At 63.2% G+C, this 56917-nt stretch carries 53 protein-coding genes; 28 read left to right on the top strand and 25 right to left on the bottom strand.

Going from position 1 to position 56917, the window contains the following annotated elements; genetic code table 11:
* Nucleotides 1–36: 36 nt before the first annotated feature.
* From E2A64_RS11645 to E2A64_RS11625, 5 genes are read left to right on the top strand one after another with little or no spacing between them, the layout of a single operon-like run.
* Nucleotides 37–1620, top strand: coding sequence for a di-heme oxidoreductase family protein (locus tag E2A64_RS11645; RefSeq protein WP_174235786.1), 1584 nt, complete (start codon nucleotides 37–39; stop codon nucleotides 1618–1620).
* On the top strand, nucleotides 1617–2720 hold the full coding sequence (locus E2A64_RS11640) for an imelysin family protein (protein ID WP_133284655.1): 1104 nt from the start codon (nucleotides 1617–1619) through the stop codon (nucleotides 2718–2720). The genes E2A64_RS11645 and E2A64_RS11640 overlap by 4 nt, the downstream gene beginning before the upstream one ends.
* A 44-nt stretch (nucleotides 2721–2764) precedes the next feature.
* Nucleotides 2765–3874, top strand: coding sequence for an imelysin family protein (locus E2A64_RS11635; protein ID WP_133284654.1), 1110 nt, complete (start codon nucleotides 2765–2767; stop codon nucleotides 3872–3874).
* A 17-nt stretch (nucleotides 3875–3891) separates the two neighbouring features.
* Nucleotides 3892–4968, top strand: a complete 1077-nt coding sequence (locus tag E2A64_RS11630; RefSeq protein ID WP_158285752.1) for a DUF1513 domain-containing protein — start codon at nucleotides 3892–3894, stop codon at nucleotides 4966–4968.
* A 2-nt stretch (nucleotides 4969–4970) separates the two neighbouring features.
* On the top strand, nucleotides 4971–5441 hold the full coding sequence (locus E2A64_RS11625; RefSeq protein ID WP_133284652.1) for an OsmC family protein: 471 nt from the start codon (nucleotides 4971–4973) through the stop codon (nucleotides 5439–5441).
* Nucleotides 5442–5447: 6 nt separating this feature from the next.
* Here E2A64_RS11625 and fumC read toward each other — a convergent pair whose 3' ends face one another.
* On the bottom strand, nucleotides 5448–6896 hold the full coding sequence (gene fumC / locus E2A64_RS11620; protein WP_133284651.1) for a class II fumarate hydratase: 1449 nt from the start codon (nucleotides 6894–6896) through the stop codon (nucleotides 5448–5450).
* A 142-nt stretch (nucleotides 6897–7038) separates the two neighbouring features.
* On the opposite strand from fumC, the gene E2A64_RS11615 reads away from it, so the two are divergent.
* Both E2A64_RS11615 and E2A64_RS11610 read left to right on the top strand, forming a co-directional pair.
* On the top strand, nucleotides 7039–7968 hold the full coding sequence (locus E2A64_RS11615; RefSeq protein ID WP_133284650.1) for a DnaJ C-terminal domain-containing protein: 930 nt from the start codon (nucleotides 7039–7041) through the stop codon (nucleotides 7966–7968).
* Between the two features lie 11 nt (nucleotides 7969–7979).
* Entirely contained in the window at nucleotides 7980–8315 is a 336-nt protein-coding gene (locus E2A64_RS11610) for a hypothetical protein (RefSeq protein WP_133284649.1), read from the top strand.
* Between the two features lie 6 nt (nucleotides 8316–8321).
* On the opposite strand, the gene E2A64_RS11605 is transcribed toward E2A64_RS11610, so the two are convergent.
* Nucleotides 8322–8810 (bottom strand): hypothetical protein, encoded by a 489-nt coding sequence (locus E2A64_RS11605; RefSeq protein WP_133284648.1) that lies wholly within the window; start codon nucleotides 8808–8810, stop codon nucleotides 8322–8324.
* Nucleotides 8811–8822: 12 nt separating this feature from the next.
* A complete protein-coding gene (locus tag E2A64_RS11600; protein ID WP_133285045.1) occupies nucleotides 8823–9287 on the bottom strand; it encodes an Lrp/AsnC family transcriptional regulator in 465 nt (154 codons plus the stop codon).
* 317 nt (nucleotides 9288–9604) lie between these two features.
* On the opposite strand from E2A64_RS11600, the gene E2A64_RS11595 reads away from it, so the two are divergent.
* The 7 genes from E2A64_RS11595 to E2A64_RS11570 all read left to right on the top strand — a co-directional run bounded on the left by E2A64_RS11595 (nucleotide 9605) and on the right by E2A64_RS11570 (nucleotide 16315).
* Nucleotides 9605–10837, top strand: a complete 1233-nt coding sequence (locus E2A64_RS11595) for a 3-methyl-2-oxobutanoate dehydrogenase (2-methylpropanoyl-transferring) subunit alpha (protein ID WP_133284647.1) — start codon at nucleotides 9605–9607, stop codon at nucleotides 10835–10837.
* A 1-nt stretch (nucleotide 10838) separates the two neighbouring features.
* Nucleotides 10839–11864 carry an alpha-ketoacid dehydrogenase subunit beta gene (locus E2A64_RS11590; RefSeq protein WP_133284646.1) on the top strand — a complete coding sequence of 342 codons (1026 nt, stop codon included), beginning with the start codon at nucleotides 10839–10841 and terminating at the stop codon, nucleotides 11862–11864.
* Nucleotides 11865–11867: 3 nt separating this feature from the next.
* Complete coding sequence (locus E2A64_RS11585; RefSeq protein ID WP_133284645.1) at nucleotides 11868–13193, top strand: dihydrolipoamide acetyltransferase family protein; 1326 nt, start codon at nucleotides 11868–11870, stop codon at nucleotides 13191–13193.
* Between the two features lie 18 nt (nucleotides 13194–13211).
* Nucleotides 13212–14603, top strand: coding sequence for a dihydrolipoyl dehydrogenase (gene lpdA / locus E2A64_RS11580; protein WP_133284644.1), 1392 nt, complete (start codon nucleotides 13212–13214; stop codon nucleotides 14601–14603).
* A gap of 286 nt (nucleotides 14604–14889) precedes the next feature.
* Nucleotides 14890–15195, top strand: coding sequence for a hypothetical protein (locus E2A64_RS11575; protein WP_133284643.1), 306 nt, complete (start codon nucleotides 14890–14892; stop codon nucleotides 15193–15195).
* Complete coding sequence (locus tag E2A64_RS17920) at nucleotides 15188–15334, top strand: hypothetical protein (RefSeq protein WP_174235785.1); 147 nt, start codon at nucleotides 15188–15190, stop codon at nucleotides 15332–15334. Before E2A64_RS11575 ends, E2A64_RS17920 begins: the two co-directional genes overlap by 8 nt.
* Before the next feature lie 162 nt (nucleotides 15335–15496).
* Entirely contained in the window at nucleotides 15497–16315 is an 819-nt protein-coding gene (locus E2A64_RS11570; RefSeq protein ID WP_133284642.1) for a transglutaminase-like domain-containing protein, read from the top strand.
* 55 nt (nucleotides 16316–16370) lie between these two features.
* Here E2A64_RS11570 and E2A64_RS11565 read toward each other — a convergent pair whose 3' ends face one another.
* From E2A64_RS11565 to E2A64_RS11550, 4 genes are all read right to left on the bottom strand, one after another.
* Nucleotides 16371–17651, bottom strand: a complete 1281-nt coding sequence (locus E2A64_RS11565) for a DUF3422 family protein (RefSeq protein ID WP_244598261.1) — start codon at nucleotides 17649–17651, stop codon at nucleotides 16371–16373.
* Nucleotides 17652–17780: 129 nt separating this feature from the next.
* Nucleotides 17781–18158, bottom strand: coding sequence for a DUF1850 domain-containing protein (locus tag E2A64_RS11560; RefSeq protein WP_133284641.1), 378 nt, complete (start codon nucleotides 18156–18158; stop codon nucleotides 17781–17783).
* Nucleotides 18158–20260, bottom strand: coding sequence for a TRAP transporter permease (locus tag E2A64_RS11555; RefSeq protein ID WP_133284640.1), 2103 nt, complete (start codon nucleotides 20258–20260; stop codon nucleotides 18158–18160). Before E2A64_RS11555 ends, E2A64_RS11560 begins: the two co-directional genes overlap by 1 nt.
* A 73-nt stretch (nucleotides 20261–20333) precedes the next feature.
* Nucleotides 20334–21290, bottom strand: a complete 957-nt coding sequence (locus E2A64_RS11550; protein ID WP_133284639.1) for a TAXI family TRAP transporter solute-binding subunit — start codon at nucleotides 21288–21290, stop codon at nucleotides 20334–20336.
* 249 nt (nucleotides 21291–21539) lie between these two features.
* Here E2A64_RS11550 and E2A64_RS11545 point away from each other — a divergent pair, with 249 nt between their 5' ends.
* The gene (locus E2A64_RS11545) at nucleotides 21540–23060 is read left to right on the top strand and encodes a bifunctional metallophosphatase/5'-nucleotidase (RefSeq protein ID WP_158285751.1); all 1521 of its coding nucleotides are present in this window, start codon (nucleotides 21540–21542) and stop codon (nucleotides 23058–23060) included.
* A 52-nt stretch (nucleotides 23061–23112) separates the two neighbouring features.
* Here the strand turns inward: E2A64_RS11545 and E2A64_RS11540 are convergent, their stop codons facing one another.
* The 3 genes from E2A64_RS11540 to E2A64_RS11530 all read right to left on the bottom strand — a co-directional run bounded on the left by E2A64_RS11540 (nucleotide 23113) and on the right by E2A64_RS11530 (nucleotide 26155).
* Nucleotides 23113–24048 carry an ornithine cyclodeaminase family protein gene (locus tag E2A64_RS11540; protein WP_133284637.1) on the bottom strand — a complete coding sequence of 312 codons (936 nt, stop codon included), beginning with the start codon at nucleotides 24046–24048 and terminating at the stop codon, nucleotides 23113–23115.
* A 184-nt stretch (nucleotides 24049–24232) separates the two neighbouring features.
* Nucleotides 24233–24829, bottom strand: a complete 597-nt coding sequence (locus E2A64_RS11535; protein ID WP_158285750.1) for a GNAT family N-acetyltransferase — start codon at nucleotides 24827–24829, stop codon at nucleotides 24233–24235.
* Between the two features lie 123 nt (nucleotides 24830–24952).
* Nucleotides 24953–26155: an acyl-CoA dehydrogenase gene (locus tag E2A64_RS11530; protein WP_133284635.1), complete on the bottom strand. Its 1203-nt coding sequence runs from the start codon at nucleotides 26153–26155 to the stop codon at nucleotides 24953–24955.
* 278 nt (nucleotides 26156–26433) lie between these two features.
* On the opposite strand from E2A64_RS11530, the gene E2A64_RS11525 reads away from it, so the two are divergent.
* On the top strand, nucleotides 26434–27426 hold the full coding sequence (locus E2A64_RS11525) for an AraC family transcriptional regulator (protein WP_158285749.1): 993 nt from the start codon (nucleotides 26434–26436) through the stop codon (nucleotides 27424–27426).
* A 270-nt stretch (nucleotides 27427–27696) separates the two neighbouring features.
* The gene (locus E2A64_RS11520; RefSeq protein ID WP_133284633.1) at nucleotides 27697–27972 is read left to right on the top strand and encodes a response regulator transcription factor; all 276 of its coding nucleotides are present in this window, start codon (nucleotides 27697–27699) and stop codon (nucleotides 27970–27972) included.
* Here E2A64_RS11520 and E2A64_RS11515 read toward each other — a convergent pair.
* From E2A64_RS11515 to ccoG, 6 genes are all read right to left on the bottom strand, one after another.
* A complete protein-coding gene (locus E2A64_RS11515; protein ID WP_133284632.1) occupies nucleotides 27954–28640 on the bottom strand; it encodes a D-lyxose/D-mannose family sugar isomerase in 687 nt (228 codons plus the stop codon). The two genes, E2A64_RS11520 and E2A64_RS11515, sit on opposite strands and share 19 nt — an antisense overlap.
* A gap of 66 nt (nucleotides 28641–28706) precedes the next feature.
* A complete protein-coding gene (gene gndA, locus E2A64_RS11510) occupies nucleotides 28707–30125 on the bottom strand; it encodes an NADP-dependent phosphogluconate dehydrogenase (protein ID WP_133284631.1) in 1419 nt (472 codons plus the stop codon).
* A 114-nt stretch (nucleotides 30126–30239) separates the two neighbouring features.
* The gene (gene ccoS / locus E2A64_RS11505; RefSeq protein WP_133284630.1) at nucleotides 30240–30422 is read right to left on the bottom strand and encodes a cbb3-type cytochrome oxidase assembly protein CcoS; all 183 of its coding nucleotides are present in this window, start codon (nucleotides 30420–30422) and stop codon (nucleotides 30240–30242) included.
* A complete protein-coding gene (locus tag E2A64_RS11500; protein ID WP_133284629.1) occupies nucleotides 30419–32746 on the bottom strand; it encodes a heavy metal translocating P-type ATPase in 2328 nt (775 codons plus the stop codon). Before E2A64_RS11500 ends, ccoS begins: the two co-directional genes overlap by 4 nt.
* On the bottom strand, nucleotides 32746–33255 hold the full coding sequence (locus E2A64_RS11495; protein WP_133284628.1) for a FixH family protein: 510 nt from the start codon (nucleotides 33253–33255) through the stop codon (nucleotides 32746–32748). The genes E2A64_RS11500 and E2A64_RS11495 overlap by 1 nt, the downstream gene beginning before the upstream one ends.
* Nucleotides 33252–34832, bottom strand: a complete 1581-nt coding sequence (ccoG, locus tag E2A64_RS11490) for a cytochrome c oxidase accessory protein CcoG (RefSeq protein ID WP_133284627.1) — start codon at nucleotides 34830–34832, stop codon at nucleotides 33252–33254. Before ccoG ends, E2A64_RS11495 begins: the two co-directional genes overlap by 4 nt.
* A 304-nt stretch (nucleotides 34833–35136) precedes the next feature.
* On the opposite strand from ccoG, the gene E2A64_RS11485 reads away from it, so the two are divergent.
* A complete protein-coding gene (locus tag E2A64_RS11485) occupies nucleotides 35137–36561 on the top strand; it encodes an alanine/glycine:cation symporter family protein (protein ID WP_133284626.1) in 1425 nt (474 codons plus the stop codon).
* 234 nt (nucleotides 36562–36795) lie between these two features.
* On the opposite strand, the gene ccoP is transcribed toward E2A64_RS11485, so the two are convergent.
* The 4 genes from ccoP to ccoN are packed head-to-tail and all read right to left on the bottom strand — an operon-like array spanning nucleotide 36796 to nucleotide 40181.
* Nucleotides 36796–37659, bottom strand: a complete 864-nt coding sequence (gene ccoP, locus E2A64_RS11480; protein WP_133284625.1) for a cytochrome-c oxidase, cbb3-type subunit III — start codon at nucleotides 37657–37659, stop codon at nucleotides 36796–36798.
* Nucleotides 37660–37662: 3 nt separating this feature from the next.
* Complete coding sequence (locus tag E2A64_RS11475) at nucleotides 37663–37818, bottom strand: cbb3-type cytochrome c oxidase subunit 3 (RefSeq protein ID WP_133284624.1); 156 nt, start codon at nucleotides 37816–37818, stop codon at nucleotides 37663–37665.
* A 10-nt stretch (nucleotides 37819–37828) separates the two neighbouring features.
* Nucleotides 37829–38560: a cytochrome-c oxidase, cbb3-type subunit II gene (ccoO, locus tag E2A64_RS11470; RefSeq protein WP_133284623.1), complete on the bottom strand. Its 732-nt coding sequence runs from the start codon at nucleotides 38558–38560 to the stop codon at nucleotides 37829–37831.
* Nucleotides 38561–38573: 13 nt separating this feature from the next.
* Nucleotides 38574–40181 (bottom strand): cytochrome-c oxidase, cbb3-type subunit I, encoded by a 1608-nt coding sequence (gene ccoN / locus E2A64_RS11465; protein WP_133284622.1) that lies wholly within the window; start codon nucleotides 40179–40181, stop codon nucleotides 38574–38576.
* Between the two features lie 246 nt (nucleotides 40182–40427).
* Between ccoN and E2A64_RS11460 the strand changes: the two genes are divergently transcribed.
* The 10 genes from E2A64_RS11460 to E2A64_RS11415 all read left to right on the top strand — a co-directional run bounded on the left by E2A64_RS11460 (nucleotide 40428) and on the right by E2A64_RS11415 (nucleotide 50688).
* The gene (locus E2A64_RS11460) at nucleotides 40428–40853 is read left to right on the top strand and encodes a hemerythrin domain-containing protein (RefSeq protein ID WP_244598260.1); all 426 of its coding nucleotides are present in this window, start codon (nucleotides 40428–40430) and stop codon (nucleotides 40851–40853) included.
* Between the two features lie 270 nt (nucleotides 40854–41123).
* Nucleotides 41124–42653: a replicative DNA helicase gene (locus tag E2A64_RS11455; protein WP_133284621.1), complete on the top strand. Its 1530-nt coding sequence runs from the start codon at nucleotides 41124–41126 to the stop codon at nucleotides 42651–42653.
* 179 nt (nucleotides 42654–42832) lie between these two features.
* On the top strand, nucleotides 42833–43630 hold the full coding sequence (locus tag E2A64_RS11450; protein WP_133284620.1) for a transporter substrate-binding domain-containing protein: 798 nt from the start codon (nucleotides 42833–42835) through the stop codon (nucleotides 43628–43630).
* A 64-nt stretch (nucleotides 43631–43694) separates the two neighbouring features.
* Entirely contained in the window at nucleotides 43695–44372 is a 678-nt protein-coding gene (locus E2A64_RS11445; protein ID WP_133284619.1) for an amino acid ABC transporter permease, read from the top strand.
* Complete coding sequence (locus E2A64_RS11440; RefSeq protein WP_133284618.1) at nucleotides 44372–45034, top strand: amino acid ABC transporter permease; 663 nt, start codon at nucleotides 44372–44374, stop codon at nucleotides 45032–45034. The genes E2A64_RS11445 and E2A64_RS11440 overlap by 1 nt, the downstream gene beginning before the upstream one ends.
* A 52-nt stretch (nucleotides 45035–45086) precedes the next feature.
* Nucleotides 45087–46220, top strand: a complete 1134-nt coding sequence (gene alr, locus E2A64_RS11435; protein ID WP_133284617.1) for an alanine racemase — start codon at nucleotides 45087–45089, stop codon at nucleotides 46218–46220.
* A 107-nt stretch (nucleotides 46221–46327) separates the two neighbouring features.
* Nucleotides 46328–47740, top strand: a complete 1413-nt coding sequence (gene radA, locus E2A64_RS11430; protein ID WP_133284616.1) for a DNA repair protein RadA — start codon at nucleotides 46328–46330, stop codon at nucleotides 47738–47740.
* Nucleotides 47741–47804: 64 nt separating this feature from the next.
* The gene (locus tag E2A64_RS11425; protein WP_133284615.1) at nucleotides 47805–48395 is read left to right on the top strand and encodes a CvpA family protein; all 591 of its coding nucleotides are present in this window, start codon (nucleotides 47805–47807) and stop codon (nucleotides 48393–48395) included.
* Nucleotides 48396–48475: 80 nt separating this feature from the next.
* A complete protein-coding gene (purF, locus tag E2A64_RS11420) occupies nucleotides 48476–49942 on the top strand; it encodes an amidophosphoribosyltransferase (protein ID WP_133284614.1) in 1467 nt (488 codons plus the stop codon).
* Between the two features lie 5 nt (nucleotides 49943–49947).
* On the top strand, nucleotides 49948–50688 hold the full coding sequence (locus tag E2A64_RS11415; RefSeq protein WP_133284613.1) for an SDR family NAD(P)-dependent oxidoreductase: 741 nt from the start codon (nucleotides 49948–49950) through the stop codon (nucleotides 50686–50688).
* Between the two features lie 102 nt (nucleotides 50689–50790).
* Here E2A64_RS11415 and pssA read toward each other — a convergent pair whose 3' ends face one another.
* The 5 genes from pssA to E2A64_RS11390 form a co-directional block, all read right to left on the bottom strand.
* Nucleotides 50791–51654 carry a CDP-diacylglycerol--serine O-phosphatidyltransferase gene (gene pssA, locus E2A64_RS11410; RefSeq protein ID WP_133284612.1) on the bottom strand — a complete coding sequence of 288 codons (864 nt, stop codon included), beginning with the start codon at nucleotides 51652–51654 and terminating at the stop codon, nucleotides 50791–50793.
* Nucleotides 51655–51666: 12 nt separating this feature from the next.
* A complete protein-coding gene (locus tag E2A64_RS11405) occupies nucleotides 51667–52365 on the bottom strand; it encodes a phosphatidylserine decarboxylase (RefSeq protein WP_133284611.1) in 699 nt (232 codons plus the stop codon).
* Nucleotides 52366–52803: 438 nt separating this feature from the next.
* Nucleotides 52804–54708 (bottom strand): ABCB family ABC transporter ATP-binding protein/permease, encoded by a 1905-nt coding sequence (locus E2A64_RS11400; RefSeq protein WP_133285042.1) that lies wholly within the window; start codon nucleotides 54706–54708, stop codon nucleotides 52804–52806.
* A gap of 60 nt (nucleotides 54709–54768) precedes the next feature.
* Nucleotides 54769–55125, bottom strand: coding sequence for an ArsR/SmtB family transcription factor (locus tag E2A64_RS11395; RefSeq protein WP_133284610.1), 357 nt, complete (start codon nucleotides 55123–55125; stop codon nucleotides 54769–54771).
* Between the two features lie 53 nt (nucleotides 55126–55178).
* On the bottom strand, nucleotides 55179–56798 hold the full coding sequence (locus E2A64_RS11390) for a LysM peptidoglycan-binding domain-containing protein (protein WP_133284609.1): 1620 nt from the start codon (nucleotides 56796–56798) through the stop codon (nucleotides 55179–55181).
* Between the last annotated feature and the right edge of the window lie 119 nt (nucleotides 56799–56917).

The raw sequence follows: 56917 nt of genomic DNA, 5'->3' as shown, positions 1-56917 counted from the left end.
CGCTGAATGACAAACGGTCCGGATCGAGGAATGAGAATGCCGACCAAGGCGGATGAAATCTTGAAGACCGAAAAGACCCCTGCTCCGATCTCCCTCCTGACCGCTGCCATCGTCCTCTCATCGACGCTGATGGCAGCCGCGCAATACGGTGCGCCGGAACTCGCCTGGCCCAAAACCATGCAGGAACGCGGTGACCTGATCCCCAAGGACCGGAAACGCGTCGAGCGCATCGCCAGGCCGACCACCGATTTCTCCAAGCCGGAACGCTTCGAAACCATGTCGGGCGGCGCGGCAACCTCCAGAAAGCTTCCCAACCAGGATGCCTTTTCCCAGTCCTCGGCCAATTTGAGCTTCGAGGAGGAAGAGACCTTCAAGCTGGGCAATGCCCTGTTCCGCAAGATGTGGGTGAGCTCGCCCTCCTCCACCGACGCGTCCGACGGTCTCGGCCCGCTCTTCAATGCGCGCTCCTGCCAGAGCTGCCACCTCAAGGACGGGCGCGGCCATCCGCCGGAACATTCCACTGATGCGACCTCGATGTTCCTGCGCCTGGCGCGCGGTCCCGCAACCGACGAGGAACGCGCGGCGATCGAGAACTTCCTCGCCCCCAACATGCCCGACCCGGTCTATGGCGGTCAGTTGCAGGACAAGGCGATCCCCGGCCTGCGCGCCGAAGGCAAGATGGTCATCTCCTACCAGGACCAGCCCTTCACCTTCCCCGACGGCACGGAAGTCACGCTGCGCAAGCCGTCCTATTCCGCGGCGGATCTTAACTATGGCCCGCTTGCGGCGGACACGACCGTGTCGCCCCGCGTCGCCAACCCGATGATCGGCATGGGTCTGCTGCAGGCGATCCACCCGGCGGATCTCATCGCCAATGCCGACCCGAATGACGAGGATGGCGACGGCATTTCCGGCCGTGTCGGCCTTGCACGCGGCACCAGGCTCGACAATCCGGTGATCGGCCGTTTCGGCTGGAAGGCGCAGAATGCCTCGATCCGCGAACAGGGCAGCGAGGCCTTTGCCGGCGATATCGGCATTTCCAATCCGCTCGTCCCCCGCCATGCCGGCGATTGCACCGAGGCCGAGGTCGAGTGTCTCGAGGCACCCAACGGCGTGCAGGAACGGCTCGGCGATACCGAGGCCCCGGACCCGGTCATGGAGCTCGTGACCTTCTACTCCGAGAACCTCGCCGTTCCGGCACGGCGTGACGTCGGCGATCCCGAAGTCCTGCGCGGCAAGGAGATGTTCTACACTTCCGGCTGCGTGGCCTGCCACACGCCGAAATTCGTGACCAGCCGCAAGACCGGCAACGATGCCCACGCCTTCCAGCTGATCTGGCCCTATTCCGACATGCTGCTCCACGACATGGGCGAAGACCTCGCCGACGGCCAGGTGGTCGGTGTCGCGTCAGGCAGCGAATGGCGCACGGCACCACTCTGGGGCATAGGCTTGACGGAAACCGTCAGCGGCCACACCTTCTTTCTCCATGATGGCCGCGCGCGGAACCTCGAGGAAGCCATTCTCTGGCATGGCGGCGAGGCAACGGCCTCGCGCGACGCCTATGCCGCACTCGACAAGAAGGACAGGGACGCGCTGATCCGCTTCCTCAATTCCCTATGATCAAGACATCGAATTCGATCCGCCTGGCTTTCGCCATTGCCGCCTTCGGCCTTCTTTCCGCAGGCCCTGGATCCGCGCAGGACGCTTCGAAACCCGTAACGGACCGCGGCGTACTCTCTGCCGCGGTGACGGATTTCATCCAGCCCGGCTACCGCAATTTCCGCGACAAGGCCCAGGCCATGGGTGCGGCCATCTCCCCGCTTTGCGAAGCCCCGTCGGCGCCGGGCCTCGAAGTTGCCCGCAAGGCCTTCGGCGAACTGGTGACCGCCTGGTCGGAGATCGAGATCATCCGCTTCGGCCCCGTCGTCGACGACAACCGGCTCGAGCGCATCCTCTTCTTCCCGGATCGCCGCGGCATCGGCCTCAAGCAGATCCAGCAGGTGCTGGCCGAGAAGGACGAAACGGCGACGACGCCCGAGCGTCTTGCCGCCAAGAGCGTGGCGCTTCAGGGGCTGACGACGCTCGAATACCTGCTCTACGGCACCGGCGCCGAAGACCTGGCCGGAGGCGATGAATTCCGTTGCGATTTCGCCGGTGCCGTCGCCGCGCGCATCTACGGAACGGCCGGCGAGCTCGTCGATGCCTGGGACGACCCGGAGGGGATCGCCGCCCGGCTTTCCGATCCGAAGCCGGAAAACCCGGATTTCCGCGACGAGCGCGAGGGCCTGCAGGCACTGCTCGGCGTGTTCGTCAATTCCTCCGAACTCGTGGCCGACACCCGCCTCAAGCCCTTCCTCGGCGCGGGCGTCGACGAGGCCAAGCCCAAAAGCGCCATCTTCTGGCGATCAGGCCTGACAGGAACAGCGATTGCCGGCGACATGAAGGGCCTGCAGGAACTCTACAAGGCGTCCGGCATGATCGAGCTGACGCCGGAGGACATCCAGCGCTACGGCACGTCGGCGATGTTCGAACTGTCCAACGCGCAGCGGACCATCGACAGGATGAAGCAGCCGCTGCCGCAGGCTGCGGCAGACCCCGAAACCCGCGACGCGGCCAATTACCTGCGGCTGGTGTTGCTGAGCATCCGCGACACCTTTTCCGGCCGCATCGCCGGCGGATTGGGGTTGTCGGCCGGCTTTTCGTCACTTGACGGCGACTGACCGGACATGGCGGGGTGTGCAAGTCCTTCCAGCGAGTTGACTGCATGAAGCGCCCCAGCCCTGTCCTCGCGGCCCTCCTGTTCGCCGCCTCGCTCGTCCCCGCCCTGAGCACCCTGCCCGCCCAAGCGGCCAAGCGCTCGACCAATGCGGTCGTCTCCGAGATCATGACCCGGGCAATCGAGGATTTCATCCAGCCGGGCTATCAGCGCTTTCATGTCGCTTCCGAAAAACTCGAGACCGATATCGAGACGCTCTGCGACAGCCCGTCGGACGAGACGCTGGCCGCAGCCCGCGACGCTTTCACACAAGCCGCCGTTTCCTGGTCTTATGTCGAGATCATCCGCTTCGGACCGGTGGCGGGCGAGAACCGCTACGAGCGCGTGCTCTACTACCCCGATCGTCGCGGCGTCGGTTTGAAGCAGATCCAGAGCCTGATCGGCGGTTTCGAGCCCTATCCGCAAGCACTCGGCCAGCTTCAGGGCAAGAGCGTCGCCTTGCAGGGACTTCCGGCTCTGGAATACGCACTCTTCGGCACCGGCGCGGAGGCACTCGCTTCCGGCAAGGACGACGGGCGCTGCGACTACGCCGGGCTTGTCGCCGCAAACATCGACGCGATTGCCCGCGAACTCGACGGCGCCTGGGCCGATCCGGAAGGCATTTCCCGGCTCTGGATGAACCCCGGCAGCGACAATCCTGTGATCCGCGACAATCGCGAGGCGCTCGTCGAACTGCTCGGCGTCGTCGTCCACGGCATCGAGATGGTGCGCGACATCCGCCTGCGCGCTTTCCTGGGTGAAACGGAAGGGACGGACCGCCCGAATGCCGCCATCTACCGCCGCGCGGGAAATACTTTCGCCTCGATCGCGGCCAATCTGCAGGGCATCCAGGCGGTCTTCGAGAATTCCGGCATGACGCTGGTACTGTCCGAGCAGGACCGGGAGATCGGCTACCGGATCAGCGACGAGCTGAGCGGCGCCATCGCACTGACCCGGCGCTTGCAGGGCACAGCCGCGGAACTTCTGGCAAGCCCCGAAAGCCGCGCGCGTCTCGAAGAGCTGCGCGACAGGCTGGGTCGCATCAAGACGCTGGCCAACGAGGATTACGGCAATGCCGTGGGACTGACCGCAGGCTTCTCGTTCGCCGACGGAGACTGACTGAAAGGATGATCGACATGATCATGACACGCCGCCTTTTCATCGGAACCGCGACCGCCGGTCTGGCCGGGCTTTCGGGGCTCCTGCCTAAGCCTGCCATAGCCGCCGGCAAGGACCTGTTCGCTGCCGCCTGGATACAGAATGGCGGCGCCGGTTTTTCCATTCTCGATGGCGACGGCAACGAGCTGACCTCGGTCTCGCTGCCCGATCGCGGCCATGACGTGGCAACCGACCGCGCCGGCCGCTGGGCCGTCGCCTTCGCCCGCCGACCCGGTACCTTCGCCGTGGCCGTGGACCGGCAGAACGGCAGCGAGCCGATACCCTTCTCCACCCCCGAGGATCGTCACTTCTTCGGCCACGGCGTCTTCTCGCCCGATGGCCGCGTGCTCTATGCGACGGAAAACGATTACGACAACGCCGCCGGCATGATCGGCATCTACGATGTCACCGCCGGTTTCAACCGGATCGGCGAGTTTCCCTCCTACGGCATCGATCCGCATGAACTCATCCTCATGCCCGGCGGCAAGACCCTCTGCATCGCCAATGGCGGCATCGAGACCCACCCGGATTTCGGCCGTGCCAAGCTCAATCTCGCCAGCATGGAACCCTCGGTCGTCTTTGTGGATATCGAGAGCGGCGAACTTCTGGAAAAGCACACGCCACCCGCCGACCTCTTCCGGCTGTCGACGCGCCATATGGATATCGATGCAGCCGGCAATGTCTGGGTCGGCTGCCAGTACGAAGGCCCTGAAACCGACGAACCGCCGCTCCTGCTTCGCGTGACCATGGGCGAAGGCTACAAGCCGATCATGCTGCCCGACCAAGCCCGCCACGGGCTTGCGAATTATGTCGGCTCGGTCGCGGCCAATCGCAGCGAGAACCGCCTGGTCATCACCTCGCCACACGGCAATTGCGCGCTGGTGCTCGACACCCGGAGCGGCAATCTGGTCGAGAGGATCGCGGAGAAGAACGTCTGCGGCGCGGTCGCCCAAGGCTCCGGTTTCCTGCTCTCCTCCGCCGAGGGCGATTTCGGCGAAGCGAAGCTCGGCCGCTCCTGGGACAACCATATCGCCCGCCTGTTCCAGGAGAGATGACCATGGCCAAGCCGCATGATTTCACCGCCAGGATCCGCTGGACCGGCAATACCGGCGAAGGCACCAGCACCTATCGCAGCTATGACCGGACATGGAACATCGAGACAGAAGGCAAGGAGATCGTCGCCTGCTCCAACGATCCGATGCTCGGCGGCGATCCCTCAAAGCACAATCCCGAGGACCTGCTGATCGCCTCGCTCGCCTCCTGCCACATGCTCTGGTACCTGCACCTGGCCTCGGTGGCGAAGATCGTGGTCCGGAACTATGTGGACGACCCCGTTGGCCACGGCGAAAGCGAGCCGGACGGAACGGGGCGATTTCTCTCCGCCACATTGCGCCCGCGTATCGAAGTCCCGAAAGGAACCGACCTCGAAAAGGCCGAGGCGCTGCATCACGAGGTCCACAAATACTGCTTCATCGCCCGCTCGGTGAATTTTCCCGTCACGTACGAACCGGCATTCATCGAGGTGTGAGCGCAGTCAGGCGCCCGCCACACCCTTGCCGATCATCTTGCGCGCATCGATCACCCGGTTGAAGGTTTGCTCGTCGATCTTGCCCGAATCCAGCGCAGCCTCCTTGAGCGTGATCCCGCGCTTGTGGGCATCCTCGGCGATGTGGGCGGCCGCCTGATAGCCGATCTCGGGCGAGAGCGCCGTTACCAGCATCAGCGAATTTTCGAGATGCGCGCCTATCCGGTCGCGGTCGATCTCGGTGCCTTCGACCGAGAAGGTGCGGAAGGTCCGGCAACCGTCGGCGAGAATGCGCATCGAATGCAGCACGTTGTTGATGACGATCGGGCGCATGACGTTGAGCTCGAAATTTCCCTGCGCACCGGCAAAGGCGACCGCCGTGTCCTCCCCCATCACCTGAGTGGCGATCATCACCATCGCCTCGCACTGGGTCGGGTTCACCTTGCCCGGCATGATGGATGAACCAGGCTCGTTCTCGGGCAGTTTCAATTCGCCAAGGCCGCAGCGGGGACCGGATCCGAGCCAGCGCATGTCGTTGGCGATCTTCATCGTCACCACCGCCACGCCGCGCAGTGCCGCCGAGCACCGCACCATCGCATCGAGCCCGCCGAGCGAGGCGAACTTGTTGGGCGAGGTCACGAACGGCTTGCCGGTGATGCCGGCGATTTTCCGTGCCACGGCTTCCGAAAATCCTTCCGGTGCGTTGAGCCCGGTGCCGACTGCCGTGCCACCGAGGGCGAGTTCATAGAGCCCCGCGCGGCTTGCCTCGACCGTCTCGATCGCAGCACGCAGCTGCGCGGCCCAGCCCGACCATTCCTGCCCCACCGAGAGCGGCACCGCGTCTTCGAGATGGGTACGGCCGATCTTGACCACGTCCATCCATTCCTTCGCCTTTGCCTCGATGACGCCGGCCAGCTGCCGGAGTTCGGGCAGCAGCCGGCGTTCCATCAGCTCGATCGTGGCGATGTGCATCGCCGTCGGAAAGGTGTCGTTGGAGGATTGCGACATGTTGACATGATCGTTCGGCCCGACCGGCTTCTGGCTGCCGAGCTCGCCGCCGAGCAGCTGGATCGCCCGGTTCGAGATCACTTCATTGACGTTCATGTTGGTCTGGGTACCCGAGCCGGTCTGCCAGACAAACAGCGGAAAGTGATCGTCCAGCTGGCCCGAGATCACCTCGTCGGCGGCCTTCGAGATGGCCTCGAGCCGCCAGTCTTCGAGATTGCCCAGTTCGGCATTGACCTGGGCGGCGGCCTTCTTGACCACCCCGAGCGCGTGACACACCTCGACCGGCATGCGGTCGCCGCCGATGGCGAAATGATGCAGGGAGCGCTCGGTCTGCGCGCCCCAGTAGCGGTCGGCGGGCACGTCGATCCTGCCCATGGAATCGAACTCGCCGCGCCTGCCGCCCGCCTCGATACCGACCGGGATGTCCTTGATCTCGCGCGTGTCGCCCATGTCGCTCTCCTTCGATGGTTCCTCGCCCTCCATATAGGGCAGAGCCGGCTCGTCCGCAGCCGGGTCGACGCCTCAACATCTTGATTTCGAAGATAGCCGATCACACATATGTGAACAGTTCAATCCATTTGAAATCGGTGACATGCAGGACGATCCCTACGCCATCCTCGGGGTGCAAAAGACCGCCAGCGCCGAGGAGATAAAAAAGGCTTATCGCAAGCTGGCCCGCACGAGCCATCCGGACATCAACCCCGATGATCCGGCCGCCGAAGCACGCTTCGTCAAGATTTCGGCCGCCTACGACCTGCTCAAGGATCCGGAGACGCGGCGTCGCTTCGACGCGGGCGAAATCGACGCCAGCGGCCAGGAAAAGCGCGATCGCAATTTCTACCGGGATCACGCGGGCAATCGCGAGGGCTTCAGCTACAGGACAACCCGCGATTTCGAGGATTTCGGCGATCCGGCGGACATTTTCGCCGAGATGTTCCGCCAGCGCTCGCGCGGCTCGTCCAACGGTGCCGGCTCCTCGCGTTTCGCCATGCCGGGACAGGACATGCGCTACACGATGGACGTCACCTTCCTGGAAGCGGCCAGGGGCGCCACCCGCAAGATCACCCTGCCCGAGGGCGGGACGCTGGATGTGCGCATTCCGCAGGGGCTTGCCGACGGCCAGACACTGCGCCTGAAGGGCAAGGGCGGCCCGGGCTCCGGCGGGGCCCCGTCCGGCGACGCCTATATCACGGTCACCGTGCGTCCCCATCACGTCTTCCGTCGCGAGGACAACGATATCGTCATGACGCTGCCGATCACCATCGACGAGGCCATCCTCGGCGGCAAGGTGAAGACGCCGACGCTCGACGGCGCGGTCAATCTCACCATTCCGGCGGGCGCCACGACCGGACAGACCCTGCGCCTGAAGGGCAAGGGCATCGAGCCCAAGGGCAAGCCACGTGGCGACCAGCGCGTCGAACTCAAGATCGTCGCGCCGCCACAGGTGGACGACGAACTGAAGTCATTCATGGAAAACTGGCGCGGCTCCCACGGTTATGATCCGCGCAAGGGCATGATGTGAGGGAGACATCGATGGCTGTGCTCTACACCGAAGAACAGGTAATCGCCGCCGTCGGCAGGCTCACGCGTGTCCGCCTCGTCTCCTTCGTGGAGACGGATATAGTGCGGCCCGTGCACAGTGCCGACGGCCTGCGCTACCGCCCCGTCGATATCGCGCGGCTGGAGCTGCTGTGCGATCTGGCGGATGACTTCGAACTCGAGGATGAGAGCCTGGCACTCGTCGCATCGCTGATCGATCAGCTGCACGATACCCGCGCCGACCTTCAGGCACTGAGCAAGATCCTGGCAGGCGAACCCTATGAGATCCGGGCGCGCATTGGCGAGGCGCTCGCGAAACTGAGGGGCTGACGCCCGTCAGACCGCCGGACGAGCCTGGACGATTTGCTCGCCGAAGGCCCCGACAGCCTCGCTGAGCTTGGCGCCGGCCTTGAAACCGAGCCGTTCCGCCACACTGTTGAGGGTCGAAATGATACCGTTTTCCCACATGTCGCCGGCATCGCCGATGCGGGCCGACTGGTGGCTGACGGCAAGCGCCGGTATGCCCTGCTCGCCGAGAATGTCGAGCGCGATGACACCGGCGCGGTCCTTGCCGATCCCCGCATCATTGAAGACGGCAAGCGACGGTGCATAGCGCAGCGTGATCTCGCCCACATTGGCGCCACCGTGAGACCCCGAAACGATCACCTGACCGGAATCCCCGATCTCGACCATGGTGATACTGTCGATCAGCACGATCTCGCGCCCGCCCGTTTCCGTTACAACTCGCTTCACCGTACCGTCTTCCATGCAGTCCGCGGAGGAAATATCGGGCAAATCCGAGACATTCGCAATGAAGAATGACATGTGCAGCGCGGCTCAGGCCGGCGGCACGTAGGACACCACGCGCTTGATGCATCTGAGCGCGAAGCTCGAACGCGACTGGCGAAAGCCTTTCAGGCGGAACAGTTTCTCGCGCAGGAAGCTCTCTATATCCGACGTTCCGCCCGCGGCGACCTTCAGCAGGTAGTCGAATTCTCCGGCCATCAGATACACCTCCAGCACCTCCGGAATGGCCGACAGAGCCTTGGCGAAATTATCGAGCGAGGACTCGTCGTGATGGTCGAGCACCACCTCCACCAGAACGGTCTCGCCCACGCCCAGTGCCTCGTGGTTGAGGATCGCGGCATAGCCCGAAATGATGCCCGCCTCCTCCAGCCGCCGCACCCGCTGCCAGCACGGGCTCGGCGAAAGCCCGACCTCGCGCGCAAGATCGGAGTTCGAAATTCGCCCGTTCGTGGACAGCACTTTCAGGATGCGCCGATCCGTATCGTCGATTGCCATATTCACAGAAGGTCCTTTTGCATTTTCCTATACTGAGAAATTATCATCGGCAAACTCTTCGTTTTTCAAGCATAATAAGCAGGAAATTTTCCTTTCTTCAGTCTAGCCTTAGATAGATGAGGAGGATGAAGCGTCCGCGCTGAAGATCGGCCGCTTCCAGGAGGAGGAATGCATGGGTCCGGGCCATTGTCCCGTATTGCCGTCCACCCGTTCGACCCGCCGCACCGGCGGCAGCGCTTTCCACGCGCCGGTTTTCCCCTGCCCTTCTTCACCGCTCCGACCTTCCGGTCCCCACACATCCCCCAGAGGTTTCAGCCATGCCTGACTCCAAGCCCCTCAAGCTGCGCATTCCCGAACCCGGCTGCCGGCCGGGCGACCAGCCGGATTTCTCCGACTTCGTCATTCCGCGTGCCGGCGAAGCGCGGCGCCCGGATGTGGATGCGCCCGCCGCCGATATCCGCGACATGGCCTTCTCCATCGTCCGGGTGATCAACAAGAAGGGCGAGGCCGTCGGCCCGTGGGCCGATGCGCTCGATGCCGATGCCTTGCGCGACGGCCTCCGGCACATGATGACGCTGCGCATCTTCGACGAGCGCATGCTCACCGCGCAGCGCCAGGGCAAGACGTCGTTCTACATGCAGCATCTGGGCGAGGAAGCGGTCTCCTGCGCGTTCCGAATGGCGCTTGAAGACGGCGACATGAACTTCCCCACCTATCGGCAGGCGGGCCTTCTCATTGCCGGCGATTATCCGCTCGTCGACATGATGAACCAGATCTATTCCAATTCGAAGGATCCGTTGAAGGGCCGGCAACTGCCCATCATGTACTCCTCCAAGGAGCACGGCTTCTTCACGATTTCCGGAAATCTCGGCACCCAGTACATTCAGGCCGTCGGCTGGGCCATGGCTTCGGCGATTGCGGGCGACACCCGCATTGCCTCGGCATGGATCGGCGACGGCGCCACCGCCGAGAGCGATTTCTACTCGGCCATGGTCTTCGCCTCGACCTATAACGCGCCGGTCATCCTCAACATCGTCAACAACCAGTGGGCCATCTCCACATTCCAGGGCTTCGCCCGCGGCAATGCGGTGACGTTTGCCGAACGCGGCCACGGTTTCGGCATTCCCTCGCTTCGCGTCGACGGCAACGACTATCTCGCCGTCCACGCCGTCGCCAAATGGGCCGCCGAACGTGCCCGTTCCGGACATGGTCCGACATTGATCGAGCACGTGACCTACCGGGCGGGCGGCCACTCGACATCCGACGACCCGTCGGCCTATCGCGCCAAGGATGAGGTCTCCGCCTGGCCGCTCGGCGATCCGATCGACCGGCTGAAGCGGCATCTGATCGCCATCGGCGAATGGTCCGAGGAGCGCCACACCCAGGCGCAGGCCGAAATCGCCGACACTGTGCGCAAGGCACAGAAGGAAGCGGAGAAGAACGGCACGCTCGGTTCCGGCTCGCACCCCTCGCCGTCCGCCATGTTCGACGACGTCTATGCCGAGATGCCGCCGCATCTGCGTGCCCAGCGCCAGGCAGGAGGTCATTGAGATGAGCGGTTCAACCACCCGCATGACCATGATCGAGGCGATCCGCACCGCCCACGACCTTGCCATGGAACGTGACGACAAGGTTGTCGTCTTCGGTGAGGATGTCGGCTATTTCGGCGGTGTCTTCCGCTGCACCGCAGGCCTGCAGAAAAAATATGGCAGCCACCGCTGCTTCGATGCGCCGATCAACGAGAGCGGCATCGTCGGCGCCGCCATCGGCATGTCGACCTACGGCCTCAAGCCGGTCGTCGAGATCCAGTTCGCCGACTATGTCTACCCGGCTTACGACCAGATCGTCTCCGAAGCCGCCCGCATGCGCCACCGTTCCGGCGGCCAGTTCACCTGCCCCATGGTGATCCGCATGCCCACCGGCGGCGGCATTTTCGGCGGCCAGACCCACAGCCAGAGCCCCGAAGCGCTGTTCACGCACGTCTCCGGCCTCAAGGTGGTGGTGCCCTCGAGCCCCTATGACGCCAAGGGACTGCTGCTCTCGGCCATCGATGATCCCGACCCGGTGATCTTCCTCGAACCGAAGCGGCTCTATAACGGCCCGTTCGACGGCCATCACGATCGTCCGGTCACGCCGTGGAAGAACCATCCGCTCGGCGAGGTGCCCGACGGATATGAGACGATCCCGCTCGGCAAGGCGGCGATCCGGCGCGAAGGCTCCGAGGTCACCATCCTCGCCTATGGCACGATGGTCTATGTGGCGGAGGCAGCCGCGAAGGAAACCGGCATCGACGCCGAGATCATAGACCTGCGCACCCTGCTGCCGCTCGATATCGAAGCCATCACGGAATCGGTGAAGAAAACCGGCCGTTGCGTGGTCATCCACGAGGCGACCCGCACATCGGGCTTTGGCGCCGAACTCTCGGCGACGGTGCAGGAAGCCTGCTTCTACCATCTGGAAGCCCCGGTTCTCCGCGTCACCGGCTGGGACACCCCCTACCCGCATGCCCAGGAATGGGCCTATTTCCCCGGTCCCGACCGGGTCGGCCGCGCGCTGCGCGAAGTCATGGAGGATTGAGACATGGCAAGGGTCACGATCAAGCTTCCCGATGTCGGCGAAGGGATCGCCGAGGCCGAGCTGACCGAATGGGCGGTCAAGATCGGCGACGAGATCCAGGAAGACGATGTGCTGGGTACGGTGATGACCGACAAGGCCGCGGTCGAGGTGCCTTCCTCTGTCTCCGGCAAGGTGGTCTGGCTGGCGGGCGAACCCGGCGACACGCTGGCGATCGGCTCGAAATTCGTCGAGATCGAAACCTCCGCCGAGACCGCTGCCGCCGCTGAAGAGCGCATGGCCGGGGATGAGAGCGACGGCGCGCCGGACGAGAGCGTGGAAAAACCTGCAGGCCGGGAAGACCGGGTTGAGAAGCCCGAACCGGAAAAGGCCGAAAAGCCCGAGCCGGCCCGGGCAGAAGCCAGGCCCGAGAAATCCACCACGCCGGCGACACCGCGCACCACGCCGCTCGCAACCGGTGAAAGACCGCTGGCATCGCCCGCCATACGGCAGCGTGCCCGCGACGCCGGAATAGATCTCAGGCTTGTCGCGGGTTCAGGCCCCGCGGGCCGCATTACCCATGACGACCTCGATGCCTGGATCGCCCAGCCGCAGACAGCCGGCTTCGGCAGTGGCCGCTTGGTCGTTCCGCGCGCCGATGAGGATGTGAAGGTGATCGGCATGCGCAAGCGCATCGCCGAGAAGATGAGCATTTCGGCAAGCCGCATCCCCCACATCACGATCGTCGAGGAAGTCGACGTGACCGATCTGGAAGCCCTGCGCGAAAAGCTCAACGGGCAGCATGCAAAAGAGCGCGGCAAGCTCACCGTGCTCCCCTTCCTGATCCGCGCCATCTGCAAGGCAGTCGCCGAGCAGCCGGGCCTCAACGCCACCTTCGATGACGAGGCGGGTGTGATCCATCAGTCCGGTTCCGTCCATGTCGGCATCGCCACCCAGACGCCGAACGGGTTGACGGTGCCCGTCGTCCGCCATGCCGAGGCGATGAGCCTGTGGGATGCGGCGACCGAAGTCGCGCGGCTCGCCGATGCCGCCCGCTCCGGCAAGGCCAGGCGCGAGGAACTGTCCGGATCGACCATTTCCATCACCTCGCTTGGCGCACTCGGCGCCATTGCCACCACGCCGATCATCAATCATCCGGAAGTGGCGATCGTCGGCGTGAACAAGATGGCGATGCGGCCGGTCTGGGACGGCAGCGAGTTCGTGCCGCGCAAGATCATGAACCTGTCCTCCTCGTTCGATCATCGCGTGATCGACGGCTGGGATGCGGCGGTCTTCGTGCGCAAGCTCAAGGACCTGATCGAAACGCCGGCGCTTCTGTTCATCGACGAGTAGCAGGAAAAGGATCGCACCATGAAAAACCTCACCTGCAAGCTTCTCGTCATCGGCGGCGGACCCGGCGGCTATGTCTGCGCCATCCGCGCGGCCCAGCTCGGCGTCGAGACGATCATCGTCGAGGAACGCGCCTATGGCGGCACCTGCCTCACGGTCGGCTGCATACCCTCCAAGGCCCTCATCCATGCCGCCGACGAGTTCGCGCGGCTGACGGAGTTCGCCGAAGGCAAGTCAGCGCTTGGCCTTGCCGCATCCCATCCGTCGATCGACTTCGCAAGGACAGTGGCCTGGAAGGACAGTATCGTCGACCGGCTGACAGGCGGCGTCAAAGGCCTTCTGAAAAAGGCCGGCGCGAAGGCCATCGAAGGCACGGCAACCTTCGTGGACGGCAAGACCGTGCGGGTTGAAGGCGAAGAGGAAAGCTACGAGATCGAGGCCGAGAACGTGGTCATCGCCACCGGCTCGGAACCGGTCGAACTGCCCTTCCTGCCGTTCGGCGACACGGTGATCGATTCCACCGGCGCGCTGGCGCTCGACAAGATACCCGAGCGGCTGGCGATCGTCGGCGGCGGCTATATCGGGCTCGAGATCGGCTCCGCCTATGCCAAGCTCGGCTCGAATGTCACCGTCGTCGAGGCGGAAAGGAATATCCTGCCGCAATATGATGCGGCTCTGACCAGACCGGTGCTGAAATCCCTCGCCGATCTCGGTGTCACCGTCATGACCGAGACGCGCGCCAAGGGGCTTGCCAGCGCTGGCCTCGAGGTCGAGAAATCCGACGGAAGTGCCGAAGTACTCGCGGCGGAACGGATCCTCGTGACGGTCGGCCGCCGCCCTCGCTCGAAAGGCGCGGGTATTCCCGAACTCGATCTGACCATGGACCGCAATTTCATCGCCATCGACAACCGGTGCCGCACCTCGATGCGCGGCATCTATGCGATCGGCGACGTCACCGGCGAACCCATGCTCGCCCACCGCGCCATGGCCCAGGGCGAGATGGTCGCCGAGATCGTGGCAGGCGGAAAGCGCGAATGGGACAAGGTGGCGATCCCCGCCGTCTGCTTCACGGATCCGGAGATCGTCACCTGCGGACTTTCACCCGACGAGGCAAGGACGCGCGACATCGACGTCATCACCGGCCAGTTTCCCTTTACCGCCAATGGCCGCGCCATGACGATGGAGAGCGAGGCGGGCTTCGTCCGCGTCGTCGCCCGCAGGAGCGATCATCTGGTGCTCGGCATCCAGGCGGTGGGCAAGGGCGTATCCGAACTCTCGGCGGCTTTTGCGCTGGCGCTCGAAATGGGCGCGCGGCTGGAAGACGTCGCCGGCACCATCCACGCGCACCCGACCCAGAGCGAGGGCTTCCTGGAAGCGGCGCTCGCAGCCCTCGGCCACGCACTGCATATTTGACTTATGTAAAAATCTTGAAGGCATATGAAAAACCTTCAATTTTTCTCGGCTAGATGAAATAAATTTATTTCATCTATTGCCGCATCGCGGCATTTGCCCCATATATACGACAAGAATAGCCCCGAACATGATTTGAAAATATCGCGGGCTCCAGAGATTTTTTCTGAAAGACGATCCAGTTTTACATGTCCCTCTCACGGGGTGCATGGCCTCCAGTCATGCCTGATGGCAAAGGCGGGGCGATGCGATCGACTTCAGGGCATACGTTCCCGGAAGGATGAACAATATGATCAAGTACCAGCAAGGCCGCATGAAACGCCGTGCCGTGGAAGAGGCGCCGCGTCACATATTCGGCATCGGCCAGTTAGTTCGCATGAGCGACAACTCCTCCATAATCACCAATGCGGGCGCCAGCGACGTTTACGCCATAACCGCCACCCTCCCTCCGATCGGCGGGTCACCCCAATACCGCATCCGGAACGAAGACGAGCGTTACGAACGCGTCACCACACAGGACAACCTGGTCGCAGCTTCCAATCCCGCCAAGGGTGGAAATGACGGCCTTATGGAAAGGACTTTCGGTCATGGCTAAGGGACAAAAGCGCAGTTCGCGCGAAATCCGCAAACCCAAGCAGGTCAAGGCGCCGCCTCAGGCGGAAACTCCCTTCGGCAGCCAGGTCAAGAGCGCGGCCAACGCCAATATGCCGGTTTCCGGGAAGAAGAAGACCTGACCGGCCGGACCCCACCTTCGCGGTCCGTTGAAAAGAATGTGCCGGGGGCAAACGCTGCCCCCGCGGCCTAGGGATGCACGACGGCGAACGCGACGTATTCACCGCTCCTGATACCCCGACTTCCCCCGATACATCACAACTCGTTCCCCGGATCGCTTCGCCATGCTCATTCGCTACGGCTACGAAATCACCCTCACCTGCCCGCAGCCGACTGCACTCATCTGCCTTCTGTCGGTTCACAGGGACCGGGCAGGTGATATCCGTGCGCCGGAAGTCGTCTTCACCAATCCCGACGCCCCCTCCTCGACCTATGTCGACCTGTTCGGAAATACCTGCCGGCGTCTCGTCGCCCCACAAGGCACGACGATGATCTGGGGCGACGCCATCATCGAGGATGACGGACTTATCGATCCGGCCGATTTTCTAGCGCAGGAAATCGCAGTGCCCGATCTTCCGGATGATTGCCTCGTCTATCTCATGGGCAGCCGCTACTGCGAGACGGACAAGTTAAGCCAAACGGCCTGGGATCTCTTCGGCTCGCTGCAACCCGGCTGGAGCCGCGTGCAGGCGATCTGCGACTTCGTCCACGACCATATCAAATTCGACTATCTTCAGGCCCGCTCGACCAGAACGGCATTCGAGGCTTACGAGGAGAAGGTCGGCGTCTGCCGCGACTTTGCCCACTTGGCACTGACGTTCTGCCGATGCCTGAACATCCCGGCGCGTTACATCAACGGCCATCTCGGCGACATTGGTGTACCGGTTGTCGACCCTATGGACTTCTCGGCCTGGATCGAGGTCTATCTCGATGGCGAATGGCGCACCTTCGACCCGCGAAACAACATCCCCCGCATCGGCCGCATCCTGGTCGCGCGAGGGCGCGACGCCGCCGACATTCCGCTTGTCAATTCCTTCGGACCGCACAGCCTCGATCACTTCCGGGTCTGGACCTACGAGGTCGAGGATCTGACGCGCGGTTGACGAGCTGTCGCTTGCCCCGCCTTTACATCCAGCGACGCCCGCAATCAGGCATGCCCTAGTCCACATCCTCGTCATCGACGGTATGGTGCTTTCGGATCGAGCGTACCACCAACCATGTCGAGATGATCGCCACCGGAACGAAAAGGCCTGTCAGAAGGCTGGCCGAGACTGTCGGCCATTCATGCTCCGCAGTCTTCGCGAGATAGCTGAAAAGACCGACGACGTAATAGCTGATTGCCGCGACGGAGAGGCCTTCGACAGTTTGCTGCAGGCGCAGCTGCAGCTTAACGCGCCGGTTCATCGACTTGAGCAGCGCCGAATTCTGCCGTTCCAGCTCGACGTCGATCCAGCTTCGGATGAGCGTCGTGGCGCGCGAAAGCTTGCGTGACAGGCTGGCCTGCCGCTCCTCCATCGACTGACATGTGCGCATGGCCGGGCCGAGGCGCTTGTCGAGAAAACTGCCCAGCGTCTCGTGGCCCGGGGCCGCCGTCTCGCCAAGGGCTGCGATACGTTCGCGCACGATTGCGTAATAGGCCCGGCTGGCGCCGAAACGATAGAGGCTGAGCGCCGCGCTTGCCTCGAGTTCCGCGGCAAGCGACGTGACCTGCGACAGGAGTTCGTCGGCGCTTTCCCGCACCTCCCGCTTCATGTCGCTGGTGATCGCCGTCAGCCTGTCTTCCATCCGCCGGATATCCGGTGACTGCGAGCGTGCCAGCGCCAGTCCGAGCGTCGCCAGTGTCCGATAAGTCTCGATGTCGATCAACCGCTGGCACAGTGCACCGCGCACCCGGTCCGACATGCCCCGGTCGACGATGAGAATCCGTGTCAGGCCGTCGCCGTCCTGGCGAAAATCTGTGATCACCGTCGCTTTCGTCGACGGCAGGTCGCTGACCGTCACGCTCACCTTGTCGAACTGATCGAGATAGGTCTCCATGTCCCCGCCATCGCGCCGGACTTCGATCCTGACGCCGGAGACGAACGACCCCGGCGCCTTGAACTGGTCGCCGAAGGGATGATTGCTGATCGGCGCACCGAATTCCTTCGGCGCGGGGCAGTCCCAGAGATAGGTCGAGAACTCGGTATGCCGCTCCCAGCGCAGCTTTCCCGCGCCCCAATCCATGATGACGTGCTGGGCATCGCGGGCGGGCGCGGCAATGCCCCTCTGGCGGGAGAGATCGCAAAGGACCGCGTGATCGACGGGAGATCCGCCCTCGGTCAGGAAGGCCAGCTGGATGATGGCGCGATCCGGACCGACCGGAAGATGGGGTCGGGCATGGATCTCGCCGAGGGCTTCGGCACGCCCCTGCGCCATCGGAAACGAAAAGGCACCCTGCATTCCCGGTCTCGCCCCCCGACATTCAGGCATTCAAAACGGGCATACCGGCAAAACCACGTCCCGTCGCTCAACAAAACCACAATAGCGACGAGGCGCCGCCGGTCCAGCAGTTTGCCACGTCATCCGGGATCAGGACGCATCGCCCTCGCATGGCCATAGCCTGATGCCGTCACCAGCCTTCGCGCCGAGGGCAAGACATCCCTTCGCATGACAGAGTTCCCATGCGGACACCGTGGCGCCACTTGCCGCAAGACGCATGTCCGGCTGCGGCGGCAGGGCCGGTTCCCAGATCCACCAGCCGTCATCGAGCCGCGCACCGGGACCGGGATCCATGCCGGCACCCGAACCCTTCACCCGCGCTTGCGTCAGAACGAGCGCCTGATCGCTGACGACCCAGTCCTCCCGCCACTCGGTCCTTTCGACCGAATGGACCCAGGAAAGACTGAAGGCTGTCGCCGCGACGAAGACCGTCTTGCCCGCGCTCGCGATACAGAGGCCGACAGGCATCAGGCCGTTTCCGCAGGCGCCGAGCGCATGCTGCGCCAGAGCAGGAAGCCGAAGACGGCAAGCAGCGCGAAGCCGATTTCATCCGTGACCGGCAGCGCCGCAATCAGCGTGAAGGCGGCGACCATCGCCAGTAGGCGCATGGGCCAGCCGAGCGGCTTTCCGAGATATCCGATCACCGCGGCACCCCAGAGCCCGATGGCCAGCACGGCCTTGATGACGATGTAGAGGACTGCCGGCAGATAGCCGATCGATTGCGACAGCGCCCCCCCATCCTGCAGCATGAGGGCCGGCGTATAGACCGCCATATAGGGAATGACGAAACCGGCCGCGGCAACCTTCACCGCCTCGATGGAAATCCTGAGCCCGCTCGCCCGCGCAATCGGGGCCGCCGCGAAGCAGGCCAGCGCGACCGGCGGGGTCAGATCCGCCAGAATGCCGAAATAGAAGACGAACATGTGGCTGACGAGAAGCGGCACACCGAGCTCCAGAAGAGCCGGCCCGGCGATTGCCGAGGTGATGATGTAGTTCGGGATCGTCGGAATGCCCATGCCGAGCAGGATGCAGGTGAACATGGTCAAGACCAGCGACAGGAGCAGGCTCTTGTCGCCGACCGAAACGATGAACTGTCCGAACGTGTTGGCAGCGCCCGTCAGCGTCATGGTGCCGATGATCACGCCGACGATGGCGCAGGCGACGCCGACCGGCAGCGCGGTCTTGGCACCTTCGGCGAGCGAATCCCGGCACAGCGCCAGCGTCTCGCGCCCGCCTTTCGACAACAGGCTCCAGACGATCAGGACCGCCATGCCGACGACGATGACGTGGATGCCGAACTCGAAGAAGGCCGCGCCCAGAATGCCGAGCCCGATCCAGAAGATGGTCCGGATGATGCCGGCGGGAAGCCCGAGCGCGATCGAGCTGCCGAGGATCAACAGCACCGTCAATGCGAGCCCGATCGTCCCGGCGAACAACGGCGTGTAGCCGGTGAACAGAAGATAGACGAGCGCCCCGAGCGGCAGCAGCAGGTACCATTTTTCCTTCAGCGCCTGCAGCGGCGACGGCAGCTGATCCTTCGACAGGCCAGAAAGCCCGTATTTGCCGGCTTCCAGGTGCACCATCCAGAAGGCCGAGGCGAAATAGAGAAGCGCCGGTATGATCGCCGCCTTGACCACCTCGTGATATTCGACGCCCAGCGTCTCGGCCATGATGAAGGCGACCGCGCCCATCACCGGCGGCATGATCTGCCCGCCCATCGAGGCTGTCGATTCCACCCCGCCGGCAAATTCCGGCCGGTAGCCGAAGCGCTTCATCAGCGGAATGGTGAACTGCCCGGTGGTCACGACATTGGCGACGCCGGAGCCCGAGATCGTTCCCATCAATCCCGACGAGATCACCGAGACCTTGGCCGCGCCACCCTTCTTGTGCCCGACGAAACCGAGTGAGACGTCGGTGAAGAGCTTGATCATTCCGGCACGCTCGAGAAACGAACCGAACAGGATGAACAGGAAGATGTAGGTCGAGGACACGTAGATCGGGATGCCGTAGATCCCTTCCGTCCCGAATGTCATGTGGTCGATCACCTGCGCGAAGTCATAGCCGCGGTGATTGAGCGGCGAAGGCAGATATTCGCCGAACAGACAATAGGCGAGAAAGATGCCCGAGATGATCGGCAGCGCCGGCCCCATGACGATCCAGCCCGCGACGAAAACCGTCAGCAGCGTGATCACGCCGATCACCATGTCGCGCGGCAGAGGATCTCCGGCCCGCATCAGAAGCTCGGTATACTGCTCCCACTGGTACAGCGCGACGAAGACCGCGAGGCCCGCGAATATCCAGGCGAGCAGCTTGCGCACCAGACCGCCCTTGGACATCGCCACCAGCGGAAACGCGAGCAGCAGCAGGAAACCGACATGGAAGGCGCGGATGACCTGGCTCGGAAAGTCGATCAGATGCGCCGCGGTCGCGATCTGGAAGGCGGAAAAGACGACCGCGATCCAGAACAGCAGGCGCCCCTCGAAGCCGGAGGGAAAATCATCCGCGAGCGGATCATGAAAATCGATCTCGCGGCTGTTCTCGTCAGCGCGCGAGGAAGTATCAGCCGGCATCAGGCAACTCCGGTAATCGCGGGATCAGCCGGGCGGCAGCATGCCTACCGCCCGGTCACTCAGCCGGTACGGCTTATTTCATGCCCTTTTCGGCATAATACTTCTCGGCACCGGGATGGACCGGAAGCGGCATGCCGCTGAGCGCATTCTCGAGCTTGATCTTCGCCGCGGCATTGTGGGCTGCCTCGAGCTCCGGCAGGTTCTCGAAGAGCTGCTTTGTCATCTCATAGGCAATTTCATCGGGCACATCGGAATTCGTGATCAGGAAGTTCACGACCGCAACGGTCTGGACGTCGCCTTCCTGGCCCGCATAGGTCCCGGCGGGAATTGTCTCGGCGACGTAGGGCGCGCCGAGCTGGCTCGCAATGTCCTCCGGCACCGCCACCATCTGGATATCGACGGAGGTCGCCAGATCCTTGATCGAGGCCACACCGAGACCAGCCGATTGCAGCGTCGCATCGAGCTGGCGGTTCTTGATCAGCTCGACGGATTCGGCAAACGGCAGATATTCGGTCTTCTCGAAATCGTCATAGCTCATGCCGGCGGTTTCGAAGATCTTGCGGGCGTTGAGCTCGGTCCCGGATTTCGCAGCCCCGACGGAGACGCGCTTGCCCTTGAGGTCGGCGAGCGTCTTGATGCCGCTTTCCTTGGACGCGACGATCTGGATGAAATTCGGGTAGATGGCGGCGATACCGCGCAGCTTGTCGAGCGGCGCCTTGAAGCCCGCTTCCGCGTCGCCTTCGACCGCGAGCTTGACGGAATCGCCCAGTGCGAAACCGATCTCGCCCTTGCCCTGCTGCAGGAGGTTGAGGTTCTCGACCGACGCCTTGGTGGACTGCACCTGGGTGCGCACATCCGGTATCTTCTCGGCATAGATTTTCGAAAGCCCGACACCAAGCGGATAGTAGACGCCCGACTGACCGCCCGTCAGCACGTTGATGAACTGCTCGGCCTTGGCGGGCGCCATGGACAGCGCGACGGCGCCGGCCGCGGCCAGTCCGATAAAACTCTTCCGCGTCAAAAATGCCATTCTCGATCTCCTCCGGTTCGATTATTGGCGGACGCGCTGGCGGGCGCGTCCCTGGCAGGAACGTTCCAGTCGCGGCACCGGGACTCCTTCACCGGGCCGCACATGGCGAACGTCTGCGCCGATTGTGGTGAGTTTTCGCTTGCGCGCAACCGGAATCTGCACGTCGCAGGCAAGGCTTGCGGGAGAACTGTTTCGGTGCAAGTCTTCCCCTCAGCCCCGAATGGCCAGCCTTTTGAGTGGAGAGACATGATGACGACACCCCGCACCCCTGCCCTTCGCATCCTCCTGTGCGCCAGCGCCCTCGGCGCGACGATGATCGTGCCGCTCAAGGCCGAGGAGGTGAAGCTGACGATCCTCGGCGTCGGTGACGTCTACCAGTTCAACGAGGTCAAGGGGCGTGGCGGTTTTGCACGGCTGAATGCCGTCGCCAAGGCGGAGAAGGCGAACAATCCCAACACGCTTTATGTCTTCGACGGCGACATGCTTTCCCCCTCGATCCTGTCAGGTCTCGACAAGGGCCAGAACACGGTCGACCTCACGAATGTCGTGCCCTTCGACATCGCGGTGCCCGGCAACCATGAATTCGATTTCGGCCCGGAGAATTTCTACGAGAAGATGAAGGCCTCGAAATATCCATGGGCCGCCATCAACATAACCAATGCCGACGGCTCGGCGGTCGACGGCCTCGGCGGTGTCATGATGAAGGAGATGGCGGGGCTGAAGATCGCCCTGGTCCCGGTCGCGCAGGACACGACACCGGAAGTCTCGAGCCCCGGCGACCTGAAGTTCCTGCCGACCGTCGATACCGCGATCGAGGCCGCCGGGAAGGCGCGCGAGGACGGCGCCGATCTCGTCGTCGGCGTGGTGCAGACCGATATGGCAAACGATCGCGAACTGATCGCAAGCCACGCCTTCGACGTCATCATGTCGGGCGACGATCATTCCTATGCCACCGCCTATGACGGCGTGACGGCCTATGTCGAAACCTCGATGGATGCGCGCTTTCTCTCGCCGCTCGATCTCAACGTCACGATCGGGGAAAAGGATGGCGAGCGCACCGTAAGCTGGATGCCCTCCTTCCGCTTCATCGACACGGCAATGGTGGAACCCGACCCTGAAACCCAGAAGATCGTCGACGACTTCCAGAAGAAGCTCGACGACAGTCTCGGCATCGTCATCGGCACGTCCGAAACGCCGCTCGATTCCCGACGCAACATCGTGCGCAGCCAGGAATCGGCGATGGGCGACCTGATCGCAGATGCCATGCGCGAGGCCTCCGGCGCCGATGTCGCCATCACCAATGGCGGCGGCATCCGCGCCGACCGCACCTATGACGCCGGCACCGATCTCACCCGTGGCGACATTCTCGCCGAACTGCCCTTCGGCAACGTCACGGTGGTGACCGAAATCCCCGGCAGCCAGATTCTTTCCGCGCTCGAGAACGGCTTCAGCCAGGTCGAGACCGGTGGCGGCCGCTTCCCGCAGGTCTCCGGCATGGAAGTGGTCTACGACCCGACTGCGCCTTCCGGCTCCCGCGTGGTCTCGGTGAAACTGGGCAGTGAGGATCTCGATCCCGACAAGATCTACAAGGTCGCGACCAACGACTACATGCTCTCAGGCGGCGACGGCTACGGCGCGCTCGGCGGCGGCAAGATCCTGGTCAATGCCGGTAACGGCAATCTGATGGCCAATGACGTGATGGCTTACGTCGAAGCCAAGGGCACGATTTCCCCCGAAATCGAGGGCCGCATCAAGAAGGTCGGCGAATAAGTCGAGCTTGCCGGACCGGAAATGCCCCGCCTTCGCCGGCGGGGCCTTTTTGTTACGTTCGCTCCATCGCCCGAGCCACGGCGTGTGCGACCATCATGTCGAGATGCGCACCGCCGCCGTTCTTGAACACGGTGATCGCATCCTCGACCGCGCGCCCGGCCTTCCCCTGAACGAGCGCGTGCATGTCGCCGAGAATGTCGTCGCGGGAGATTGCGCCGCTTTCGAGCGGGATCGTTACCTCGCCGATATGGCCGATGGTCGTTGCAAAACTGTCGACGAACAGATCGCCGCGCCGAAGCGTCTCGTCATCCGCCTCGCGCATGGCCGGCGTATAGGCCCCGACGAGATCGACATGGGTGCCGGGCTTGATCAGCGCGCCCTTGATCAACGGTTGCTGCGTCATCGTGGCAGTGCAGATGAGGTCGGCCTGCGGGACCGCCGCGTCGAGATCTGCCTCGAAGCGGGCATCGAGTCCGGCCTCACTGAGGCGCGCGACGAGCGCCCCGCCCCGCTCGGCGTTACGGTTCCAGACGATGACGGTATCGATGGAAGGGCGGACACTGCGGTGCGCCTCAATGAGCGGCCAGGCCATCGACCCCGCCCCGACCATCAGCATGGCGCGGATATCCTTTCGGGCCAGGCAATCCGCACCGAGCGCCGAATCGCCCGCCGTCTTCCAGCCGGTCAGATCCACCCCTTCGAGTACCGCTTCGACATGACCGGAAGCCTCGTCGAAAAGCAGCACCTGCCCCTGTATCGAGGGCTTGGGGACATCGAGCGTCGGATTGTCGGGATAGATGGTCACGGCCTTGGTCCCCGAGGCGAGACCCGCTATCCAGGCACTACGCACCAGCATTTTCCGGTTGCCGCTTTCGAGCAGGCTGTCGCGCAGGATCGCCGGCTCCAGCCGGTGCCCCTCGCGCATGGCCTCGACGATCATCGGCCATGAGCAGACGGTCTCGATATCCTTGCCGGTAATGATGCGCACACTGAAACTCCCTTGTGAAAATCAGCCGGGAGCATGGCCGTTCGGCGGGACGAGATCAAGCGCAGGCCGCGATGATCCATTGCCGCGAAACGTGGAATCGACTCTGAAATCAGATAGTTGGGCGCCCAACTTGAATCGGACGCTCAGCGGGATGAATCAAGTTCTCAGGCAGGAGCCGATCGCCTCAGGCGGTCAGTTTCAGATGCTCGACCCGCGCGGGCTGGAAGACGATCGGCTTGAACTTCGCGATAGAGCACTCGGCCGTCTCGAGGCCGTGGGCCACATCGATCTGGCCGACCGACATGCTGTCCTCATAGTGCATGCTGGCGCCGAACTTGCGGGCGAGTTCGCGCATGGCGACGTTCTGCGGTCCGGTTTCGACGATCACCGTGTGAACGTCGTTTTCATTCGCGGCCTCCAGAAGCGCGGTGATCAGCAATGTGCCGATGCCCTTGCGACGGAAGGAGGAGGCAACCGAAAAGGCCGATTCGCCAAAGCCGTCGGGCGTACCGCCCTCGCAATGCAGTTCCGAGACGGCAACCAGGTGGCCGCCGTCGAAGGCACCCAGAACGATGGCCTCAGCGAGGGATTTCTCGACGTAATCGATGAGCCAGTGATCCGAGACGACGCCATTGAAGCGGTCACGGAAATCATCGAAAGTGAGTTCGTGCAGGTGCGCGACAAACGTGTCGCGATCTCGCGGCTCCAGCCGGCGGATGGTGAGGTCGGGCTGCGACGGCGCGGCGACATGCCAAGGCAGCTGGAGTACTTTGAAGACCATATCGTCTTCCCCTGCTTTCCTCCCCGAATTCAGATGGCGGCAGTTATTGTGCATTGCAACACGAGACGCAATGCACAATTCCGCATAGCTGCCCTACTTTCTGCGAGGGTCGAAAAATTCCCCTCAGAAGAAAGCCTGGATCCCCGTCTGCGCCCGGCCGAGGATCAGCGCGTGCACGTCGTGCGTCCCCTCATAGGTGTTGACCGTCTCCAGGTTCTGGGCGTGGCGCATGACGTGATACTCGGCCTGAATGCCGTTGCCGCCGTGCATGTCACGGGCCATGCGGGCGATGTCGAGCGCCTTGCCGCAATTGTTGCGCTTGACGAGCGAGATCATCTCGGGGGCCATGTCGCCGGAATCCATCAGGCGGCCGACGCGCAGCGAGCCCTGCAGCCCGAGTGCGATTTCCGTCTGCATGTCGGCGAGCTTCTTCTGGAACAGCTGGGTGCCGGCGAGCGGCTTGTCGAACTGCTTGCGATCCAGCCCGTACTGGCGGGCCCGGAACCAGCAGTCCTCGGCGGCGCCCAGCACACCCCAGGAAATGCCGTAACGCGCGCGGTTGAGGCAGCCGAACGGCCCCTTCAGGCCCGAGACCTTGGGCAGCAACGCCTCTTCGCCGACCTCGACATTGTCCATCACCACTTCCCCGGTCACGGAAGCGCGCAGTGACAGCTTGCCGCCGATCTTCGGCGCCGACAGGCCCTTCATGCCCTTTTCGAGAATGAAGCCGCGGATCTGGTTGTCGTGGGCATCCGACTTGGCCCAGACGACGAACACATCGGCGATCGGCGCGTTGGAAATCCACATCTTCGAGCCGTTCAGGACATATCCGCCATCGGTCTTCTTCGCCCGCGTCTTCATCGAACCGGGATCAGAACCGGCATCGGGCTCGGTCAGACCGAAACAGCCGACCCACTCCCCGCTTGCAAGCTTCGGAAGGTATTTCTTGCGCTGCTCCTCGCTGCCATAGGCGTCGATGGGATACATCACCAGCGACGACTGCACGCTCATCATGGAACGATAGCCGGAATCGATGCGCTCGACCTCGCGCGCCACAAGCCCGTAGGAAACATATCCGGCGCCCGCACCGCCGTAGTCCTCGGACACGGTGACACCGAGAAGGCCCGCCTCGCCCATTTCGCCGAAAATGTCGCGATCGACAGTTTCGTTGAGATAGGCTTCGGTGACACGCGGCGCGAGCTTGTCGGCGGCAAACGCGGCTGCCGCGTCACGGATCATCCGCTCGTCCTCTTCGAGCTGCGCCTCCAGAAGGAACGGATCATCCCAGTTGAACACGTTCTTGCTGGCAGTGGTCTGGCTATCCATGTTCGTTCCTCTCCGCGAATGTCATGCCTTGTCGTCCGGCTCGCCGGACCATCGACCTCGGATACCGCTTTACGCCGCTGCGACATAGGGTTTTCCGCCGACCGTCCGAATTTTTCCTCCGCGCGGAACGCGGCGCGACGCGGCGGCGCAATTAGAACTCGACTAATCGGTACATTCGGACTTACCATTATACGTCAGAGTTTTAACAACGGGCGACATTGTCGAACCTGGTAATGCTACACGACATCGAAGTTTCGGCGGGCTTTGCGGCATCAGTCATGAAATGCGCGAAAGAGAGAGGCGTCGACGCGGCGCCGATCGCGCAGGCGTGCGGATTGGATCCGCGTGACTTCTCGCAGGTCACCAGACGCATCAGCCTTCCCAATTTCTGCCGGTTTCTCGAAACGCTGGCCGCCTTGACGGGCGACCCCAGTTTCGGTCTCAATGCCGGCGCAGCCTTGGAAAAAGGCGCCTCGGGCATCATGGGCTACGCGCTGATGCATGCGCCCACCGCCGGACACGCGGTGGAACTGGTCAAGAACAGTTTCCGCAAGTTCGACAGCGCGACCATCTACCATTTTCACGAGACCGACAGCGCCTCCCGGATCGAGTGGACCTACTCGCCGCTGATTGTCCGGCGCAGCCAGTTCGTCGATCTCGCCTTCGTGGCCGCGATTGCACATTTCCGGACGATCCTCGGGCCCGGCTTCCAGCGCGTGAAAGCGGAGATCGAGAGGGAACGCCCCGAAAATCCCTCGGTCTACAGGGAGCATATCGCGAGAAATCTCAGTTTCGGCGCGGCTGCCAACGCCCTCATCATCCCGCATGACGAGCTGGACCGCGTCAATCCGGCAGCGGATCCGCGGCTTTTCGACATCCTGCGGGCGCAGATGGAATCGCTGCCCAATCTCGAAGGCTACGGCACCGACCCCGTGCAGACCGTCCGCCAGATCGTCGAACACTCACTGGGCCAAGCGCAGCCCTCGCTGGCCGAGCTTGCAGATCGTACCGGCATGAGCGAGCGGACGCTGCAACGACGCCTCGCCGAAGCCAGCACAAGCCTGCACGAAATCATCGACGACAGCCGCCGCGATCTCGCCGAGCAGTTGCTCGTGGAAACGGACCTGAGCCTCTCCCAGATCAGCGAGCGGCTGGGGTTTTCCGCATCGAGTGCGTTCACCCGGTCGGCGTCGCGCTGGTTCGGTACGTCTCCCAGCCTTTTCCGGCGCCGGCGGACAGCGGCGGGCGCCAATCCCGGACCGATCGAATAAAATTTTACCGATTGGTCAATTATCGGCGCGCGCTGTCAATGAATTCGCCCGCCGAATCCCTCATATGCCGCTCATTCAGGACTGCACGTAATACTGCTGCGCCGTGAGCGCACTACACCCGCCGCCCAACCGAACGATGTGAGCCCGCCCCTCGAAGCCGCCAAAGGCTCTCGATGCAGGTCTCTGTCATCGTTCCTTTCAGAGCTGGCGCAGATCTTGTCGTGGGGACGCAAGTCCCCGCGGGGGATTTCCTGCGCCGAAGGATGTGCAATGAACCATGCAGACAGACCTTCGCGTATTCCCCTTACGCGAACTGAACTGAAATGCCTCGGACATGTTGCTCAGGGATGGAGTGACGAGGAAATCGGCAGAAGCCTCATCCTGTCCATGCAGGAAGTGGAATCCGTGCTGACCAATGCGGTCAACAAGCTCGGCACCCCAAATCGCTCCGCTGCGGTCGCCAAGGCGGCGCGGCTCGGACTTTTCAGCGACAGCCTTTCCGGCAACCCCTATCCGGAAGGGACCGACTACAAGAAGTTTTCGTAATCGGCGACAAGCAGGTGAACCGGATCGGTGTCCTCGACAATGGTCGAGAACCGTCCGACCGGTTCCGCGAAAATGTTGTCGGTGAGATCGTCATTGACCGTGGAGACCTCGCCGATCAGCACATCGCCGCCCTCACCCCAGAAGGCGTGCCACTGGCCGGGAAGCAGCGTCACGCTCTCGCCCGGCGACAGGCTGAGCTTGTCGCCGGCACCGAGCTTGCGCATGGTCCCGTCCGTCAGCACCTCCACCGGTGCCTCGCGGTCTATCTGGCCGTCGGGCGTCGATGAGAACAGTTCGAGCACCAGCTTGCCGCCGCCGCGGTTGATGATGTCCTCGGACTTGAGCGCATGCATATGCATGGGCGAAATCTGGTCCTTGCGGCTGATCATGATCTTTTCGGCGTAGAGCATCCCCCTGCCGGCCTTCAGATCGTCCACCGAACCATTGCGCACCGTGAACAGGAACAGGCCAAGCTCGTCGAACTTGCCCTGCCCGTAATCGGTAATGTCCCAGCCCAATCGCGACTGCCTGATCAGCGCTGAATCTTCGTTCACGCGCCGCTTCATCTCGGCGGGGGACCAATAGGCAAAGGGCGGCATGACATAGCCGAAGGAACGGATGAACCGGTCTCCCTCGAGCAGAATTTCATTGACCTTGCTGCGTTCCATGGTCCCCTCGCTTTCGGATGGCGCCGGAATGACGGTTGATGCGGATCGGATTGCCGGGCGGCGGCGTCAGTTTCCCATGTTCCAGGGGCCGTGGTTCTCACCCTTGCCGTCGATGCGCTCGAAGCCGTGAGCTCCGAAGAAATCGCGCTGCGCCTGGATGAGATTGGCGGTTCCGCGCGCCCTGCGAAGCTGGTCGAAATAGGCCACGGCTGAGGAAAGGGCAGGAACCGGCAGCCCCTTGCGGACCGCTTCGGCCACCACGGTGCGAAGCGCGGTGTCCGTTTCCTTCACGATACGCGAGAATTCGGGCGTCATGACGAGGTTTGCGACGTCCGGGGTCTTGGTGAAGGCTTCGGAAATCTCGTCCAGGAACCGCGAACGGATGATGCAGCCCGCGCGCCAGATCTTGGCGATGATCGGCATGGGCAGGTTCCAGCCGAACTCCTTCGACGCAGCCGCCATGACCGCGAAGCCTTGCGCATAAGCTGCGACCTTGCCCGCGAGAAGCGCCTGTTCGAGAAGCGCCGCGGCATTGCCGCCGACCTCGAAGCGGCCCAGATCCGGACGTCCGAGAAGTTCTTCGGCTTCGGCGCGCAGACCGGTCATGGCGGAAAGGCTGCGGGCGCCGACGGCGGCCTCGATCGCGGATGCCGGCACGGCCATCTGCTGGCTCTCGATTGCCGACCAGCGACCGGTGCCCTTCTGCCCGGCTGCATCGAGGATGACGTCGACGAGCGGCTTGCCCGTCTTGTCGTCCCCGGTCGCGAGCACCTTGGAGGTAATCTCGACCAGGAAGGAATCGAGCGGACCGGAATTCCAGGCATCGAAGACACCCGCCATTTCCGGCGCCTTCATGTCCATGCCGTCACGCATGATGCCGTAGATCTCGGCGATCATCTGCATGTCGGCATATTCGATCCCGTTATGGATCGTCTTGACGAAATGGCCGGCACCGTTCTCGCCGAGCCAGGCGGCACAGGGCTCGTCGTTGAATTTCGCGGAAATCGCGTTGATGACGTCGCTGACGCGGTTCCAGGAAGCTTCCGTGCCGCCGACCATGATCGACGGACCGAAGCGCGCGCCTTCCTCGCCGCCGGACACACCCATGCCGATAAAGGTCAGGCCGGTATCCTTGAGTTCCTCGAAGCGGCGCATCGTATCGCGGAAATTGGCGTTGCCGGCATCGATGATGATGTCGTTGTTTTCAAGAAGCGGCTTCAGGGCGGCAATCTGCTGGTCCACCGGATCACCGGCCTTGATCATGATGATGACCGGACGGGGCGGGCGAATGGCTGCCACGAATTCCTCGAGCGATCCGGTCGGGATGATCTTGCTCGACAGCTCGCCGGCGCCGGCCGCGAATTCGCGCGTACGCTCCTCGGTCCGGTTGTAGACGGCAACGTCGAAACCGTGGTCGGCGATATTGAGGGCAAGATTTGCACCCATGACACCCAGACCGATGACACCAATTTCCGCTGAGGCCATGTTTCTCTCCCTTTGGATTTTTGCAGAACTATAGGCGGGAGACACGCCGGCGCAAAGCCGGACCTGTCAGGAAAGGGACATGGAAGGCGGAGCGCATTTCGTCAAGTCCCGAGTTCACCCCTGTTGATCGCGCGGGGCCCTGTCCTCGGCCGGCTTGTCGTCGCCGTCATCGAGAACGCGCCAGGCAGCGCCCTCGAGATCCTCGTACTGGCCGTTCCTGAGCGACCAGAGGAAAGCGCCGAGACCCAGGAGCCCCAGAAAGAGCGCGGCGGGTATCAGGATGAAGAGATTGGTCACGCGGCAACTCCCGCGCTGCCTGCGATCGTGGCGGAACCGGCATCGCGCGTCCGCCTTTCAACCGCGTCGACGGCGAGCTTCGTGTCGGAATGCCGCCATTTCAGCCGCATGGAATTCAGCACCACGATCACCGAGGAAGACGACATGGCAACCGCCGCCACAAGCGGCGATGCGTGGCCCAGAATGGCCAGCGGCACGGCGATCAGGTTGTAGAGGATGGCGAGCGCGAAATTCTGCCGGATCAGCCGGTTGGCGCGGCGCGAAATCGACAGAGCCACCGGCACCGCCTCCAGGCTCTCATGCAGGAAGACGAAGTCAGCAGCCTGCCGGCCGACATCGGCGGCGCTCGCGGGCGCCATCGAGACATGGGCCGCGGAAAGTGCCGGGGCGTCGTTGAGGCCGTCACCGACCATGATGACCTTGCGGCCTTCAGCGCGCAGAGCCTCGAGGCGCGCGACCTTCTCGGCGGGGCGTGCCCGCGAAAGCCAGTTCGTCACACCGAGCTGTCCGGCCAGGACCGCAACGGGACGTTCGCGATCCCCGGATAGGATTTCGGCGCGAATGCCGCGATCCTCGAGCGATGCGAGTGCCGCCCCCGCCCCCGCGCGGATCGAGTCGGAGAACCGGAAGGTCGCGATCTCGTCGCCATCGCGCGAAAGCACGACCTCCGAGCCGGCATCATCGCCGTCCCGGTCGATCGAAAGCGCAAAGCCGGCACGGCCGAGACGGTAGACGCGCCCCTCGGGGGTGACGGCTTCCAGTCCTTCACCGGCGATCTCGCGAATGCTCAGCGACGGCAGGCTGACTGCCGCGATCCCCTGCCCGGCGGCGGCGAGCGCCTTCGACAAGGGATGAAGCGAATGCTGCGCGATCCGCGCCCCGAGCGCCAGATCGCAGTGCGCGATGTCGGCAGCATTGAGCAGGACGGGCCTGCCGCGGGTCAGCGTACCCGTCTTGTCGAAGACCGCGTAGTCGGCTTCCGCCAGACGCTCCATGGCGGAACCGTCCTTGACCATGATGCCGTTCTCGAAGAGCCGCCCGGCGGCGATCACCTGAACCACCGGGACGGCGAGACCGAGCGCGCAGGGACAGGTGATGATGAGAACGGAAACCGCAATCAGCGTCGCCTGGCGCCAGTCGCCGGTCGTCGCGATCCAGCCGAAGAAGGTGAGCAGCGCCAGCAGGTGGACCACCGGCGCGTAGATCGACGAGGCCCTGTCGGCCAGACGCCGATAGCCGGCCCGCCCGCTTTCTGCCGCCTCCATCATCGAGACCATTTCCGCCAGGAAGGAATCCCGGGCCGCGCGCGTCGCGCTGATGATCAGGCTGCCGGTCAGGTTGAGCGTACCGGCCGGTACCTCCATACCCGCTTCGACGCGAACCGGATCGCCTTCGCCATTGACCAGCGAAAAGTCCATGTCGCCCACGCCTTCGGCCACGATGCCGTCAACCGGTGTGCGCTCACCCGCGGCGAGCGCGATCTTCATGCCAGGCCGGATTTCGTCGAGCGACATGAAATCCCGCGATCCGTTCTCGCCGACGATTATCGCACCGCGCGGCGAGAGGTTCGCCAGGTTGCGCACCGCCGACCGGGCACGTTCACGCATCATGTGGTCGAGCGTACGCCCGCCGAGAAGAAAGAACAGCAGCGTCAGCGATGCATCGAAATAGGCATGCTCGCCATGGCTGAAGGTCTCGAACATCGAGATCGCATAGGCCAGCAGAACGCCGAGCGTGATGGGCACGTCCATATTGGCCCGGCCGTGACTGACGGCCTGCCATGCGGACCGGTAGAAGACCCTGCCGGCATAAAGGATTGCCGGCCCGGCGATGAGCGCCGAAATCAGATGAAACATGTCCCGGGTGGCATCCTCGGCGCCGGACCAGACCGACACCGACAGGAGCATCACATTCATCGAGGCAAAGCCGGCGACGGCGAGCGAGCGCAGAAGTTCGCGCAGCACCGGATCGCCCTTCTCGTCCTCGCCCCCCGGAAGGTGCGAGGAATAGCCGAGAGCGTGCATCTTCTGCACCGCGGCGGCGATCGTGTTGCCGGCGGCAATCCCCTCGCCCTCTGCCACCAGCGCGATACGGCGCGTCGACAGATTGACGCGGGCGCGCTCGATGCCCTCGATCTTCGGCAGTTCCTTTTCGAGAAGCGCGATGCAGGCACCGCAATGCACGCCTGGAACGATCAGGTCGCACTGCCGCAGGCCGTCACCGATCGACCGGCTGGCAAGCGCCAGTTCGTCGGCGACAGGCAGAGCCGAGCGCAGGGCGTCGAGTTCCGACGCGCTTTCGGTTCCGGCGGCGCAGCAGCTCATTATCTCAGTGTCCCGTCTGCCTTGATATGGATGCGGTGCGCGCGCTTGTAGACGGTTTCGCCGCCATCGGTGACGGTGACCTGGGCGATCCATTCCCCCTCGGGCAGGCGCTCGGCGGTCGAGAACCGTCCGCGCCCTTCCGGCGAGAGAACAAGTCGCTCGTCGCCCACCTGCCCGACGGGATGGTGGAAGTTGATCTCGACGAGATCCGACGCGCTCGGCGCGCCGTTACGGTCGGTCAGATCGAGGAAGAAGCCCTTGTCCGACGCATCAAGCCTGACCGAATAGCCGAGCGCGTTGATAGCCTTCATCTCCGAGGCCTTCTCGTTGAACTCCTGGCTGGCGACATAGGAGTTCTCGACGACGAGGCCCGTCCATGTCGTGATCGCAAAACGCGCCATGATCAGGTTGACGGTAATGATGGTGCCGAAGAAGAGAAACAGCACGCCAAACATGTGGTAGCCGGTGAAAACCTTCGGTCGAAAGACGTCCCTGATGAGTTCCATCATTTGCGCTCCGGAGCGTTGAAATTGGCGACATACGCATCGTGCTCATTGCTCGCCTTGTCGTCCGCGACGAGCCTGAACTTGGTCACCGCCCCCGAAATGTACTCTTTCGGCTGGGTGACATGAAGCTTGATCTCCCGCAGGCGATCCGGTTCGACCTCGATGGCCAGCGACCGGCTGGGCGGCTGATTGATGCCCGGCGCGGTCATGGTCGCACCCGGAAGCCCTTCGATCGACAGGAAGATCACCCGGGGCTCGGGAATCATGTTCAGAAGCTTTACCGTAAATCCGTTCTGGATGTCGCCGTTCGACTGCAGCACATATTGCGGATTGCGGTCATGCAGAACGTTGAGTTCCAGACGGTCGCGCGACAGCAGTGCGATCAGAAGCGCGAAGCCGACGACGGACCAGATGAGCAGGTACAGCATGGTCCGCGGGCGGAAGATGACGCGCCAGTCAAAGTGCTTGACCTTGTCGTGATAGTGCCCGTCGGCATCCCGCACCCTGGCGGGATCGATGGCATGGGTGCCGTTGCCGGTGGCGATGGCCATGTTCTGTTGGTAGTCGGCCAGGGTCGCATAGGCGATCAGCCCGCGATCACGGCCGAGCTTGTCCATCACACCGTCGCAGGCGTCGATGCACAGCGCACAGGTGATGCACTCCAGCTGCTGGCCGTCGCGGATGTCGATCCCCATCGGGCAGACGGCGACGCAGGCGTTGCAATCCACGCAATCGCCGAGCGCCAGACCGTCGGCCGCGGCCTTCTTGGCATGCTTGCCGCGCGGTTCGCCGCGCCAGTCGTTATAGGTCACGACCAGCGAACTTTCGTCCAGCATGGCGGCCTGGATACGCGGCCAGGGGCACATGTAGGTGCAGACCTGCTCGCGCATGAGACCGCCGAAAACATAGGTGGTCGCGGTGAGGATGCCGACGGTGATATAGGCCACGGCCGGCGCCCGGCCGGTCAGAAAGTCGCCGAGAAGCGAAGGCGCATCGGCGAAGTAGAAGATCCAGGCGCCACCGGTCGCGACTCCGATCAGCAGCCAGATCGCGTGCTTGCTGACACGCTTGGCAAACTTGCTGCCGGTCCATGGCGCGCTTTCGAGCTTCATGCGGGCGTTGCGATCGCCCTCGATCGCGCGTTCGACGACGAGAAACAGGTCGACCCACACCGTTTGCGGACAGGTATAGCCGCACCAGGCGCGCCCGACGGCGGAGGTAACGAGAAACAGGCCGAAACCGGCCATGACGAGAAGCCCCGCGACGAAGATGAACTCCTGCGGCCAGATCTCGATGAAGAAGAAGTAGAAGCGCCGGTTCGGGAAATCGACCAGCACCGCCTGGTCGGGCGCGAAGGGACCGCGATCCCAGCGCAGCCAGGGCGTGATGTAGTAGATCCCGAGCGTGATGATCATCACCAGCCATTTGAACTGGCGGTAACGGCCCGAGGCCCGCTTGGGAAATATCTTCTTGCGAGCCTCGTAGAGCGGCTTGCGCTTCCACGCTGCATTGACGGGATCTGCATCGAGCCGCTCGATCTCCTCGGGGGCTTGATCATCTTGGCGGGTGTGAGTGTTCATGGCGCTACCTTGGTGATGGCGGCACAATGCCTTCGGGCAAAGGGCAAATCATTGATCAGGGTCAACTAGCGCCATTAACCGCACTTACTGAATGCGACACGTGTGCACACCTCCCCTCCCGCAAGGGGTTTTGCACCGCCGATAAGACTGGTCGCCGCCTCCGCGTGACTACCGCGCGGCAGTTTCGCATGGCCGGCCGAGCGATTTGCGCCCTGTGGGCGGCAGGTCAAATGGATGGACAGCCGGTTGTCGCTTCCCCATACTCGCCCCCGGCGCCCATGCAGCCGAAGGGGAGACACATATCATGGATCCGATTATCGATTTTCTGAACACGATATTCTGGGGCTACGTTCTCATATACGGGCTGCTTGCGGTCGGCATCTACTTCACGATTCGCCTCGGCTTCATTCAGTTCGTGCATTTCCCGGAATTCTTCCGCGTCGTGCTCGGGTCGAGCGAATCCGACAAGTCGGGCATCACACCACTTCAGGCGCTCACGGTCAGTCTCGCCTCACGCGTGGGCACCGGCAATCTCGCAGGTGTCGCCGTCGCGCTCACGCTCGGCGGTCCGGGCGCAATCTTCTGGATGTGGATGGTCGCGCTCGTGGGCATGGCCACCGCATATGCGGAAAGCACCCTCGCCCAGCTCTACAAGACCCGCAACGAGGAAGGCAATTATCGCGGCGGCCCCGCCTTCTACATCGCCCGCGGATTGCGCGCGCCCTGGGCCGGCGGCATCTTCTCGGTCTGCCTGATCCTTTCCTTCGGCCTCGTCTTCAATGCCGTGCAGGCCAACTCGATCGCCGGAGCGGTGGAGACGGCCTTCGGCATCCCGACCTTTGCCTGCGGCATCATCCTGGCCGCTCTGGCCGGTATCGTCATTTTCGGCGGGATCAAGCAGATTGCCCGCGTTGCCGAAGTGGTCGTGCCATTCATGGCAATCGCCTATCTCGCGGTGGCGATCATCATCGTCATCATCAACATCTCGGCTGTTCCCGGCGTGATCGGCATGATCATTTCCAACGCCTTCGGCCTGCAGGAAGCGGCCGGCGGCGTGACCGGCGGCCTGGCCGCCGCGATGCTCAACGGGGTCAAGCGCGGCCTGTTTTCCAACGAGGCGGGCATGGGCTCGGCACCGAACATCGCCGCGGTCGCCACTCCCGATCCGCACCACCCCTCCTCCCAGGGTCTCGTTCAGGCCCTCGGCGTCTTCATCGATACCTTGCTGATCTGCTCGGCCACCGCCTTCATGATCCTTCTTTCCGGCGTCTACACACCCGGCATGGAAACCACCGGCACCGAACTCACCCAGCTTGCGCTCGACGCCCATATCGGCACGGCAGGAACCTATTTCGTGGCGATTGCGATCTTCTTCTTCGCCTTCACCTCGATCATCGGCAACTACTCCTATGCCGAAAACGCGCTGACCTTCCTGCGCCTGGGCAACAAGGGCGGGCTGACCGTCATGCGGATCCTGGTGCTTCTGATGGTGCTGTGGGGGTCGGTGCAGAGCGTGGCGACCGTGTTCAACGCCGCCGACGCCTCCATGGGCCTGATGGCGACGATCAACCTGATCGCGATCGTGCTGCTGTCGGGAACCGTGGTCAAATTGACGAAGGACTACTTCGCACAGCGCAAGGCGGGACTGACACCAATCTTCCACTCAGCCGACTACAACGAGCTGAGAGGCAAGATCGACGACACGATCTGGCATCGCGACAACGCCTGACAAACAACGGGCCGCGACGAAAGACCGTCGCGGCCCGGATTGCCGTCCGCAGAACTGGGATAACTGCCCCTCTCCCGCCCCCTCCGCTCGCCCCCGCTGACCGCCGCGCGAGGACTGCCCGGCACTCGGCCGGTGGCAACGCCTCCGGAGCCGCACCCTTCCAGACGACAAACGAAAAGGCCGCGGCGGTTTCCCGCCACGGCCTTCATTCGAGTTGAGGCGTCCTGGTCGTTCTTATTGACCGCCACCCAGCGAGTGGACGAAGACGGCAAGCTGCTTGACCGTGGCATCCCCGAGGCGGGAACCCCAGGCCGGCATCACGCCGTGCTTCGGGTTGCGGGCCTGAGAGGCAATGCCGGCTTCCGTGCCGTTATAGAGCCAGATGGCGTCGGCGAGGTTCGGCGCGCCGAACTCCTTGTCGCCCTGCGCATTATCGCCGTGGCAGGCCACGCAGTTCTCTTCGAAGACAACCTTGCCCGGCTCGACGAGAGCCTCGTCCGAGGGCGTGCCGGAAAGGCTGGCGACGTAGGCCGCGACCTCCCTGATCTGCCCAGGCTCGAGCATGTCGCCGAAGGCGGGCATCTCGGAGAACCGCGCATCGTCGTCCTGACCGTTACGGATGCCATGGGTGATGGTGGTGTAGATCTCGTCGATCGAACCGCCCCAGAGCCAGTCATCGTCGTTCAGGTTGGGATAGCCCTCGAAACCCTGCGCGCCGGAACCGTGGCACTGCACGCAGTTGACCTTGAAAGCAGCCGAGCCGCCGGCAATCGCGAACTGCAGGAGTTCGGGATTGGCTTCGATCTCGCTGATCGGGGTCTGGGCGATCTGCTCGACGAGCACACCCTGGGCAGCCTTTGCCGCCGAGAGCTCCTGGGCGACATCGCCACGGCTGGAATAGCCGAGCATACCCTTGGTGTTGCCGGAGACCAGCGGGATAGCCGGATAGAGCACGACATAGCCGATCGCCCAGACGATGGTGGCGTAGAAGGTCCAGAGCCACCACCTGGGAAGCGGATTGTTGAGCTCGCGAATACCGTCCCAGACATGGCCCGTGGTTTCGACGCCCGAGACTTCATCAACGTGTTTGTCGGACATGTCTCAGTCCTCCTCTCTGAAGGGAATGCTGGCCGCGTCCTCGGCATTCTTGCGATTGCCGGGACGGAAGACGAAGAGAACGGCTCCGACGAAGAAGAGGACCATGAGCAGCAGTCCCCAGCTGTCGGCGAACTGCCGCATGGCTGTGTAGGTTTCCATTGCTCCCTCCTTACCGGTAACCGGATGCGTCGTCGTAGGTCGAGAAATCGACCAGTGTGCCGAGCATCTGCAGATAGGCGATCAGGGCGTCCATCTCGCTCAGTTGCGCCGGATTGCCGTCGAAGTCGCCGAGCACGGCCTTCGGGTAGCGTGCCTCGACGCCGGAGGTATCGGCATCGGGGTCGGCCTGGGCGCGAAGATCGAGCTCCGCGTTCTCGATCATCTCCTCGGTATAGGGCACGCCCACCATCACGCTGGCCTTGAGGTTGGCCTGAACATCCGCCACCTTGAGCGGCGTTTCCTTCAGGAAGGAATAGCTCGGCATGATCGATTCAGGCACCACCGAGCGCGGCTCGTTCAGGTGATCGACGTGCCACTCGTTCGAGTAGCGGCCGCCCACGCGCGCCAGATCCGGTCCGGTACGCTTGGATCCCCACTGGAACGGATGGTCGTACATCGATTCCGCGGCGAGGCTGTAATGGCCGTAGCGCTCGACCTCGTCCCGGAACGGGCGGATCATCTGGCTGTGGCAATTGTAGCAGCCCTCGCGGATGTAGATGTCGCGACCCGCCAGTTCGAGCGGCGAGTACGGACGCACGCCCTCGACCTTCTCGATGGTGTTCTCGAGATAGAAGAGCGGAGCGATTTCGACGATGCCGCCGATCGTGACGACGGCGAGCGCCCCCACCATCAGCAACGTCACATTGCGTTCGAGGATTTCGTGTTTATCCAGAAAAGCCATCTCTCCGGCCTCCTTATTCAGCGGCTACGAGTGCGGGTTCGGCGCCGGGGATCGGTGCCTCTTCGCGTTCGCGTCCGATGATTGTCATGTAGATGTTGAAGGCCATGATGATGCCGCCCGTCAGGTACATCAGGCCGCCGATGGCGCGCAGGATGTAATAGGGCTTCATCGCGGCGACCGATTCAGCGAACGAGTAGACCAGGAAGCCCTGATCGTTGTACTCGCGCCACATCAGGCCCTGCTGGATACCGGCGACCCACATGACGGCGGCGTAGAGAACGATGCCGAGGGTGGCGAGCCAGAAGTGCCAGTTGACCATGCGCAGCGAATAGAGCCGGTTGCGACCCCACAGCTTCGGAGCGAGATAGTACATCGCGCCGAACGATATCATGCCGACCCAGCCGAGCGCACCGGAATGCACGTGACCGATGGTCCAGTCCGTGTAGTGGCTGAGAGAGTTGACCGACTTGATGGACATCATCGGACCTTCGAAGGTCGACATGCCGTAGAAGGCAACCGCGATGACCATCATGCGGATGATCGGATCGGTGCGGATCTTGTCCCAGGCGCCCGAGAGCGTCATCAGGCCGTTGATCATGCCGCCCCAGGAAGGCATCCACAGCATGATGGAGAAGACCATGCCGAGCGTCTGCGCCCAATCCGGCAGCGCGGTGTAATGCAGGTGGTGCGGACCGGCCCAGATATAGAGGAAGATCAGCGCCCAGAAGTGGATGATCGACAGGCGGTAGGAATAGACCGGACGGCCGGCCTGCTTGGGGATGAAGTAATACATCATGCCCAGGAAGCCCGCGGTCAGGAAGAAGCCCACGGCGTTGTGACCGTACCACCACTGCGTCAGCGCGTCCTGCACCCCGGCGAAGGCCGAATAGCTCTTCACGCCGAGGAACGATACGGGGATCGCCAGGTTGTTGACGACGTGCAGCATCGCGATGGTGATGATGAAGGACAGGTAGAACCAGTTGGCCACATAGATGTGGCTTTCCTTGCGGGTCAGCAGCGTCCCCATGAAGACCACGAGATAGGCCACCCAGACGATGGTCAGCCAGAGGTCGACATACCATTCGGGCTCGGCATATTCGCGTCCCTGGGTGATACCCAGAAGATAGCCGGTCGCGGCCATCACGATGAACAGCTGGTAGCCCCAGAACACGAACCAGGCGAGATTGCCGCCGAAGAGGCGGGCCCGCGTGGTGCGCTGGACGACATAGAACGACGTCGCAAGAAGCGCGTTGCCGCCGAAAGCGAAGATCACCGCCGACGTGTGAAGCGGACGTGTCCGGCCGAAGTTCAGATACGGCTCGATATTGAGATCGGGAAAGGCGAGCTGCGCCGCGACGAAGACACCGGCGGCAAAGCCGATGACTCCCCAGAACACGGTCGCAATCACCCCGTAGCGGATAACACCGTCCAGATAGCCCGACGTGTCGACGGGCTCAGGATTGAATGTGACATTGCGCAGCAGGATGACGGTCGCGATGAGCAGGACGACGCAGACGATGCCCATATGGGCAGCAAACAGCGAATCCTGTGCAAAGGCCGCCCCGAGCAACGCCAGGAAGGCGGCAAGGCCGACGGCGATAGTTTCGAAAGCGTATTTCATTTTTGGAATCCCCCGAGGGTCTCAGAACAGTTCCGGCCAGATGCGGGCCCCCACCCGATGGAAAGCGCATCTGATCCGGGCCGATAATCAGATCGCAAAGCGCGGTCATGTTTGCCTTGATCCAGGTCAAGGCTGTTTCCTCCGGACCACAGCATTCTCCTCGCCATGAGCTGACCTGAATTCGGCAATGGAGACGGTAGGGTGCACATCGATCCGAATAGCGGCCTGTCCGCGGGCGAAATGTCCGTGACAGACCTGGTTGCAACGTTCTTCAAGGCGAAAACGGACCAGCTGGCCCTGTGTGATCAGTTGGAGGAGATAGCCGATTCGTTACCCGATCGTGTGAACAGGCAAAAGTGCCTTTATGCCGCAGCCGCCCTCGCCCCGATGATCCGCAAGGTGCACCAGTTCGAGGAAGAGATCCTGTTTCCCAGGCTGGCCGTGCTGATGAGCGGCGAACCGACAAGCGCAAGGACGCTCGAGCGCCTGCGATTCGAGCATTGCGAGGACGAGTGCTTCGCCGAAGAACTGACCGAGGCGCTTTTCGATCTCGGTCGCGGTCGCGTGGACCTCAATGTCGAAGCCACCGGCTACATGCTGCGTGGATTTTTCGAAGCTGTACGACGCCATATCGCCGCCGAGCAGGAAATCGTTCAGCGCTGCAGCCATTGACCACCCGCTCATTCCGGGCCATTCACTCCCGAGCCGAATTCACTTAAACTCCCCGCCTGCGGATTGCGCGCCGAATCGGCGTCAAGCCGCCGGGAGAAAATTGTGGATTTTCTTCGCCCGTCCGTGGGCCCGGCTGTGGGTATCGTGGATCACGGTAAGATCTGCGATTTTACCCAACCTTCGCGCACCGCAGTCGTACTATGCCGTGCCAGCATCCGAACCCGTCCGATGTTCGGCCCGTCCGCACGATATTCAGGAAGCAAGTCATCCATGTCCGACCCAGCCCGCAAGCTTGAAAGCCTCCCCGGCACTCAGGAAAAAGCGCAGCATTTCCGTGAAGCCCCGGCCAATATCGAGGCCGAGCAGGCCCTTCTCGGTGCGATTCTGGTCAATAATGACGCGTTCTACCGCGTCTCGGACTTTCTCAAGCCCGGCCACTTCATGGAATCGGTGCACCGGAAGATCTTCGAGGTCGCCGGCGACATCATCCGCATGGGCAAGACCGCCAACCCCGTCACGATCAAGACCTTCCTGCCGGCCGACGGCAAGATCGGCGACCTGACCATGTCGCAATATCTCGCCCGCCTCGCCGCCGAGGCCGTGACCATCATCAACACCGAGGATTACGGTCGCGCGATCTACGACCTGGCGCTGCGCCGTTCGCTGATCGGCATCGGCGAGGACATGGTCAACATCGCCTATGACGCTCCGCTCGACATGCCGCCGCAGACCCAGATCGAGGATGCCGAACGCCGGCTCTTCGAACTGGCCGAAACCGGCCGCTATGACGGCGGCTTCCAGAGCTTCAACGATGCCGTGTCGCTTGCCGTCGACATGGCGGGCGCCGCCTACCAGCGTGACGGCAGCCTGTCGGGCATTTCCACCGGCATTCATTCGCTCGACGCCCGCATGGGCGGCCTGCAGCCCTCCGACTTGATCATCCTCGCCGGACGTCCAGGCATGGGCAAGACGTCGCTGGTGACCAACATCGCCTTCAACGTCGCCGCCGCCTACGAACCCGAAGTCCAAGCGGACGGTTCGACGAAGGCCAAGAACGGCGGTGTCGTCGGTTTCTACTCTCTCGAAATGTCGTCCGAACAGCTCGCAACCCGTATCATCTCCGAGCAGACCGAGATCGGTTCGTCGAAGATCCGCCGCGGCGAGATTTCGGAGGCCGATTTCGAAAAGCTCGTCGCCTGCTCGCAGATGATGCAGAAGATCCCGCTCTTCATCGACCAGACGGGTGGTATTTCCATCGCACAGCTCTCCGCGCGTGCCCGTCGCCTCAAGCGCCAGCGCGGCCTCGACCTCCTGATCATCGACTACGTCCAGCTGATGACCGGCTCGAAGAAGTCGAGCGACAACCGTGTGCAGGAAATCACCGAGATCACCACCGGCCTCAAGGCGCTCGGCAAGGAACTCGCCGTGCCGATCATCGCGCTGTCCCAGCTTTCCCGTCAGGTGGAAAGCCGTGAGGACAAGCGCCCGCAGCTCTCCGACCTTCGTGAATCGGGCTCCATCGAGCAGGACGCCGACGTTGTGCTCTTCGTGTATCGTGACGAGTATTACGTGAAGAACGCCGAGCCGCGCCGGACACCCGAAGAGGTTGCCGCCGACATCAAGACGCCGGAATATCTCGCCTGGGAAGAAAAGATGAGCAAGGCGCGCGGCACTGCCGACGTGATCATCGCCAAGCAGCGTCACGGTCCGACCGGAACGGTGCCGCTGGCCTTCGCCGCCGAGTTCACCCGCTTCTCGGACCTCGCGGATTCGTCCTACACCCAGTTCGTCCACGAATAGGCGCGGGACCGCTCCCGCTACATTCATCAGGAAGACGGCGGCCTACGGATTAGGCATTCGGCCTCGCTGGCGGCATAAATTGCAGTGCCGCCAGTACCGGTCCCCTGCATATATGCGCCCCGCGTGCCTTGGCATGGGTTTTGCAGAGCCTTTCGCGATTGTGAAAGGAGCATTTCCCCATGAAACGCAGATCTCTCTTCAGCCTGGCCCTCGCCCTGGCCGCAGGCCTCTCATTCTCCCTGTCCGCCGCGCCCGGGGCGCGTGCCGACGGCCTCGAAACCGTCATGTCCAGCGGGACGCTGCGCGTGGCTGTCCCCCAGGACTTTCCGCCCTTCGGCTCGGTCGGCTCCGACATGGCGCCGCAGGGTTACGACATCGACATGGCGAAACTCATTGCCGAAAAGCTGGGCGTGAAAGTCGATATCGTGCCGGTGACCAGCGCCAACCGCATCCCCTATCTGCAGACCAACAAGGTCGATCTCGTCATCTCGTCGCTCGGCAAGAATCCCGAGCGGGACGCGGTGATCGATTTCTCCGACCCCTATGCGCCCTTCTACAACGGCGTCTTCGCCCCCGCGGATCTCGAGATCTCGGCAGTCGAGGATCTCTCCGGCAAGACGGTCGGCGTCACCCGCGGCTCGATCGAGGATCTGGAACTGACCAAGATCGCGCCCGAGGATGCCACCCTGAAACGCTACGAGGACAATAACGGCACCATCTCCGCCTTCCTCTCCGGCCAGGTCGATGCGGTCGCCACCGGCAACGTGGTTGCAGCCGCCATCATCGAGAAGAACCCGCCCAAGCGCCCCGAGCCCAAATTCCTGATCAAGAACTCGCCCTGCTATGTCGGCATGAACGAGAACGAGCCGGAACTCATGGCCAAGGTCAACGAGATCATCGCCGAAGCGAAGTCGGACGGCTCGCTCAACGCGATTTCCGAAAAATGGCTCGGCATTCCGCTGCCGGCAGAGCTCTGATCCGGTTTTTCAGGAAGGCCGCCCCGGGGGTCGGCCTTCCCTCTTTCGATTCGGACATGCGCGCGTGACCTACGTTTTCGATCTCGGCTGGCTTGCCCAGTATTATCCGGTGTTTCTCAAGGGCGTCGCGATCACCATCGAGCTGACGCTCGTGGGTGGCGTGATCGGCATCGGCTTCGGCATCTTCTGTGCCTGGGTGCGCGCGCTGGGTCCGACCTGGATGCGTCCACCGGTCGCCGTCTATGTGGAACTCATCCGCAACACGCCCTTCATGGTGCAGCTCTTCTTCATCTTCTTCGGGCTGCCCGCACTCGGATTTCGGATGGGGGAGCTGCAGGCCGCCAATCTGGCCATGATCATCAATCTCGGCGCCTATAGCTGCGAGATCGTCCGCGCCGGCATAGAAGCCACGCCGAAAGGCCAGTTCGAGGCGGGCGCCGCACTTGCGTTGAAGCCGCTGCAGGTCTTTCGCCTCATCGTCATTCGCCCGGCCCTCCAGCGCATCTGGCCGGCGCTTTCATCGCAACTCGTCATCGTCATGCTCGGCTCGGCGGTCGTCTCCCAGATCGCGGCGGAAGACGTCACCTTCGCCGCCAACTTCATCCAGTCGCGGACGTTCCGCGCCTTCGAGGCCTATTTCGTATCGACCGCGATCTATCTCGCCTTGTCCATATGTCTGCGCAAGGGACTCGATTACCTGGGCTTTTTCCTGTTCCCGTCCGCCCGCACGGAGAGCCGCTGATGACCGATTTCTCCACCTGGGACATCCTGCGCAACCTGCTGCTCGCGGCCCGCTGGACTGTCGTACTCTCGTTCGTCGCCTTCATCGGCGGCGGCATCGTGGCGCTCCTGATCCTGTTCATGCGGATTTCGCGCAACCGCTTCGCAAGGGCCTTCGCCCGCTATTACGTCGAGCTGTTTCAGGGCACCCCGCTTCTGATGCAGCTCTTCCTCGCCTTCTTCGGAATCGGGCTGCTCGGGATAGATGTCCCAGCCTGGCTCGCGGCCGGCGTCGCCCTGACCTTGTGGACCGCGGCCTTCCTCGCGGAAATCTGGCGCGGCTGCGTCGAATCGATCCCCAGGGGCCAATGGGAAGGCGCAGGATCACTGGCCCTCGACTATGTGCAGCAGATGCGGCTCGTCATCCTGCCACAGGCGATGCGGGTGGCGGTTCCACCGACCGCCGGGTTCTCGGTCCAGGTGGTCAAGGGAACGGCACTCACCTCGATCATCGGTTTCGTGGAACTCACGAAGGCCGGCACGATCGTGACCAACGCCACCTTCCAGCCTTTCACCGTCTACGGCCTCGTCGCCCTTCTCTATTTCGCCATCTGCTTTCCGCTGTCGAAATACTCGAAATATCTCGAGCGCAAGATGGCGGCGGCATACACCCATGGCCGTTGAAACCAACCCGAAGTGCGTTGCCCGTCACTGCCTCGCCTAGTATGCAGGGCACATGACGAGCATCACTTCCCAGACCGGCGGTCTCGCCGATCCCGCAGCGACCACGGCCCGCCTGACGATCGACCTTTCAGCGATCGTCGAGAACTGGCGGACGATGCGCGCGCTGTCGGGCGAGGCAAGCTGCGGCGCAGCCGTAAAGGGCAATGCATACGGCACCGGCATGGCGGAAGCCGCAGTAGCGCTCGCAAAGGCCGGTTGCCGGCAGTTTTTCGTCGCGGACGCCAATGAGGGCGCAGCGCTGAGGAAGCTTCTCCCGGACGCCGAAATCTTCATCCTGTCGGGCGCCTTCGACGCCGCCATGCCGCTGCTTGTCGAAAACAGGCTCACGCCTGTCCTCAACTCGCTCGACCAGATCGCAGCCTGGACATCAGCGGGCAATGACCGTCCCGCAGCGCTGCACATCGACACCGGCATGAATCGCCTTGGCATCACACCGGCTGAAGCCGTTGAAATCGCTGAGAATCGAGCCGTCGAGCCAACGCTCGTCATGAGCCACTTTGCCTGCGCCGACAGCCCCGACCACCCGCTGAACGCCATCCAGATCGAGCGATTTGCCGAGGTTCGGGGCCACTTCCCGGAAGCGCGCGCCAGCCTGGCCAATTCCGCCGGCATCCACATGGGCGACGCGGCCGGTTTCGATCTCACCCGCCCGGGCATCGCGCTGTACGGTGGCGAGTGCCGGAACGACCTGCCGAACCCGATGCGCCCCGTCGCCAAAGCCGAGGCGCGCATCCTGACCAACCGCGTTGCGAAGGCCGGCGAGACCGTCAGCTACGGCGCGACAGTCACCCTCGGGCGCGACACCCGCATCGCCATATGCGGCATCGGCTATGCCGACGGTTTTCACCGCTCGTCCTCGGGTTCGGGAGTGCCCCTGCGCCGGGAAGTTCAGCAAGCCGGCATGGGTGCAATCGAGGGCCGCACCGTCCCCCTCCTCGGCCGCGTGACGATGGATCTCCTCATGTTTGACGTCACCGACCTTCCCGAAACGCTCGGCGTATCCGGTCAATGGATCGAACTCTTCGGCGAAACCATCCCGCTCGATGATGCCGCCCGCGCTGCCGGCACGATCGGCTATGAGCTGCTTACCAGCCTCGGCCGCCGCTATGCGCGCCGCTATATCTAGCCGAGCCGCATCGGTCCGCGAACCTTGTCGCCTGCCCCGCACTTGACCCGACCGGCCAAGTCTGGCATCGGAACATAATAAGAACAAGCCAACCGAGAGCGATTGCCGTGGCCAAATCCCGCACCCAATTCGTCTGCCAGAACTGCGGCACCGTGCACACCCGCTGGGCGGGACGCTGCGACGGCTGCGGCGCCTGGAACACGATCGTCGAGGATGACCCTGACGGCGGCATCGGCGGCCAGCCGAATGCGGCATCGGCGCGCAAGGGCCGTGCGGTCGCGCTCGCCACGCTCTCCGGCGAAGCCGAGGAAGCCCCGCGGGTGGGGACAGGCATTTCCGAACTCGACCGCGTGACCGGCGGCGGCTTCGTGCGCGGTTCGGCCGTTCTCGTCGGAGGCGATCCCGGCATCGGCAAATCGACGCTTCTGATGCAGGCAGCGGCCACGCTGGCCCGCCAGGGCAACCGGGTCATCTACGTCTCCGGCGAGGAAGCCACCGCCCAGGTACGGCTCCGCGCCCAGCGTCTCGGCGCCGCCGACACCGACGTCCTTCTTGCCGCAGAAACCAATGTCGAGGATATCCTCGCCACGTTGACCGACGGAAAACGTCCCGATTTCGTCATCGTCGATTCGATCCAGACGCTCTGGAGCGATACCGCAGGCTCCGCGCCGGGGACGGTTACCCAGGTGCGTACCGGTGTCCACGCGATGATCCGTTTTGCCAAACAGACAGGCGCCGCCATGGTGCTTGTCGGCCACGTCACCAAGGACGGCCAGATCGCCGGCCCGCGTGTTGTCGAACACATGGTTGATGCGGTTCTCTATTTCGAAGGCGACCGCGGCCATCACTACCGCATTCTCAGAACCGTGAAGAACCGTTTCGGCCCCACCGACGAGATCGGCGTGTTCGAGATGTCCGACAAGGGCCTGCGCGAGGTTGCCAACCCCTCGGAACTCTTCCTCGGCGAGCGCAACGAGAAGGCACCGGGCGCTGCCGTCTTCGCCGGAATCGAGGGAACCCGTCCGGTTCTTGTGGAAATCCAGGCGCTCGTCGCCCCCTCGAGCCTCGGCACGCCGCGCCGCGCCGTCGTCGGATGGGATTCCTCCCGTCTTTCCATGATACTTGCCGTGCTCGAGGCCCATTGCGGGGTGCGGCTGGGCAACCACGATGTCTACCTCAACGTGGCGGGTGGATACCGCATTGCGGAACCCGCAGCCGACATGGCTGTGGCCGCGGCCCTTGTTTCCTCGCTTGCCGGTCTTGCTCTCCCCGCCGATTGCGTCTATTTCGGCGAAGTGAGCCTGTCCGGAGCAGTCCGGCCGGTCGCACAGACTGCATTGCGCCTTAAAGAGGCCGAAAAGCTGGGGTTTCACGGGGCGGTGCTGCCGTCCGGGTCCGCCGAAGTGCCCGCCGGCAAGGCTGGCGGCCTGACGATGGTTGAATCCCTGCCTGATCTCGTCGCCCGCATCGCGGGATCGAAGGGTGATCGGCTCTCCGCTGGCGCGGGGGAAGACAATTGAAGTATCGGCCCGACTTTCCGTGCGCGAGGCACGGGACGGCCGATCCGGAACGGAAATCTGATCCATGCCCATCACGCTTCTCGACGGCATCGTTCTCGCTGTAACGCTGTTTTCGGCCGTCCTGGCCATGGTCCGCGGTTTCTCCCGGGAAGTGCTCGCAGTGGCATCCTGGATTGCCGCCGCAGCCGCCGCCTATTTCTTCTATCCGGTGCTCGTGCCCTTCGCGCAGGAATATACCGGCTCCGACAAGATCGCGATGATCGGCTCTGCCGCCGTGATCTTCCTGATCACGCTGATCGTCGTGTCCTATATTACGATGCGGATCGCGGACTTCATCATCGACAGTCGCGTGGGTGCGCTCGACCGCACGCTCGGCTTTGTCTTCGGCGCGGCGCGCGGCATCCTTCTCGTCGTCGTCGCCATGCTGTTCTTCAACTGGCTGGTGGCGGCACCGCAGCAGCCCGACTGGGTCGCCAACGCCAAGTCCAAGCCCATGCTCGATACGCTTGGCGCGCGCCTCGTGGCGATGCTGCCTGAAGATGCGGACGCCGAGATCCTCAACCGCCTCAAGGGTTTGAGCGGTGAAGAAGAAGCCCCTTCCGTGGATGAGACCACGGATCCGGCAAGCGACCAGGCCACCGGCACTGCCGATTAAGGCCCGACAACCTGTTCCAGATACCGTTCCCGTCGGAACGGGAACCGGCATGTAGCCGGCGTTATGAAAGGTCCGATGTCATGGATGACTCCCTCCTGTCCGGCCCCGAGAACGAAGCCGATTCCTTTCGCGATGAATGCGGCGTCTTCGGCATCCTCGGTCGCGACGACGCTGCTCCCGTCGTCACCCTCGGCCTTCACGCGCTGCAGCACCGCGGTCAGGAAGCAGCCGGTATCGTCTCCTTCGACGGCACCCAGTTCTCTGTCGAACGCCACATCGGCCTGATCGGCGATACATTCACCAAGCGCTCGGTGCTCGATCGCCTTCCCGGCGACCGCGCCATCGGCCACACCCGCTATTCCACCACGGGCGGCGAAGGCCTGCGCAACGTCCAGCCATTGTTCGCCGAATTCGCCGGCGGCGGTTTTGCCATCGCCCATAACGGCAACATCACCAACGCGCTGACCAAGCAGCGCGAGCTCCAGAAACGCGGCGCGATCTTCTCGTCCACCTCAGACACCGAGACGATCCTCCACCTGATCGCCTTCTCCGAGAAGACCCGCATCGTGGAGCGCTTCATCGATGCGATCGGCCAGCTCGAAGGTGCCTACTCGCTCGTCGGCCTTTCGCAGAAGAAGATGATCGGCGCGCGCGATCCGCTGGGCATCCGTCCGCTCTGCCTCGGCGATCTCGACGGCGCCTATATCCTCGCCTCCGAAACCTGTGCGCTGGACATCATCGGCGCCCGCTTCGTGCGCGACATCAAGCCCGGCGAAGTGGTCGTCATTACCGAGAACGGTATCGAGAGCCATTTCCCGTTCGAAAAGCCCTCCCCGCGCTTCTGCATCTTCGAATACGTCTATTTCGCGCGTCCCGATTCCAATATCGAGAGCCGCAACGTCTACGAAGTGCGCAAGAACATCGGCATGGAGCTGGCGCGCGAGAACCCGGTCGATGCAGATCTCGTCGTACCGGTCCCCGATTCAGGCACCCCGGCGGCCATCGGCTTCGCCGAGGGCTCCGGCATCCCGTTCGAACTCGGCATCATCCGCAATCACTATGTGGGCCGTACCTTCATCCAGCCGACGGCCTCGATCCGCCACATGGGCGTCAAGCTCAAGCACAATGCCAACAGGCACATGATCGAAGGCAAGCGCGTGGTCCTCGTCGATGATTCCATCGTTCGCGGCACCACCTCGCAGAAGATCGTGCAGATGATGCGCGAGGCGGGTGCCAAGGAAGTACACATGCGCATCGCCTCGCCGCCCACCATGTCGCCCTGCTTCTACGGCGTCGATACGCCCGAGAAATCCAAGCTTCTCGCCTCGCGCATGAGCATCCAGGAAATGGCCGATTTCATCCGCGTCGACAGCCTGGGCTTCCTGACGATCGACGGCCTCTATCGCGCCGTGCGCGAGCCCGGCCGCAACAATGAAGCGCCGCAGTTCTGCGATGCCTGCTTTACCGGCGACTATCCGACGGTCCTCACCGACCAGGGCGGCAAGGACAATGTCCGCTCGCTCTCGCTGCTTGCAAACAACGGATAGGATATATGGGATCTCTTGAAGGACGGCTTGCGCTGGTTACCGGCGCGTCCCGCGGCATCGGATATGCGACGGCGCGTGCGCTTGCCCGCGAAGGCGCCCACGTGATCGCGGTGGCCCGCACCATCGGCGGGCTCGAGGAACTCGACGACGCCATCAAGAAGGAAACCGGTCAGTCCGCCACGCTGGTTCCCATGGATCTGACCGACATGCCGGCCATCGACCGCCTCGGCGGCGCGATCAATGACCGCTGGGGCAAGCTCGACATTCTCGTCGCCAATGCCGGCGCGCTCGGCACGATTTCGCCGGTGGCCCATGTCGAGGCGAAGGTCTTCGATGAAGTCATCGACATCAACATCAAGTCGACCTGGCGGCTGATCCGGTCGGTGGAGCCGCTTCTGCTGAAGTCTGATGCCGGCCGTGCCCTGGTGCTGTCCTCGAGCGTGGCGCACACCGCGCGCGCCTTCTGGGGCCCGTATGCGGCTTCCAAGGCCGCACTTGAGGTTCTGGTACGGGTCTGGGCGGAAGAGCAGGAAAAGACTGCGCTCAAGGTCAACTCCGTCGATCCCGGCGGCACACGCACCGCGATGCGCGCCCGCGCCTTCCCCGGCGAGGACCCGGCTACCCTGCCCAAGCCCGCGGACGTGGCGGAAAAGCTCATCAGGCTGTGCTCGCCCGAACTCGATGTCACTGGCAAGCTCTTCAAGGTCCGCGAGGACCGTTTCGTCGATTACCGGCTGCCGGAGTAGCCGACATTCCCTTCGGGCGTGAACTGAACGGCTGAAACAGAAATGGGCCGGATCCCGACAGGGATCCGGCCCATTGGCATTCCTGGACGGGCGGAACGCGGATCAGTCGCGCCGCTCGTCGCTTTCGTCGGCTGCCGGAGCGGACGGCGCCGCCATGCCGCCCCGCTTCGATTTGGGGCCGTAATTCTTCGACCAGTGCCAGCTGCCGAACGGCAGGCTGATCAGGAAGCCGAGAGCGGTGGCCGTCAGGGTTTGCCAGGTGAAGCTCATCAACAGCGACACATAGACCACGACAGCGAGCGTTACCGGCATGACGAGATCGCGCCGAACCCTGTCGCCGATTCCCTTGCCCGAAAAGACCGGAAAGCGGCTGATCAGCAGAAAACCGATGAATACGGTATAGGCCGACCAGAACAGCGCCGAAGGCTGGCCCGGCGTCAGCCCCAGAAAGCCCAGATAGACCGGCAGGAAGACGATCAAGGCGCCGGCGGGGGCAGGAACGCCCACGAAGAACAGCGCCTGCCATCGCGCCTTGGACGGACTTTCCGTCGACACGTTGAAACGCGCAAGCCGGAGGGCTGCCGCGATCGCATAGACAAGGCTCGCAATCCAGCCGAGCGAACCGGCCTGATCGAGCATGTAGAGATAGAGCACCAGCGCCGGCGCAACGCCGAAATTGATGATGTCGGCAAGCGAATCCATCTGCACGCCGAAGCGCGATTGCGCTTTCAGCAGCCGCGCCACGCGTCCGTCGATCCCGTCCAGAAAGGCTGCGATCAACACCATCGTGACGGCAAGTTCGAACTTGTTCTCGATGGCGAGGCGAATGCCGGTCATCCCCGCGCAGATGGCGAGAACCGTGATGAAATTCGGCACCAGAAGCCGCACCGGGATTTGCCGGAGCTTCGGCCCACGGCCGCCATCATCCTGGCCGTTGGGTTCGAAGGGGGGAAAAACCGTGCTCATGACAGGCTACCGTCAGTCGCGCCGGCTGATGGCCGGGCCCTTCTGGGAACCGAATTCGGCGATCACCGTCTCGCCGGCAATAGCTGTCTGCCCCAGCGTGACGGTCGGGCGGATATCGGCGGGAAGATAGACGTCGAGCCGCGAGCCGAAACGGATGAGGCCGAAGCGTTCGCCCGCAGCCAGTTGCTCGAGCGGTTTGGACCAGCACAGGATGCGACGGGCGACGAGGCCCGCGATCTGCACCACGCCGATTTCGCCGTGACTTGTCTCGATCACCATGCCGTTGCGCTCGTTCTCGGCGCTCGCCTTGTCGAGATCGGCATTCACGAACTCGCCTTCGCGATAGGCGATGCGCACGATACGGCCGGCCATCGGCGCACGGTTCACATGGCAGTTGAAGACATTCATGAAGATCGAAATGCGCAGCATCTCGTCCGAGCCCAGCTCGAGTTCGGGCGGCGGCACCAGTTTGGCAACAGCCGAGACGCGACCGTCGGCCGGCGAGATCACAAGGTCCGGGTCAAGCGGCGTGTGACGCTCGGGATCGCGGAAGAAATAGGCACACCACGCCGTCAGGATCAGCCCGATCCAGAACAGCGGGTCCCACACAAGCCCCAGGAGCACGGTCGCGACCGCGAAGATCGCGATGAACTTGTAACCCTCGGGATGGATGGGAACGAGGGTCTTCTTGATTGTGTCAGCGAGACTCATGCCGGCTCCGGATCATTGCGTGTCTTCCCGCTATGTAACGTTTGGACCCGTTCGATGGAAGGCAGTGAGTCAAGAAAGATGCAAGAAACCGGATAAGCCGAACGGTCGATCTTACACACCCTCCAGCGGCCGAATAGTTCCGAATGCGAGCCCAGCCGGACGAATTCGACACTGTTCACGTCCGCGGTGTGAAGCAAGAGAAAATAACCGCCGATCTGGGCCTCTCGCGCGCCTTGCCATTCCGCACCGGAATTCAGATCGCCGCCACCTCGCGGATGTCTTCATCGACGCGGACATGGATCATCTTCGTTCTTGCAGCCATCACGTGTCATCCTTACTCGCTCATCCAGCGAAACGATGGAATGAATCATGTATCTCATTCGAGATGCGATCGGTTTCGCCCGCCCTCGAGATCGAGGGCTCGCCGTCCAGCGTCGGCTACTTATCCCCAGCCTCCTCGCCTGCCTTGTGGCGCTCGAATATGCCGTATTCGTCATTCTCCCGCATGCTTTGCAGCCGCGCCTGGACTTCCGTCGCCTCCCTCTGGCGGTCCCACATCGAGGCATAGAGGCCACGCTGGTTCAGAAGCTCGCCATGCGTCCCCCTCTCCTGGATCTCGCCGTCGCGCAGCACGATGATCTCGTCGGCATTGATCACGGTTGAAAGCCTGTGGGCGATCACCAGCGTGGTGCGGCCTTCCGACACGAAGTCGAGTGCGGCCTGGATTTCCTGCTCCGTCGCCGTGTCGAGCGCCGAGGTCGCCTCGTCGAGAATGAGGATCGGCGGCGCCTTCAGGATGGTGCGCGCGATGGCCACGCGCTGCTTCTCGCCCCCCGAAAGCTTGAGGCCGCGCTCGCCGACCATCGAATCGTAGCCCTCCGGCAGCGTCTTGATGAAGTCGCCGATCTGCGCCATTTCCGCGGCCTTTCGGACCTCTTCCTCAGAGGCGCCGGTACGGCCATAGCGAATGTTGTAGGCAATCGTGTCGTTGAACAGCACCGTATCCTGCGGAACCATGCCGATCGCCGCGCGCAGGCTCTTCTGCGTGATGTCGCGCACGTCCTGCCCGTCGACCGTTATCCTGCCTTCCTGCACGTCATAGAAGCGATACAGTAGCCGCGAGATGGTGGATTTGCCTGCGCCCGAGGGACCGACGATCGCAACCGTCTTGCCGGCCGGCACCTCGAAGCCGATGCCCTTGAGGATCGGGCGCTTGGGATCATAGGCGAATTTCACGTTCTCGAAGCGGATGACGCCGTCGGAAACCTTGAGCGGCTGCGCATCGGGCGCGTCCTGCACCTCGGCCTGCACGTCCAGAAGATCGAACATCTGCTCGATGTCGGCGAGCCCCTGCCGGATCTCGCGATAGACGAAACCAATGAAGTTGAGCGGAATCGAAAGCTGCATCAGCATGGTGTTGATAAAGACGAAGTCGCCAAGCGTCTGCTCGCCGCGCTGCACGGCCAGGGCCGACATCACCATCATCACCGCCATGCCGACACCGAAGATCACGCCCTGGCCGAAATTGAGCCAGCCGAGCGACGTCCAGACCTGCGTCGCGGCCTTCTCATACCCCGCCATGGACGCGTCGAAACGGCGCGATTCCATGTCCTCGTTCCCGAAATATTTCACCGTCTCGAAATTCAGCAGCGAGTCGATCGCCTTGGTGTTTGCGTCGGTGTCGGAATCGTTCATCCCCTTGCGGATGCCGATGCGCCAGTCGCTCGCCTTGATCGTGAACCATGAATACAGCACCACCATGATGAGCGTGACCGCCATATAGGCCCAGCCATAGGCGACCGCGAAGATGATCGCCGTCAGTACGAATTCGAGAACCGTTGGCACCGTGTTGAGAATCGTGAAGCGCACGATCGTCTCGATGCCCTTGGTGCCGCGCTCGATGATGCGCGACAGCCCGCCGGTGCGGCGTTCAAGGTGAAACCGCAGCGACAGGCGATGGACGTGCACGAATGTCCGATAGGCGAGTTGACGCACCGCGTGCTGGCCGACGCGGGCAAAGAGCGCATCACGGAGCTGGTTCAGGCCGAGCTGCAGGATGCGCATCAGATTGTAGGCAACCACCAGCATGACCGGCGCTGCCAGCACGCCCGGCAGCCATTCCGGAAGCGTTCCGTCCCGGTCCAGGGAGTCGGTCGCCCACTTGAAGAAATAGGGCACCAGCATGAGGATGATCTTGGCGAGCACGAGATAGAATGTCGCCCATATGACGCGCATCTTCAGGTCCGGCCGATCCGACGGCCACATATAAGGCCACAGATTGACGATCGTCGTCAGCGGATTGCCGGAATCGGCGGAAACGGTCTTGCGGCCAGGGGTCGGCACCGCCTTTGTCTTGGTCTTGCTGGTCAATTCGAAAACTTCCTTGTCAGCCGTTCGAACGGCTCATGTCCCGGTCCTGCCCTTGCCACCGCAGCATCCGCTGCAGACCGACTGGACGATCTGGTCCAGCGATCCGGCCACGGCTGAGAGCGCCTCGGAGTTCAGGCTGTAGCGCGATGCCTGCCTGTCGGGCGTGTAGGTCACGAGACCGGCATCGAGAAGCGTCCTGATATGTTGCGAAACAGTCGACTGGGCGAGCCCGACACGGCCGACCAGATCCTTCACGCAGCACGCATCCCTTTCCCCCAGACAGCGCAGCAGCGCCAGCCGCGCCGGATGCGAGAGCGCGGCCAGTTGCCGGGCGAGCAACTGGTCGTCCGGATCCGAGCATGTGGAGCGTGCGGCGGAATGATGCTTCATCGTTCATCGGCGATAAACGATGAAGCAGGTTTCGTCAAGCGTGGACAGAAAACTCAGTTGGTCGAGTGGCTGCGCTTTTCCATCAGGTCGTGATGCGTCTTTTCCGCATCCTCGTCCCACTTCTCGGGCAGGTTGAAGACCTGTCCGGGCGAGATCCGGTTGGGATCGAGGATCTGCTGCTGGTTGGCGAGATAGATCGTCGTATAGCGCACGCCCTGCCCGTAGGTCCGGCGTGAAATCTGCCAAAGCGTATCGCCCTTGCGGATGATCACCGAACCGGCGGCGGGCGTCAGCGCGTCCTGCTCCACGGTATTGCCGGCCGTTTCGCTTCCGGTCGGCTCCCCGGCTCCGGTTTCGCCGGTTGCAGCAGCCGGATCCGGCTGCTCCGCACTCGCCTGTCCCGCGCCCGAAGTCTCTGCTCCCGGCGCCTTGGCGACGGCTGCGATCCTGTTGCCCGCGGGACGGTTGAACGGCACGACGGCCCGCATCGCGACCTCGCCACCAGCGCCAACGATCTCCGCTGCTATCATGTGATTTCCGACTGACAATTCGGTCTTCGCCTCGACGATGAAGCGACCGCCGCTGCCGGAACGGGTCGAGCCTATCGGGTTTTCGTCGGCCAGGACCCGGATATTGACGCCGGGCGTGGCGGAACCGGCCACATAGACCGTCCCGTCCTCGATCTCGACGGCATCGACGCGGATCGAAACTGCGCCGTCTGCCTTCGGAGCATTGTCCTGCGGCGTTTCGGAAGCGGTGGCTGCGGGGTCGAGCGCGGCCGTCTCCGTTTGCGCCGCGTCACCACCGGCAGCTTTGCCCGCCTCCTTCTGCCCGGCCTCACCCTGAACATCCGGTGCGCTAGCCGCGATATCGTCCGAGCCGGACGCCATTGCCGGCATGCCGGCTTCCGGTGCATCGGCAGTCGCGACCTCCTCGCTGGAGGATTGTGCCGGACCGGCTGCATCGCCCGCGGCCGGCTCATCGCCGTCTTGCGCCTCAGCCTGCCGCTCCTCGACCTGCATGCCGGCATCCGGTTTCACGGACACATTCGGATCGGCCGACGCGACCTCTTCCGGAGCGGCTTCCTTCGGCTTCGGCTGTGTCAGAATGCGAGAGGCTTCGCCGGGCTTGTCCACCATGGCCAGAAGCTGGCCCGCCTCCCCGCGGGGGATGGAGATCGTGGCGATTTCCTCCGACAGGGTCCGGCTCCCGTTGGGAGCGATCGAGCGAAGCTGCAGCTGATAGTCGCCCGGAGCAAGCGGTTTGTCGAGAATGGCCACGAAATCGCCGACCGTCCCGACATCGGCGGAGACAACGGTGTCCTCGCCGCTCACCACATCCACCGCACCGCCAGGGGCAGCCGTACCTGCAATCACCATGGAACCGTCGGGTTCGACGCGAACGAGATCGAAGGCCGGAACAACGGGCTCTTCCGTTTTGTCAGCCGGATCCGCTTCAGGATCGGCGGCGGCAACCTCGGCGTCGCCGGAGGCGGATTCGCCTGCCGCCGTTTCCGTATCGCTGTTCGCATCCTGCCCGCCGGCCGGGACCATGTCGGTCACCGCCGCAGGCTTGCCCAGATGCAGAAGCCGGGGCACACCGAAATAGCCCGCTATGCCCAGCACCACGACGAGGGCGATAACCGCAAAGTAAGTAATCTTGCCGTTCAGCATCTTTGTCTCCGGCGCGGCAGCAGGGCCGCAACTCTCCCTGTCCCGCTGACAGAATTGTCGAAAAAACTAATCGCTTTCGGCGACGCACACAAGAACTGCCGACGCGCCACACCTTGACT

This window comes from Pseudohoeflea suaedae (assembly GCF_004354915.1).
Taxonomy (GTDB): Bacteria; Pseudomonadota; Alphaproteobacteria; order Rhizobiales; family Rhizobiaceae; genus Pseudohoeflea; species Pseudohoeflea suaedae.
This window is presented reverse-complemented; position numbering and strand designations above follow the sequence as displayed.

Excerpts from the sequence above, each read along its gene's own strand:
- E2A64_RS11645 (WP_174235786.1), top strand. The coding sequence starts at position 37 with ATGCCGACCAAGGCGGATGAAATCTTGAAGACCGAAAAGACCCCTGCT.
- E2A64_RS11640 (WP_133284655.1), top strand. The coding sequence starts at position 1,617 with ATGATCAAGACATCGAATTCGATCCGCCTGGCTTTCGCCATTGCCGCC.
- E2A64_RS11635 (WP_133284654.1), top strand. The coding sequence starts at position 2,765 with ATGAAGCGCCCCAGCCCTGTCCTCGCGGCCCTCCTGTTCGCCGCCTCG.
- E2A64_RS11630 (WP_158285752.1), top strand. The coding sequence starts at position 3,892 with ATGATCATGACACGCCGCCTTTTCATCGGAACCGCGACCGCCGGTCTG.
- E2A64_RS11625 (WP_133284652.1), top strand. The coding sequence starts at position 4,971 with ATGGCCAAGCCGCATGATTTCACCGCCAGGATCCGCTGGACCGGCAAT.
- fumC (WP_133284651.1), bottom strand. The coding sequence starts at position 6,896 with ATGGGCGACACGCGCGAGATCAAGGACATCCCGGTCGGTATCGAGGCG.
- E2A64_RS11615 (WP_133284650.1), top strand. The coding sequence starts at position 7,039 with ATGCAGGACGATCCCTACGCCATCCTCGGGGTGCAAAAGACCGCCAGC.
- E2A64_RS11610 (WP_133284649.1), top strand. The coding sequence starts at position 7,980 with ATGGCTGTGCTCTACACCGAAGAACAGGTAATCGCCGCCGTCGGCAGG.
- E2A64_RS11605 (WP_133284648.1), bottom strand. The coding sequence starts at position 8,810 with ATGTCATTCTTCATTGCGAATGTCTCGGATTTGCCCGATATTTCCTCC.
- E2A64_RS11600 (WP_133285045.1), bottom strand. The coding sequence starts at position 9,287 with ATGGCAATCGACGATACGGATCGGCGCATCCTGAAAGTGCTGTCCACG.
- E2A64_RS11595 (WP_133284647.1), top strand. The coding sequence starts at position 9,605 with ATGCCTGACTCCAAGCCCCTCAAGCTGCGCATTCCCGAACCCGGCTGC.
- E2A64_RS11590 (WP_133284646.1), top strand. The coding sequence starts at position 10,839 with ATGAGCGGTTCAACCACCCGCATGACCATGATCGAGGCGATCCGCACC.
- E2A64_RS11585 (WP_133284645.1), top strand. The coding sequence starts at position 11,868 with ATGGCAAGGGTCACGATCAAGCTTCCCGATGTCGGCGAAGGGATCGCC.
- lpdA (WP_133284644.1), top strand. The coding sequence starts at position 13,212 with ATGAAAAACCTCACCTGCAAGCTTCTCGTCATCGGCGGCGGACCCGGC.
- E2A64_RS11575 (WP_133284643.1), top strand. The coding sequence starts at position 14,890 with ATGATCAAGTACCAGCAAGGCCGCATGAAACGCCGTGCCGTGGAAGAG.
- E2A64_RS17920 (WP_174235785.1), top strand. The coding sequence starts at position 15,188 with ATGGCTAAGGGACAAAAGCGCAGTTCGCGCGAAATCCGCAAACCCAAG.
- E2A64_RS11570 (WP_133284642.1), top strand. The coding sequence starts at position 15,497 with ATGCTCATTCGCTACGGCTACGAAATCACCCTCACCTGCCCGCAGCCG.
- E2A64_RS11565 (WP_244598261.1), bottom strand. The coding sequence starts at position 17,651 with ATGCAGGGTGCCTTTTCGTTTCCGATGGCGCAGGGGCGTGCCGAAGCC.
- E2A64_RS11560 (WP_133284641.1), bottom strand. The coding sequence starts at position 18,158 with ATGCCTGTCGGCCTCTGTATCGCGAGCGCGGGCAAGACGGTCTTCGTC.
- E2A64_RS11555 (WP_133284640.1), bottom strand. The coding sequence starts at position 20,260 with ATGCCGGCTGATACTTCCTCGCGCGCTGACGAGAACAGCCGCGAGATC.
- E2A64_RS11550 (WP_133284639.1), bottom strand. The coding sequence starts at position 21,290 with ATGGCATTTTTGACGCGGAAGAGTTTTATCGGACTGGCCGCGGCCGGC.
- E2A64_RS11545 (WP_158285751.1), top strand. The coding sequence starts at position 21,540 with ATGACGACACCCCGCACCCCTGCCCTTCGCATCCTCCTGTGCGCCAGC.
- E2A64_RS11535 (WP_158285750.1), bottom strand. The coding sequence starts at position 24,829 with ATGGTCTTCAAAGTACTCCAGCTGCCTTGGCATGTCGCCGCGCCGTCG.
- E2A64_RS11530 (WP_133284635.1), bottom strand. The coding sequence starts at position 26,155 with ATGGATAGCCAGACCACTGCCAGCAAGAACGTGTTCAACTGGGATGAT.
- E2A64_RS11525 (WP_158285749.1), top strand. The coding sequence starts at position 26,434 with ATGAAATGCGCGAAAGAGAGAGGCGTCGACGCGGCGCCGATCGCGCAG.
- E2A64_RS11520 (WP_133284633.1), top strand. The coding sequence starts at position 27,697 with ATGAACCATGCAGACAGACCTTCGCGTATTCCCCTTACGCGAACTGAA.
- E2A64_RS11515 (WP_133284632.1), bottom strand. The coding sequence starts at position 28,640 with ATGGAACGCAGCAAGGTCAATGAAATTCTGCTCGAGGGAGACCGGTTC.
- gndA (WP_133284631.1), bottom strand. The coding sequence starts at position 30,125 with ATGGCCTCAGCGGAAATTGGTGTCATCGGTCTGGGTGTCATGGGTGCA.
- E2A64_RS11500 (WP_133284629.1), bottom strand. The coding sequence starts at position 32,746 with ATGAGCTGCTGCGCCGCCGGAACCGAAAGCGCGTCGGAACTCGACGCC.
- E2A64_RS11495 (WP_133284628.1), bottom strand. The coding sequence starts at position 33,255 with ATGATGGAACTCATCAGGGACGTCTTTCGACCGAAGGTTTTCACCGGC.
- ccoG (WP_133284627.1), bottom strand. The coding sequence starts at position 34,832 with ATGAACACTCACACCCGCCAAGATGATCAAGCCCCCGAGGAGATCGAG.
- E2A64_RS11485 (WP_133284626.1), top strand. The coding sequence starts at position 35,137 with ATGGATCCGATTATCGATTTTCTGAACACGATATTCTGGGGCTACGTT.
- ccoP (WP_133284625.1), bottom strand. The coding sequence starts at position 37,659 with ATGTCCGACAAACACGTTGATGAAGTCTCGGGCGTCGAAACCACGGGC.
- E2A64_RS11475 (WP_133284624.1), bottom strand. The coding sequence starts at position 37,818 with ATGGAAACCTACACAGCCATGCGGCAGTTCGCCGACAGCTGGGGACTG.
- ccoO (WP_133284623.1), bottom strand. The coding sequence starts at position 38,560 with ATGGCTTTTCTGGATAAACACGAAATCCTCGAACGCAATGTGACGTTG.
- ccoN (WP_133284622.1), bottom strand. The coding sequence starts at position 40,181 with ATGAAATACGCTTTCGAAACTATCGCCGTCGGCCTTGCCGCCTTCCTG.
- E2A64_RS11455 (WP_133284621.1), top strand. The coding sequence starts at position 41,124 with ATGTCCGACCCAGCCCGCAAGCTTGAAAGCCTCCCCGGCACTCAGGAA.
- E2A64_RS11450 (WP_133284620.1), top strand. The coding sequence starts at position 42,833 with ATGAAACGCAGATCTCTCTTCAGCCTGGCCCTCGCCCTGGCCGCAGGC.
- E2A64_RS11440 (WP_133284618.1), top strand. The coding sequence starts at position 44,372 with ATGACCGATTTCTCCACCTGGGACATCCTGCGCAACCTGCTGCTCGCG.
- alr (WP_133284617.1), top strand. The coding sequence starts at position 45,087 with ATGACGAGCATCACTTCCCAGACCGGCGGTCTCGCCGATCCCGCAGCG.
- E2A64_RS11425 (WP_133284615.1), top strand. The coding sequence starts at position 47,805 with ATGCCCATCACGCTTCTCGACGGCATCGTTCTCGCTGTAACGCTGTTT.
- purF (WP_133284614.1), top strand. The coding sequence starts at position 48,476 with ATGGATGACTCCCTCCTGTCCGGCCCCGAGAACGAAGCCGATTCCTTT.
- E2A64_RS11415 (WP_133284613.1), top strand. The coding sequence starts at position 49,948 with ATGGGATCTCTTGAAGGACGGCTTGCGCTGGTTACCGGCGCGTCCCGC.
- pssA (WP_133284612.1), bottom strand. The coding sequence starts at position 51,654 with ATGAGCACGGTTTTTCCCCCCTTCGAACCCAACGGCCAGGATGATGGC.
- E2A64_RS11405 (WP_133284611.1), bottom strand. The coding sequence starts at position 52,365 with ATGAGTCTCGCTGACACAATCAAGAAGACCCTCGTTCCCATCCATCCC.
- E2A64_RS11395 (WP_133284610.1), bottom strand. The coding sequence starts at position 55,125 with ATGAAGCATCATTCCGCCGCACGCTCCACATGCTCGGATCCGGACGAC.
- E2A64_RS11390 (WP_133284609.1), bottom strand. The coding sequence starts at position 56,798 with ATGCTGAACGGCAAGATTACTTACTTTGCGGTTATCGCCCTCGTCGTG.